Origin of the sequence: Pantoea sp. AG702 (genome assembly GCF_003182295.1) — a bacterium.
GTDB classification, from domain to species: domain Bacteria; phylum Pseudomonadota; class Gammaproteobacteria; order Enterobacterales; family Enterobacteriaceae; genus Pantoea; species Pantoea ananatis.
Genome location: NZ_QGTU01000001.1, coordinates 1,089,425 through 1,147,095, shown reverse-complemented (window position 1 = coordinate 1,147,095; position 57,671 = coordinate 1,089,425). Strand labels below are relative to the sequence as shown.

The window sequence follows — 57,671 nt, the reverse complement described above, 5'->3', positions numbered from 1 at the left end:
GTTCAGAGGCACAGATCACACCGTTATCAAACGTTTTTGACATCAGGATGGAGGCAACGGCGCGTTTAACATCAGCTGTTTCATCGATGACAACGGGCGTGTTACCGGCCCCCACGCCAATCGCCGGCTTACCTGAGCTGTAGGCCGCTTTAACCATGCCGGGACCACCCGTCGCCAGAATCAGGTTAATATCAGGGTGGTGCATCAACTGATTGGACAGTTCCACTGAAGGTGCATCAATCCAGCCTATAATGTCTTTGGGCGCGCCAGCGGCAATCGCTGCCTGCAGGACAATATCCGCCGCTTTATTCGTCGCATCTTTGGCTCGAGGATGGGGGGAGAAGATAATCCCGTTGCGGGTTTTAAGGCTGATAAGTGCCTTGAAAATCGCGGTGGAGGTAGGGTTAGTGGTGGGGACGATACCGCAAATCAGGCCGATGGGTTCAGCGATTGTGATGGTGCCAAACGTATCATCGGTGTCCAGTACGCCGCAGGTTTTCTCATCCTTATAGGCGTTGTAGATGTATTCAGAAGCGAAGTGATTTTTAATGACTTTGTCTTCAACAATGCCCATGCCCGATTCCGCCACCGCCATTTTAGCGAGTGGAATTCGGGCATCCGCGGCGGCCAGTGCGGCTGCGCGGAAGATGGCATCGACCTGTTGTTGAGAAAAATTGGCGAATTCTTGCTGGGCTTTTTTTACACGTTCAACCAGTGCATTGAGTTCAGCGACATTAGTAACGGCCATTGTGCTCTCCTGAGGAAGTTAAACTTTTTTTAGTAAACAAGCCTGAATCCCTGAGTATAGCCATGGTGCAAACGGCACGGTTTACGGGAATAAAGCAGCGGTTTTTCAATTGTTTACTAAAAGAGCTTCTCTCTGTTTCGAAATAATGAGACCTGCGTTACTGACAGAGAAAGAGTATCGGGTTTGGGAGAGAACAATGATGATTTAGATCAATTTAAACCCAAGCTGACTCCTTTCAGCTCTGCATTGAGGGGGGCCGGGCTGGGGGATAATAAACGGGGCGTAAAAGTAACATCTTCCACAAGATAGTTAATGCATGGTTAAAGCCACTAAATTGTAAGTAAAATAACAGCATAAATAACTGCTTAGGCATCTGGCGCCCACGGCTTTTTTCACTTACATTAGGCGCGTTTTTCATCTGGGATGGGGAGTTAACCGTGAATCCTGCGTTATTAGATCTGTCTGGCTATATCAAGTTTTTCGTAGGCCTGTTTGCACTGGTTAATCCCATCGGCATCATTCCGGTATTTATTAGCATGACCCGCTATCAGGGCGTGGCAGAACGCAATAAAACCAACCTGACGGCCAACCTCGCGGTGGCGATTATTCTCTGGACCTCGCTGTTTCTGGGCGATGCAATCCTGCATGTCTTCGGTATCTCTATCGACTCGTTTCGCATTGCGGGCGGGATTCTGGTGGTGACCATCGCTATGTCGATGATTAGCGGCAAGCTGGGCGAGGATAAGCAAAATAAGCAGGAAAAAACGGAAACGGCAATTCGGGAAAGTATAGGCGTGGTTCCCCTTGCGCTGCCGCTCATGGCGGGTCCAGGCGCCATCAGTTCGACTATCGTCTGGAGCACACGTTATAACAACTGGCTCAACCTTCTGGGTTTTACCGTTGCGATTGCTGTTTTCGCCTTTAGCTGTTGGCTGCTGTTCCGCGCTGCGCCTTTAATGGTCAGGCTGTTAGGGCAGACAGGGATTAACGTGATTACCCGTATCATGGGATTGCTGTTAATGGCGCTAGGTATTGAATTTGTGGTGACCGGCATCAAGGCAATTTTTCCCGGTCTGGTTGGGTAAACCGACTTATTTAATCGCGCTTAAGAAGAAATGAACCAATAAGGTGCAAAAGACGATTTTTTTGCACCGTATTAATGCAATTATTTGCCTCTCTTCACATCCTTCTTCAGTTATCACTTCCGCTAATAACCTTCGCTGCAGCGCCAGTGCTGGCATCGCGGCATGTCACTATATTCACACTATATTCTGCTTCCGCAGCGGAAGTTGGCATGATTAATGCTGGTCTACGTCGCTTAAACCGTTTTTTAAATGATGTGACGGTGTGTATTCACACTACAACAACGCAACGCCAGGGTATAAATGTTGTTTTTTGGTTAAATTGACATCAATGTGATGAGATTGTTTATTAATCAGTCTGTTAAGCTATTTTTAGGGCAAAAATTAACACTTCCACTGGGAAAAATCTCATGATAAAAGAGAAACAGGTAACATTTTAGCGATTTAGTTTTGGCGCCCCTCTGCAGCATCTGCTAATTTTCGGCGCATTAATAATGTTTTCCCAAACGTCAAAAGCAAAAGATTTATTCCTTATTGATGCTGGGATATCAGAATAAAAATTGGCATTTAACAAGGGTGTGGGAAATGAACGCGCAGCACTACCTGGCTTGTCTGGCACTAACCTTAACCGCATTGCCCACCTGTGCTGCCACCGTGCCATCAGACGTGACGCTCTCCGCCGTCCAGCAAATCGTGATTAATAACGGTTCGGAAGTTGCCTCGCTCGATCCGCATAAAGTCGAAGGTGTACCGGAGTCAAACATCATCCTCAACCTGCTGGATGGGCTGGTTAACACGGACAATAACGGTAATGTGGTGCCGGGTGTGTCTGAGCGCTGGGAAAACCAGCAAGGTAAAATCTGGACATTCACCCTGCGCGACAATGCCAAATGGAGCAATGGGGAGCCGGTTACGGCACAGGACTTCGTTTACAGCTGGCGGCGTCTTGCCGATCCTAAAACTGCGTCGCCCTATGCCAGCTATCTGCAGGCTGCCCATATTGCGAATGTCGATGCGATTCTTGCCGGTAAAGTTGCCCCCGAACAACTGGGCGTGAAAGCCCTGGACGATCGCCATCTGCAAATTACCCTGACCCAACCGGTGCCTTATTTAGTGGCCATGCTGGCGCACACCGCGATGAAACCCGTTTACGCACCTGCCATCGAAAAGTGGGGTGAGGGCTGGACCCAACCCGGTCACTATATCGGTAACGGCGCCTATACGCTGAATGACTGGGTGGTGAATGAGAAAATTGTTCTGAAGCGTAATCCTCTTTACTGGAACAATGCTCAGACCGTTATTGAGCAGGGAACGTTTCTGGCCATCAGCTCGGAAAACAGTGATATCAATCGCTATCGCAGCGGTGGCATTGATATGACCAACAGCGCGGTTCCGCCCGACCTGTTTGCTAAATTGCGCAAAGATATGGGTGATGAGCTTAAAGTCAGTCCGCTGCTCTGCACCTTCTATTACGAAATTAATAACAAAAAAGCGCCGTTCACCGATGCCCGCGTGCGCGCTGCGATCAAAATGACGCTGGATCGCGATATCATCGCTCGTAAGATCATGGGGCAAGGGCAAATTCCGGCCTACAGCTTTACGCCGCCTTACATCGCAGGCGCTGCGTTATCTTCCCCAGACTGGATGGCGTGGACACAGCCGCAGCGAAACGCGGCTGCGAAAAAACTGCTGGCCGAGGCGGGTTACAACGATAAAAATCCGCTGCGCTTTACGCTGCTCTATAACACATCCGATCAAAACAAAACCCAGGCCATCGCCGCCGCATCCATGTGGCAACGCAATTTGGGCGCGCAGGTTACGTTGCAGAATCAGGAATGGAAAACCCTGCTGGAAACTCGGCATCAGGCACAATATGACGTTGTGCGCGCCACCTGGTGTGCGGATTACAATGAGCCCTCAACATTCCTGAATATGTTCCAGAGCCAGTCGTCGACCAATACCGCGTTTTACCACAGTGCGGAATACGACCGTCTGTTAGCCGCAACATTAATGGCTGAAAATGAAGCGGACCGCGCATCATTGTATCAGCAGGCAGAAACACAACTCGACAAAGACTCAGCAATTGTGCCAGTTTACTATCGCGTCAGCGTGCGGCTGGTTAAACCCTGGGTTGGCGGTTTTACTGGCCACGATCCGCAGGACATGACAGACCTGAAATACTATTTCATTAAAAAACACTGAGTCACGTGCTTAACCGGCGGCACAGTCGGGAAGGGCGTGGCCGTGCAGACCACACAACAGGGTCAATACGCCCCAGGTGGCAAACACCGGGGACCCGAATACGGGGAACGCTGAGGTCGCAAACACCCTCAGTGAAAATAAAAAACTGGAGTTAAGAATGAACAACATCACGAAAAAAACCTTGATTGCTGCCAGCGTCTTTGCAGCGATGAGTGCGCTCGCAGCGAACAGCGTTATGGCAGCCACAGTACCTGCCGGCGTAGAACTGGCCGCGAAGCAGGAGCTGGTTAAAGGAAACGGTAGCGAGGTTCAGTCACTGGATCCGCATAAAATCGAAGGCGTTCCCGAATCTAACGTGAGTCGTGATCTGCTGGAAGGTCTGGTCATCAGCGATACGGATGGTCATCCCATTCCTGGTGTGGCTGAAAGCTGGGATAACAAAGACTTTAAAGTCTGGACTTTCCACTTGCGTAAAAATGCAAAATGGTCAAATGGTGAACCTGTCACTGCTCAGGATTTCGTCTATAGCTGGGAGCGTTTGGCCGATCCGAAAACCGCATCGCCTTATGCCAGCTATCTGCAATACGGCCATCTGGCTAACGTTGATGATATTATCGCTGGCAAGAAGCCCCCAACAGACCTGGGCGTAAAGGCGATTGACGATCATACACTGCAAGTGACCTTAAGCGAGCCGGTGCCTTATTTCTATAAATTACTCATTCACCCCTCAATGTCGCCAGTTAATAAAGCTGCAATCGAAAAATTCGGTGACAAGTGGACTCAGCCAGAAAACTGGGTGGGTAACGGTGCGTTTAAGTTGGAATCACACGTTATCAACGAACGTATTACCGTTGTGCGTAACCCTGAATACTGGGATAACGCGCATACCGTGCTGAACAAAGTCACTTTCCTGCCAATCTCGTCGGAAGTCAGCGATGTAAACCGTTACTTCTCTGATAACGGCAGTGACATGACCTATAACAACCTGCCTATTGAGCTGTTTAAAAAATTGCAGCGTGACAACGGTAAAGAGCTGCATGTTGACCCGTATCTGTGTACCTACTACTACGAAATCAACAACCAGAAAGCGCCATTTAACGATCCGCGCGTTCGCGCTGCGCTTAAGCTCGGCATCGATCGCGACATTATCGTAGACAAAGTCCTGGCGCAGGGCCAGAAACCGGCTTACAGCTACACGCCGCCAGCGACAGATGGAATGGAATTGGTGAAGCCTGAGTGGTTTACCTGGTCACAGGAAAAACGTAATGCCGAAGCGAAAAAGCTGCTGGCTGAAGCCGGTTATACGCCAGAAAAACCGCTGACCTTTAATCTGCTGTACAACACCTCTGACCTGCATAAGAAACTGGCCATTGCCGCGTCATCTATCTGGACGAAAAACCTGGGTGTGAAAGTGAAGCTGGAGAACCAGGAGTGGAAAACCTTCCTGGATACCCGCCACCAGGGCAACTTTGACGTTGCGCGTGCAGGCTGGTGTGCAGACTACAACGAACCGACATCGTTCCTGAATACCATGCTGTCTGACAGCAGCAACAATACCGCGCACTATAAGAGCCCAGCTTTCGACAAGCTGATGAAAGATGCGTTGGCCACTACAGATGATAAAGCGCGTTCGGCTGATTACGAGAAGGCAGAGCAGCAGCTGGATAAAGACTCTGTGATCGTGCCGCTTTACTACTACGTTAACACGCGCCTGGTGAAACCTTATGTTGGCGGTTATACCGGTAAGGATCCGCTGGATAACGTAGCAGACAGAAACCTGTACATCATCAAGCACTAATAAAACACCAAGAACAGCGGCGGCGCGTTACGCGCCGCCAGTACTTTTTTTAATGCAATGTGAAGCACCAGCCTGGTAGGTACGGCAATGTTAAAATTCATTCTGCGTCGGTTGCTTGAAGCAATTCCGACGCTTTTCGTTCTGATTACCATTTCCTTCTTTATGATGCGACTGGCGCCCGGCAGCCCTTTTACCAGCGAGCGCACCCTGTCGCCAGAGGTCATGGCAAATATCGAGGCGAAATATCACCTCAACGATCCTATCGGTAAGCAATACGTTGATTATCTGATTCAACTGGCGCATGGCGATTTCGGGCCCTCGTTCAAGTACAAAGACTATTCGGTCAATTACCTGGTCGGCCATGCCTTCCCGGTTTCAGCCAAACTCGGCCTTGCTGCCTTTATCCTGGCGGTGGTTCTGGGCGTCACGGCGGGCGTTATTGCGGCGCTGAAGCAGAACAGCCTGTGGGATTACGTTGTGATGGGGGTGGCAATGACCGGCGTGGTGATACCGAGTTTTGTGGTAGCGCCGCTATTGGTTCTGGTGTTCGCAATCACGCTTAAGTGGCTGCCGGGTGGCGGCTGGAATGGCGGTCAATGGAATTACATGCTGCTGCCGATGGTGGCGCTCTCACTGGCCTACATTGCCAGTATTGCGCGCATCACCCGCGGCTCGATGATTGAAGTTATGCACTCCAACTTTATCCGTACCGCGCGAGCGAAAGGGCTGCCGCTGCGTCGTATCGTGTTACGTCATGCACTGAAGCCTGCGCTGCTGCCGGTCATTTCCTATATGGGGCCGGCCTTTGTGGGCATCATTACCGGTTCTATGGTCATCGAGTCGATTTACGGACTGCCGGGTATTGGTCAGCTGTTCGTGAACGGTGCACTTAACCGTGACTATTCACTGGTGCTGAGCCTGACCATCCTGGTGGGGCTGTTGACCATCCTGTTTAATGCGATCGTCGATGTGCTGTATGCCGTTATCGACCCGAAAATCCGCTACTGATTCTGGAGTTCGCCATGATGTTAAGTAAGAAAAATAGCGAAGCTCTTGATGCATTCAGTGAAAAACTGGAAGTCGAAGGGCGAAGCCTGTGGCAGGATGCCCGTCGTCGTTTCATTCATAACCGTGCCGCATTAATCAGCTTGATGGTGCTGATGCTCATCACGCTGTTTGTGATTTTCGCGCCTATGCTGTCGCAATTCTCCTATTTCGATACCGACTGGGGAATGATGTCATCACCGCCCGATACCACGTCGGGACACTGGTTTGGCACCGACTCCTCGGGGCGCGATTTGCTGGTGCGCGTAGCCATTGGCGGGCGCATTTCACTGATGGTCGGGATTGCTGCCGCGCTGATCGCCGTGATCGTGGGAACCTTGTACGGTTCAATCGCGGGTTATCTGGGCGGGAAAACCGATTCCGTGATGATGCGTATTCTGGAAATCCTTAACTCCTTCCCGTTTATGTTCTTCGTTATCCTGCTGGTGACCTTCTTTGGCCGCAATATTCTGCTGATCTTTGCCGCTATCGGCATGGTGTCCTGGCTGGACATGGCGCGTATCGTGCGCGGGCAGACATTAAGCCTGAAGCGCAAAGAGTTTATTGAAGCTGCACACGTTGGCGGTGTTTCCACCTGGAAAATTGTGACGCGCCATATCGTCCCCAACGTTCTGGGCGTCGTGGTGGTTTACGCTTCGCTGCTGGTCCCCAGTATGATTCTGTTTGAATCTTTCCTGAGCTTTCTGGGGCTGGGAACGCAGGAGCCACTGAGTAGCTGGGGCGCACTGCTCAGCGATGGTGCGAACTCCATGGAAGTCTCGCCGTGGCTGTTACTGTTTCCGGCGACGTTCCTGGTCGTCACCTTGTTCTGTTTCAACTTTATTGGCGATGGCCTGCGTGATGCCCTCGACCCCAAAGATCGTTAAGGAGTTTCCCGATGACTATTCATGAATTTCAGCCTGCTCAGGCTGCGCGCGCGGGAAGCGAACTGCTGCTTGAAGTGAAAGATTTACGCGTAACCTTTGGCACGCACGATGGTGACGTCACCGCCGTTAACGATCTCAATTTTTCACTGCGGGCAGGTGAAACCTTGGGGATTGTGGGCGAGTCGGGTTCGGGTAAATCCCAGACCGCCTTTGCGTTAATGGGGCTGTTGGCCAGCAACGGGCGCATCGGTGGTTCGGCGTTGTTCAACGGTAAAGAGATCCTGAATCTGCCTGAGAAACAGCTGAACCGACTGCGTGCCGAGCAAATCGCCATGATCTTCCAGGATCCCATGACGTCACTGAACCCCTATATGCGGGTCGGCGAGCAACTGATGGAAGTGCTGAAGCTGCATAAAGGGATGAGCAATGCACAGGCATTTGAAGAGTCAGTAAGAATGCTGGATGCGGTTAAAATGCCGGAAGCGCGTAAACGTATGAAAATGTATCCCCACGAGTTTTCGGGTGGGATGCGTCAACGTGTGATGATTGCGATGGCCCTGATGTGTCGGCCTAAGCTGCTGATTGCCGATGAGCCGACGACCGCACTGGACGTCACGGTTCAGGCGCAGATCATGACCTTGCTGAATGAGCTTAAGCGCGAGTTTAACACCGCGATCATTATGATCACCCACGATTTGGGTGTGGTTGCGGGCATTTGCGATAAAGTTCTGGTGATGTATGCCGGACGCACCATGGAATATGGCCGCGCCCGTGATGTGTTTTATCAGCCCGCACATCCCTATTCTATTGGTTTGCTGAACGCTGTACCCAGACTGGATGCGGAAGGGGAAAGTCTGACGACGATACCGGGTAATCCGCCTAACCTGCTGCGTTTGCCGCAGGGTTGTCCTTTCCAGCCGCGCTGCCCTCACGCCATGGATATCTGCTCCAACGCACCGCCGCTGTTACCTTTTGCAGAAGGGCGTTTGCGCGCCTGCTTTAAGCCGGTGGAGGAACTCGTATGAGCAGCCTGGCAGAAAAGAAAGTGTTACTCGAAATCGCCGATCTGAAAGTCCATTTTGATATCAGGGATGGCAAGCAGTGGTTCTGGCAGCCGCCAAAATCTCTCAAGGCGGTGGACGGTGTCAGCCTGCGCCTGTATGAAGGTGAAACCCTGGGCGTCGTCGGGGAATCCGGCTGCGGCAAGTCTACGCTAGCGCGGGCCATTATTGGCCTGGTAAAAGCCACCGAGGGCCGCGTTTCATGGCTCGGGCGTAACCTGCTGGGGCAGAGTGAAGAAGAGTGGCGTAAGGCGCGAAGCGATATCCAGATGATTTTTCAGGATCCGCTGGCCTCGCTGAACCCGCGTATGACCATCGGCGACATCATTGCAGAGCCGTTACGCACTTATCATCCGGAGCTGTCGCGTCAGGATGTCAAAGATCGCGTCAAGACCATGATGATGAAGGTAGGGCTCCTGCCTAACCTGATCAACCGCTATCCACACGAGTTCTCGGGTGGACAGTGCCAGCGTATCGGTATTGCGCGCGCATTGATACTTGAGCCTAAGCTGATTATCTGCGACGAGCCGGTGTCGGCCCTGGACGTGTCCATTCAGGCTCAGGTCGTTAACTTGCTGCAGCAACTGCAACGTGAAATGGGCCTGTCGCTGATTTTTATCGCCCATGACCTCGCGGTGGTTAAACACATTTCCGACCGCGTGCTGGTGATGTATCTGGGGCACGCCGTGGAGCTGGGCACCTACGACGAGGTGTATACCAATCCGCAGCATCCCTATACCAAAGCGCTGATGTCGGCGGTGCCGATTCCCGATCCGGACCTGGAGAAGAATAAGCAAATCCAGCTCCTGGAAGGGGAATTACCCTCACCGATTAATCCGCCCTCCGGCTGTGTGTTCCGGACGCGCTGTCCGATTGCCGGCCCTGAGTGTGCGAAAACCCGGCCGCTGCTTGAAGGCAGTTTCCGCCATGCGGTGTCCTGCCTGAAGGTGGATCCGCTGTAAAACAAAAAGCCGGGCAATCGCCCGGCTTTATATTCATGGTGTTACGCTATTCACGCCACAAAATATGGCACAGCTTGTGATCTTTTTCGCGACACAACAGCACGCGCGCAAAAACATCAGTAATAGGTTCGCCATCCGCTTCGCCCAGACCGATCACCACTTCTGAGAAAAAATCTGGATTCAAATCGAAATCCACATGATCCTGCCAGTCATCGGAAGGGTCAAACAGCTCTGCGCCACCACGCTCTTCAAACTGCAGGTTGAAAAGAATGATATCGGCCGGATCAAGATTATCGCCAGCCAGTTCAAGAAAAATGTCATAGGCCTGTTCCAGCGTTTCGTCTTCTGTCAGGCGGTTGTTCAGATCCATGCTCAGTCCCGTTTATCTAAGGGCAGTTCGTAATTTCGCTCGTTTTACAGTAAAGGGCTGAAGAAGTAAAACAGTCGTTCGACAATCCGCTGCCACCAGGCACGTTTTGCCCAGCGTTTAGGATCGAGCAGACGCGAACGGGCAATATAGTCATCCTGCACGCAGGCCAAATCGCTGCCGAATCCGGCATCATCGACAGCCAGGGTAATTTCGAAATTCAGCCACAGGCTACGCATGTCCAGGTTAACGGTTCCCACCAAGCTCAGTTGACCGTCCACCAGCACGCTTTTGGTATGCAGCAGGCCATCTTCAAACTGGTAGATTTTTACTCCTGCCTCAAGCAGCTCGCCAAAGAAGGAGCGGCTGGCCCAGCCGACCAGCAAAGAGTCATTGTGAAGGGGAACCACAAGACTCACGTTAACGCCCCGCATGGCCGCCGTGCAAATGGCATGAAGCAGATCGTCACTCGGCACCAGATAGGGCGTGGTCATGATAAGCTGCTCACGCGCTGAATACACCGCCGTGAGCAGGGCCTGATGAATCAAATCCTCCGGAAAACCGGGACCGGAGGCGATAACCTGCACCGTGTGCCCACTTTCCTGTTCAAACGGCATGATATTGCGGTCTGGCGGCGGCGGCAAAATACGTTTACCGGTCTCAATTTCCCAGTCACAGCTGTAGACAATTCCCATGGCGGTGGAAACCGGACCTTCCATGCGCGCCATCAGGTCAACCCACTGGCCTACGCCGGCCTCTTGTTTAAAAAAGCGCGGATCAACCAGGTTCATGCTGCCGGTGTAGGCAATATAGTTGTCGATCAGCACCATTTTACGATGTTGACGCAGGTCCATACGGCGCAGGAATACGCGCAGCAGGCTCACCTGGAGCGCCTCAACGACGTCAATGCCTGCATTACGCATCATGCCCACCCAGGGGCTTCTGAAAAACGCCACGCTGCCCGCTGAATCCAGCATGAGGCGGCAGTGAACGCCGCGGCGTGACGCGGCCATTAACGACTCGGCGACCTCATCCGCCAGACCGCCCGGATTCCAGATATAGAACACCATCTCGACGTTGTGGCGAGCCAGCTGGATATCGCGAATCAAGGCTTTCATGACGTCATCAGAGCTGGTCAGAAGCTGCAACTGATTGCCTTTTACGCCCGCAATGCCCTGGCGGTTGTTGCACAGTTGAAACAGCGATCGTGCGACGTCGCTGTAATCTGTCGCGAAAATTTCGCTGCGTTTCTTTAAATCATTTAGCCAGCGAGCGGTGGAAGGCCACATGGTACGTGCGCGTTCAGCGCGGCGCTTACCCAAATGTAATTCGCCAAAGGACAAATACGCGATGATGCCAACCAGCGGCAGAATAAAGATAATCAGCAGCCATGCCATCGCTGAGGTAACGGCCCGTCGCTTCATCAGGATGCGCAGCGTGATCCCGGCAATCAGTAACCAGTAACCAAACAACAGCAACCAACTGATAAGCGTGTAAAACGTGGTCATTAAGTGGACATCCTGTTCGCGCTTGAGTCAGAGAAGTTTACGTGGAGATGAGGGGGAGCGAAACCCTTAATAATAGCGGCGTTTCGATGAGAGATCCGATTTGGCATTCGCTCAGAGATCTTTATAATGCGTGCGCGTGAGTTTGATGGCAGAGAGGAAGTGATGAGACGAAGCAGAAACGAAGTGGCCCGTTGGAGAATGTTACGTCAGGTACAGCGCAGACGTTCACGCTGGCTTGAGGGGCAGTCACGTCGCTATAAACGGATTCACGGAATTCGCCATCAACTGGCGCAGCAGCAGCGTCGTTCGATTCTGTTTATCACACAAAATCTCTAATCGATCAGCCGCCCGGCGCGGCTGAGACATTAATGCCCGGTCATCAATAACTTGACGTTCACCAGCTGTACCGCAGCGGCCAGGACGATCAGCATGACGATCAGGTGCTTTTTATTCCGCCAGCCGTGTTTTCGCCACAGATAAAGCGCCGCACCTACCAACAGCATAATCACCAGCAACAGGGTGATAATAATCGATTGCATAAAATATCATCTCGAAAAAAAAAGCTTCTGAGCGGCTGCCCGGAAGCTCTTTTTTGGCTGCGGAGTTAAATCAGAAGACGCGCTTAAACGGCTTAACGCTAACCTGCTTGTAAACACCGGCGGCGATATAGGGATCGTCTGCAGCCCAGGCCTGCGCCGTTTCCAGCGACGGGAATTCGGCGACGACGGTGGAACCGGTAAAGCCCGCAACGCCCGGATCGTTACTGTCGACCGCAGGCATAGGACCGGCGACGATTAACCGACCTTCTTCATGTAACAGCTTCAGACGTGCCAGGTGAGCGGGGCGCACGGCGTTGCGTTTTTCCAGAGAATCGGCGTTATCTTCAGCATAAATGACGTAAAGCAATTGGGCGCTCCCATTAACTCTTAAATTTGGCAACACGGTAAGGGATAGTTAAGTAGAGTGCAAACGAAACCTTGCGTCAATGGCCTCTGCAGCATATTGGGCTAAACAGGCTTTTTTAGCCGCAAAACAAGGAGGTTATTGAAACTGATTGCTATTTGCATTTAAAATCGTGACTTGATTTCACTACTGCGATTGCTATGACCACGCTGACTATGCCCTTACCGAAACGCACGCCTGTCGCCATGATCTTGTCTGTTGCACTGCACGGTGCAGTCATTGCGGGTGTTCTTTATGCGTCTTTTCATCAGACCATTGAGTTACCTAAAGCATCACAGCCGATTAGCGTGACGATGGTTGCACCGGCCGTTCAGCCAGAACCTGCAATCGCCCAACCCGCGCCGCAACCGACGCCTCAGCCAGAACCGGAACCCGTACCGGAGCCTCAACCTGCGCCAGAGCCGCCAAAAGCCGAACCGGTGCCGATCCCCAAACCTGAACCTAAGCCTAAGCCAAAGCCCCGTCACGAGCCTAAGCGTGAACAACCCAAGCGCGAGGTGAAACCGCGTCAGGACGTGAAACCGCAGGCAAATCCGTTCAGCCATGATACGGCCGCCACCCAAAGCAAGCCTGCCACCGCGCCAAAAATTACGCCGTCGGCAGCACCCACGCAAAGTGTTTCCTCCGGGCCCAAAGCGCTTAATATCAGCAAGCCGTCTTATCCGCCACGGGCGGCGGCCTTGCGCGTTGAAGGACGCGTCAGGGTAAAATTTGACGTAGACAGCGACGGCCGGGTCGATAATATCGAAATCCTTTCTGCCGAACCGCGCAATATGTTCGAACGTACCGTTAAGCAGGCCATGCGAACGTGGCGTTATCAGAGTGGAAAACCGGGCAGCGGCCTGACGATGAATATCGTATTCAAAATTAACGGCGGGGCCAGCATCGAATAGCCGGAGAAAGGCTGTCTGAAGGGCGCTTGTGGCGCCGTGAGCGATCGCAACCTGCGCGTCGCTCACGGCAACAGGGAATTATCTGCAGGGCAGATTCAGCACCGAAAACCTGTTATCAGGCAGGGTAGGACTGGTTATCCCGTCCTGCTGGCAGTTGGCGAGGATGCCCCTCGTTGTCCACCGCGACGTAAATAAACACGGCTTCGGTAGCACAATATGTCTGCCCGATAGGTTCAGATGACACCTTCTTGATCCATACCTGAACGTTAATCGTCATCGAGCTGTTGCCGGTGCGGATACAGTGCGCATAGCAACTGACGACATCGCCCACTGCGACGGGTTTTAAGAAGGTCATACCATCAACGCGTACGGTGACGACGCGGCCTTCAGCAATCTCTTTAGCCTGGATCGCGCCACCCATATCCATTTGTGACATTAACCAGCCACCGAAGATATCGCCGTTAGCATTTGTATCCGCTGGCATCGCCAGGGTGCGCATCACCATTTCGCCCTTGGGCAATTTATGTTTATCGTCCATTGCTCTGGTTTCTTAAGTCTGAGAGAGACGTTGCCCGCCTGAGCGGACAACAGGTTTATTTTTGTTCTTGTTGCGGCATCTTACGCCAGATATAGACTCCGCTCAGCAGCGTAAACAGCAGCGTAAGGCCGGTCAGTCCAAACACTTTGAAGTTAACCCAGACTGACTGAGGTAACCAAAACGCAACATATATGTTTGCCAGGCCACAAATCAAGAAAAACAGCGCCCAGGCGATGTTGAGATTTCGCCAGACGTGGTCAGGCAGTTCCAGCTCTTTACCCAGCATGGTCTGTATTAACGGCTGTTTCATGAACCACTGGCTGAACAGTAACGCCAGCGCAAACAGGGTATAGATGACGGTGACTTTCCACTTAATAAATTCATCATTATGGAAAACCAGCGTCAGCGTGCCGAAGACGGCCACCAGAACGAAGGTGAAAATCGTCATTTTCTCAAGCTTGCGATACAGCACCCAGCTCGCAACCAGCGCCAGTCCGGTCGCGACAACCAGCGCGCCCGACGCCACAAAAATGTCGTACAACTTATAAAAAATAAAGAAAACAACAAGGGGGAGAAAGTCGAGTAGCTGCTTCATAGTCATTCCAGTTAAGGCTGCATGGCCTGCCAGTGCGCCGGAAGGCGCACGGACAATCAACGTAACAGCATATAAAGCCGGTACAAATAAATCACCAACAGGGTCGAAACCAGGTTACCGATGGCGGTGAAAATCACCGTTGAAACATTCATGGGCAACAGGGTTAATGAGGTAAAGAAAAACATCACGGCGAGCTTAGCCAGTAACCATACGATAATGGCAGGGGCAATCAGCTTCACGTTTTTCCAGGCCATTCGCATGCTGGCGCGCATTGCGGCGATAACGCCGAGTTTTTCACTCGCCAGAATGATTGGCGACAGCGACAGCACAATGGTCAGCAATACGCCCGGAACCACCAGTACCATAAAGCCCAGCTGCGCCACCAGGGTAACGAGAAACGTCAGCAGCAGTAGCTTTGGTAGCAAGGGTGCAGAGGCGCCAATCGCTCGCAGCGCACTTACGCGTTGGCCTGACGAAACCAACGGAATCAGGCACAGCATACCGCCCAACAGCAGCGTATTCCCCACCAGCCCCGCAAACGTTCCCGCTGCAGAAGCGCGCAGCAGCACCTGTTGCTGTTCGGGTGACATGCTCTGCACCATATCGAACAGCGAGGTACTGCTAATTTCGCCTTGCTGCAATATCGCCATTTGATCGTCACCGGGCGTCAGAACGTGTAACAGCATGACCGTGACAAACGCGGTCAGCAGCGACATCAGCACCAGGGTGAACAATTGATGACGAAAAAAATTTCCAGTGTCACGGTATAACGAGCTTGCCGTGATAGACATGTACTCTCCTTGAAAGAACCGGGTTAATTAACCCGGCGATTGTACATGTTCTGACGGCTCGCTGGCACCCGCAACCCGATAACTTTCTGTCATATCAGGTAAAGATGGGTGAAAAAGTGCGGGAAGGCCAAAGCGCGCTCTGGCCCGGTCGCAGCCTTCGTTCCAAACCCCCTGTTCTCCAGACATCTCAAACTCACGGCAGGGCGAAGGCCGGTTTTCATAGATACTGCACGAAACACAGCCGCCAATATCGCCCTTGAGCGCGACACAGCGCGGTGTGCGATCGTTCGTGCCGCGCATATTCCGCATTAACAGACTCAGGGGCTCCGTTAATTCCGTTGGCACCAGCCCCCCGGCGTCATCGGCTTCTGCCCAGTAAAAAGAGACGCGAAAGTGGGCACAACAGGCACCACAGCTAATACAAGGGTTGAGAGTATCGCTCATTTGATCGCCCGCCACCTCTGAGGCATCGAAGCAAAACAGTCTGGGGAGATCAGCAAAGTAATGCGGCGTTACGGTTTCGGCAAGGGATATTTAGCGACCACCAGAGCACGCAAAATTGATTTGAATCAATTCATTGTTTTTTAAATCATTTTTCCGGGTTGATTTAGATGCAATTGACAATGAATCGCGCTAAATCTGTGCGGACAAAAAAATGATTCAGTGCAGGCATTCAATTTCTCACAGGAGTGAATATGAAACTGGCTAAATGCGCCATGCTGCTGGCGCTTGCATTACCGCAATTTGCGTTGGCTCACCAGGCGGGCGATTTCTTTGTCCGTGCAGGAAGTGCCACAGTCCGACCCACCGAAGGCTCAGACAATGTGCTGGGAATGGGGCCGTTTAGCGCAAGCAACGACACTCAGCTGGGCTTAACCTTTACCTATATGGCCACTGATAATATCGGGGTTGAGCTTCTGGCCGCCACGCCGTTTCGTCATAAAGTCGGGCTGGGCCCAACCGGCACCCTGGCGACGGTACGTCAGCTGCCGCCCACGTTGATGGCACAGTATTACTTTTTTGACAGCCAGAGTCAGGTGCGTCCCTATGTGGGCATCGGCGTTAACTACACCACCTTCTATGATGCCGATTTTAACCAGACCGGACGGGATGCGGGCTTGAGCGATCTCAGCCTGAAGGATTCGTGGGGCGTTGCCGGGCAGGTGGGGCTGGATTACCAGATCAACCGCGACTGGATGCTGAACGCTTCCCTGTGGTACATGGATATTGATACGCAGGTGAAATTCAAAGCGGGCGATCAGCAGCAGAATATCCATATGCGCGTGGATCCCTGGGTGTTCTTCTTTGGCGCAGGTTACCGTTTCTGATAAAAAAAGGGCCACGTCAATGTGGCCCTACATTTTTTAACCGACGTTATTTAATTTGCATGTTATTAACGACGGATCTTACGCCTGCCACGCTGCGGGTAACCTGTACGGCATGGTTAGCCATCTGCGGCGAGCTGACAAAACCGCTGAGCTGCACTTTACCCTTAAAGGTTTCAACGTTGATTTCAGTCGATTTCAGCGACTCATCTTTTAACAGTTCTGCTTTTACTTTCGTGGTGATGACGGTGTCATCGATATAACCGCCGGTGCCTTCTTTAGTTGGCGTTGGCGCACAGGCGCTCAGTGTTAATGCAACAACAGCCGCGACCATGGCACTTGCCAGCACTTTAAACCATTTCATTGCTTCTCTCCCTGTCACAAATTGGATGCGACGTTACCATAACGGCGCCTGTTAATTGTGGTGCAGAAAATCCGAAATTAGCAAACCGGGAATGAAAAAAAACAGGGAAATCATGCCTTACCGGGCGGTAAGGCATGTGGGGAATTAGCGGGTGGCGGCTTTCATTCTTGAGACAAAGTCTTTTAATTCATTCAGCATCACTTCGGGCTGAGCCAGGTTTTTCTCGATAATTTTTACTACGGCAGAACCTGAAATCGCCCCAGCCACGCCTGCATCAATGACTTCTTTCACCTGAGAAGGTTCGGAGATGCCAAAACCTTGTAAGGATGGCGGCGCATTGTACTCACGCATTTTATCGATCAAATGCTTTAGAGGCAGGTTGGCGCGATTTTCAGCACCGGTAATGCCAGCTCGTGAAAGCACATAAATGTACCCACGACCATGTGAAGATATTTGTCTCAGAAGTTCATCATCTGCATTTGGCGGGCAGAAGAAAATAGGGGCGATGTTGTGGCGCATGGCAGCCTGGCGGAATGGGGCAGACTCTTCTACGGGAACATCACCAATTAATACGGAATCAACCCCTGCTTGTTCACAGCGTGTATAAAACTCTTCGATGCCATTGTTAAAGACTAAATTCGCATACATCAGCAAGCCAATCGGCAGTTCAGGGTATTTCTGGCGTACGCTTGCAATTATCTCAAAGCATTGTGTTGTGGTGGTGCCAGCGGCAAAGGCGCGAAGGCCTGCGCCCTGAATAGTTGGTCCGTCAGCGAGCGGGTCAGAGAAGGGAATACCGAGCTCAAGAGCATCAGCGCCACCTTCAACAAGGGCATCAATAATGCGTAGTGATAGGTCTGGAGAAGGATCTCCCAGAGTAATGTAAGGCACAAACACGCCTTCTTTCTTCTCTGCCAGACGTGAAAACAGTCGATCGTAACGTTCCATCAGATTTCTCCCTGCGCAGTCAGAATATCGTGGACGGTGAAGATATCTTTATCACCGCGACCCGAAAGGTTGACGACAATCAACTGCTCTTTCTCGGGTTCTGCCTTAATCATTCTCAGCGCGTGGGCCAGCGCGTGCGCCGACTCCAGGGCAGGAATGATACCTTCGGCGCGGCACAGCGTTTTAAAGGCAGCAAGCGCTTCATTGTCGGTTACCGAAACATAGTCAGCCCGACCAATACTGTTGAGGTGAGCGTGCTGAGGACCGACGGAAGGAAAGTCGAGTCCGGCTGAAATTGAGTATGACTCTTCAATCTGCCCTTCGTCAGTCTGCATCATCGGGGCTTTCATACCGAAGTAAATGCCGACGCGGCCGTGCTTCAGTGGCGCACCGTGTTCGCCGGTTTCAATCCCGTGTCCGGCCGGTTCAACACCAATCAGCTTCACCTTCTCTTCGTCGATAAAGTCGGCAAACATACCGATGGCGTTGGAGCCCCCGCCGACGCAGGCGATCACGGCATCCGGCAGGCGACCTTCCTTTTCCAGAATCTGCTTTTTGGTCTCTTCACCAATCATGCGCTGAAACTCACGCACAATCGTCGGGAACGGGTGCGGACCCGCCGCGGTGCCCAGCATATAGTGAGCGGTTTCATAACTGCCTGACCAGTCGCGCAGTGCTTCGTTACAGGCATCTTTCAGCGTGGCAGAGCCGCTGTGCACCGGGATGACCTCGGCGCCCATCAGGCGCATACGAAAGACGTTCGGCGACTGCCGCTCTACGTCTTTGGCGCCCATATAGATGCGACATTTCATGCCCAGCAGCGCGCAGGCAAGGGCAGAGGCGACGCCATGCTGGCCTGCACCGGTTTCGGCAATGATTTCGTTTTTGCCCATGCGCTTAGCCAGCAGAGCCTGCCCTAACACCTGGTTGGTCTTGTGCGCGCCGCCGTGCAACAGGTCTTCGCGCTTTAAGTACAGGCGGGTTTTCGACCCTTTGGTCAGATTACTGCACAGGGTTAAGGCTGTGGGGCGGCCAGCATAATTTTTCAGCAGATCGGTAAATTCAGCCTGGAATTCCGGATCTTTTTGCGCGCTGACAAAAGCTTCTTCTAGCTGTTTCAAGGCCGGCATCAAAATCTGCGGCACATACATGCCGCCGAAGTCGCCAAAATAGGGATTAAGTAAGGTCATGTTTTGCTATCCTTTTTTTTGGCCCGTCAACACACGGGCCAGGTCAATCAGTAGGCGCGAAGCGTCCGGAATACCGAGGCAATTTTGCTGGCGTCTTTAATACCCGGCTCGCTTTCCACGCCCGAATTGAAATCCAGCCCTGCACAGCCTAACTGAGCGGCTTCTACGCAGTTGTCAGCGCTCAGTCCTCCTGCCAGCAGAACATTCTTCAGGTCCTGTCCTTTTAGCAGCGACCAGTCAAATGTCTGGCCCGAGCCACCGTTGCCGTTATCGAAGACATAGCGGTCAACATGGGGCCAGCGACGTTCGGGCAGGGCCGTCTGGATGCTGAGCGCTTTCCAGATTTGCACGTTTTCTGGCAGCGCCTGATAAAGCTCAGCCACATAGTCCGGGTCTTCATCGCCATGCAGTTGCACGGCACTCAGCTGTAACGCCTCTGTTTTGGTGACAATGTCACTTATAGCGGCATCACGGAACACGCCAACATACTTTAGCGGTGCGCCAGCCATGACCGCGCGCGCGCGCTCGGTATCAACCTGACGCGGCGAACCTTCAACAAAGATCAAACCACCAAAAATGGCACCTGCCTCGCAGGCCGCGCAGGCGTCTTCAGGACGGGTCAGACCGCAGACTTTATTGCTGCCCAGGGTGACGCGGCGCACGGCGGCATGAAGATCCTCTTCTTCCATTAGCGCAGAGCCGATGAGGAAACCATTCGCAAAATGGCTTAACTCGCGGACATCCCGATAGTTGTTGATGCCCGACTCGCTGATCACGGTGACGCCGGGGCCCAGGCGCGGGGCCAGTTCACGGGTCCGGTTAAGGTCGATGGAGAGATCGCGTAAGTCACGGTTGTTGATGCCGACCACTTTGGCTTCCAGCGCAATCGCGCGTTCCAGCTCCTGCTCGTTACTGACTTCAGTCAGGACGCCCATCTGCAGGCTGTGCGCAATGGCGGCCAGCTGGCGATACTGCTCGTCGTCAACCACAGAGAGCATCAGCAGGATGGCATCCGCCTGGTAGTAACGCGCCAGGTAAATTTGATACGGATCGATAATAAAATCTTTGCACAGGACCGGCTGCGTAATGGCCGCGCTGACGACGGGCAAAAAGGCGAAGTCACCCTGAAAGTATTTCTCGTCCGTTAATACGGAAACGGCAGAGGCATAGTGGCGATAAACCCCGGCTATCATCTCAGGATCAAAATCATCACGAATAAGCCCTTTGGATGGAGAGGCTTTTTTGCATTCCAGAATAAAGGCAGTGCGGGTGCCCTGCAGTGCGTCATAAAAACTACGGCTGGAAAGCGCCACTCGCTGCTGGAAACTCTCCAGAGGTTGCTGCTGCTTACGCGCCTCAACCCAAACGGCTTTGTCTTTCACGATTTTATCTAACACTGTACCCTGCATGATTATCCTCTTGCTGCCAGAGCCACCACGCGCTCATAAGCCTGACCGCTACGGATGGCATTGAGCGCACGCTGTGCATTTTCACGGAGATCTTCATTACCAAACACTTTGAGCAGCATCGCCACGTTGACGGCAACCGCCTCCTCGTGGGCCTGCTCGCCATTACCCTGGAGTAAACGTGTCAGAATGTCACGGTTTTCTTCGGGCGTGCCGCCGGCCAGCGCCTCTTTAGGATGGAAGCCGAAGCCGAAATCCTCTGGCGCCAGCTGATAGCGGGTAATCTCACCTTCACGCAGCTCCGCTACATGGGTGACATCGTGAAGGGCCACCTCATCCATGCCGCCCCCGTGTACCACTGCCGCGCGCTGGTAACCCAGAACTTTTAGCGTCTGCGCGATGGGCAACACCAGCTCGGGGCTGTAAACCCCAATCACGGCCAGCGGTGGACGTGCAGGATTAATCAGCGGCCCCAGCACGTTAAACAGCGTGCGGGTTTTCAGCTGTTGGCGCACCGGCATGGCATGACGAAAGCCCGTATGGTACTGGGGGGCAAACAGGAAGCAGACATTAAGATCGTCCAGCGCTTTGCGTGCCCGCGCCGCAGGCATATCAAGATCGATGCCGAACGCCGCCAGCAGATCGGAAGAACCTGATTTGCTGGATACGCTGCGATTTCCGTGTTTCGCCACCTTCAGGCCGCAGGTTGCTGCAACAAACGCGCTGGCGGTGGAAATATTAATGCTGTTACTGCCATCGCCACCGGTGCCGACAATATCGGCAAAGGCATAATCCGGGCGAGGAAAGGGTTTAGCATCTTCCAGTAAGGCACAGGCCGCCCCGGCAATCTCCTCGGGGTTTTCGCCACGCACCTTCATAGCAATCAGCGCGGCGGCCAGCTGAGTAGGTTCAAGCTGACCGGTGATGATGGCGCTAAACAACTGATGACTCTCGTCTTGCGTCAGGATGTGCGACTGGTAAAGTTTTTCCAGAATCGTGTTCATACCTTGCTCCCTGTTACTTCGCCAGCGCCCAGGCCAGCGTCTGTTCAAGCAGACGTGCGCCCTGCGTGGTTAAAATGGATTCCGGATGAAACTGGAACCCGCAAACGCGATCTTTATCGTGACGGACCGCCATCACCATGCCGTTGTAGCTGGCATTCACCGTTAACTCGTCGGGTGTATTACTGCCAACCAGTGAGTGATAACGGGCAACGGGAAGAGGATTGCTGAGCCCGGCAAACATCGCTTCACCGTCATGACTGATGGCAGAGGCTTTACCATGCAGAATTTCGCCCGCCTGGCCGACGTGGCCGCCGTAGGTTTCCACGATTGCCTGATGCCCAAGGCAGATACCAATAACCGGCAGCTTTCCGCGAACCTCGCGCAGCAACGCTGGCATACAGCCCGCATCTTTCGGTGCGCCAGGTCCGGGAGAGAGCATCAGCACCGGATTATTCATGCTGTGCAGTCGGTCGAGCAACAGCGACGCCGGCATCGTATTGCGATAAACCACCACGTTATGCCCGAAGGTGCGCAGCTGATCGACGAGGTTGTAGGTAAAAGAGTCGATGTTGTCCAGCAGCAGGATGTCAGCCATCAGAAAATCTCCTTGCAGTGATGAGCAGTGGCAATTGCGCGCAGCACCGCGCGGGCTTTATTACGGCTTTCGTCCGCTTCGGCCTGCGGGTTCGAATCCAGTACCACACCGGCCCCGGCCTGCACCGTTGCCACGCCGTCTTCCACATAGGCTGAGCGGATCACGATGCAGGTGTCTAAATCACCGTTAGCGGTGAAATAGCCTACTGCGCCGCCGTAGATGCCGCGACGGGTGCCCTCAGCTTCGGCAATCAACTGCATCGCTCTGACTTTTGGCGCACCACTAAGGGTGCCCATGTTCATGCAGGCGCGATAGGCATGCAGCACATCAAGATCATCGCGCAGCGTGCCGACGACGCGTGAGACCAGATGCATAACAAAAGAGTAGCGGTCCACTTTGGTCAGATCGGCAACATAGCGGCTGCCGGGGCGACAGATACGGGCTAAGTCATTGCGCGCCAGATCGACCAGCATCAGGTGCTCTGCCAGCTCTTTGTGGTCCGTGCGCATTTCCAGCTCAATGCGGCTGTCGAGATCGCGATCCAGGGAGCCGTCGGCGTGACGACCACGTGGACGCGTACCGGCTATGGGGTAAATTTCAATCTGACGTGAAGCGGCATCGTACTTCAGCGAACTTTCAGGCGAGGCACCAAACAGTGAAAAGTCCTGGTCCTGCATAAAGAACATATAAGGACTTGGATTACTGCGTTTCAGCGTGTCGTAAGCCGCCAGCGCAGATGGGCAGGGCAGCGAAAAGCGGCGTGAGGGCACAACCTGGAAGATTTCGCCAACGCGAATGGCTTCCTGCATTTTGCGCACCACCTCACAATACTCATCATCACTCTGGCTGGTGGTCAGCGTCATGGTTTCGACAGGCTGAACCGGCAATACCGGCGCAGGCTGTAACATCTGCCCATGCAGTTGCTCAATACGGCGCTGCAGACGCTGAAATTCAGAGGTGGAAGCGCTGAACAGACTGGCCTGCAGGCGTGCGCTGCGCGCCTGGTGATCCAGCACCAGTAGCGTTTCCGCCAGATAGAAGCAGTAGTCGGGGCAACGTTGCTCGCTGCTGAGCTCGGGTAAATCTTCGAAGCCTGCGACCAGGTCATAGGCGAACAGCCCGCCAACAAACACGGCTTCACGCTCTTCACTGGGTGAATTCACCAACTGCGGGATCAGACGCAGGGCATCAAATACCGACAGGGCGCGCAAGCGGGAATCTTCATCCTGCTGATCCTGAGGCGCAGGAAAGGTCAGAACACGGCCGTCAGGACGCGGTTCATTCAGAATGTCAGAGGGTAACGCGTCATCCAGCAGCGGCAGCAGTGCCCGACCATTGTCAGACAGCGCCTGAAAGGTGACGCGATTGCCCAACGCGCTAATGCGCAGGGCGCTGTCGACAATCATCAGGCTTTGTAAGTTTTCTTTGCTGTCAATGTCCGCCGATTCGAGTAACAGGGTGGCCGGATGCGCACCGCATAACTGGTGAAACACCGCGGCAGGATCTTCCCGATAGGGCGCGCTTCCGGTAATTAACTTCACTGTAGGTTTTGCATTGAGCATGATGATTTCTCTGAATATCGTCCAAAAAAAAGCCCGCTCGGTGGCGGGCTCAGGTATCTGCACAGTGTTTACGCTAGGTGTGCACGACAACGTCGCCCGTACTGGGAAACATTGCGCCACCAACCCATCAAAAGCGTAATAACAGTTTTCATGATCAAATACCCGTTTGCGGTGAACTTGTGTACTAGTTAACTGGTTCGCGACAAAAATGTCAATACACTTTTTCAGTGACCGATAAAATCGTTATTATGCTGACCCGAGCAGTAGCCAGCAGGAGTTGTTTTGAGCGATATCGCCCGTTTTCCGCTTTACGATCTTCATAGTCACACACGGGCTTCAGACGGATTACTGTCGCCGCAGGCGCTGGTTGAGCGCGCGGTCGACATGCGCGTCGGGGTGCTGGCCATTACCGATCACGACACCGTTGCGGGCGTGACCGAGGCGCAGCAGGCCGTACGGGATCAGCAACTGCCCCTTAGCGTTTTAGCCGGTGTTGAAATTTCCACGCTGTGGGAAAACCATGAGATTCATATCGTCGGCCTCAATATTGATATTCAGCATCCGGTCATGACTCAGTTCCTTGCCGGTCAGTCTGCGACGCGGCTGGAACGCGCACATCGCATTGCTGAACGGCTTGAAAAGGCCCAGATCCCGGATGCGCTGGCTGGGGCTATGCGTTTGGCTGATGGCGGAATGATTACGCGTGGCCATTTTGCCCGCTACCTGGTCGAGGTGGGAAAGGCCAACAATATGGCCCAGGTGTTTAAAAATTATCTGGCACGAGGCAAAACCGGCTACGTCCCGCCCCTATGGTGTACAATTAATCAAGCTATTGATGCTATTCACCATTCTGGTGGATGTGCCGTGCTGGCACATCCGGGACGGTATGGATTATCGGCAAAATGGCTAAAGCGCCTGGTCGCGTTTTTTAGCGCCGCGGGGGGGGATGCTATCGAAGTGGCGCAGTGCCAGCAGGCACCTGATGAGCGAACGACGTTAGCGCAATACGCCCGAGATAACGGCCTGGCAGCATCGCAAGGTTCTGATTTTCATCAACCCTGCCCGTGGATCGAACTTGGCCGCAAATTGTGGCTGCCCGCGGGGGTTGAACCGGTGTGGGAACGTTTTCCCGCGCTGGCACCCGCAGTCGAATGTACGGAAAGGGGATAAGAGGTTTCTATGAGTCAACTGTTTCATATTCATCCAGATAATCCGCAACCGCGCCTCATTAATCAGGCGGTAGAGTACCTGAATAAAGGTGGCGTTATTGTCTACCCGACGGATTCGGGTTATGCCCTGGGGTGTCGGCTGGAAGAGAAAGGGGCGATGGAGCGAATTTGCCGCATCCGTCAGCTGGACGGTCATCACAACTTCACCCTGATGTGCCGTGATTTATCTGAGCTGTCTGTCTATTCTCAGGTCGGTAATAGCGCCTTCCGGCTGCTTAAAAATAACACACCAGGTAATTACACCTTTATTCTCAAGGCGACCAAAGAGGTGCCGCGTCGTCTGATGAATGATAAGCGTAAAACGATTGGATTACGCGTACCTTCAAATCCGGTCGCGCTTGCGCTGCTTGAGGCGCTAAACGAGCCAATGATGTCCACCTCGTTAATTCTGCCGGGTAATGACTTTACTGAATCCGATCCGGAAGATATTCAACACAGTATTGGCAAACTGGTCGATTTAATTATTGACGGTGGCACGCTAGGACAGCAGCCCACCACCGTCATCGATCTGACCAGCGATGCACCTGAAGTCGTCCGTGAAGGTGTGGGGGATGTTACGCCTTTTCTGTAATACACTCAGGTTTTACGGGTGGCCGGAAGGGTCGCCTGTAACCAGTTTTTAAACTGGCCGTAAGGGATATACAGTGACACGTCTTTTAAAATCACTTTTCCACTGCGGCCATTTTTAATGGCATCTGAATAACCTACGATAACCCCGCCCAGCGTATCATCACTGTTGTAAACACCGCCGCCGGACATGCCCTGAACCACACCGGCGTTAGACGCCATCGCGATACAAGGGCTTTTATTCCAGGTATTACGAATGGCTGTGCGCGCCAGGTTTACCCCTTTCGACTCCACCGGCATGGCGGAGATATAGCTGTATCCGTACATTTTCACCGCATCACCAATATCGGTGCTGCGGAACTGGGTCAGCGTATTCGGGGGATTCTTGTGATAAATAATCGCAAGGTCGCAATAAGGGTGATAGGACTTCACGCGCTGCACGGCAAATTTAGCCACGTGCGCGGCAGTCAGGCTGTAGTCAGGCGTCAGAGGAATGCTGGTGCCCAGCGTCCCTAAACCGAGAATGGTAGGGATGCCTGTCACACTCATATCCACGTGTTGCATTGCCGTACGGCTGTACTCAGTGTGACCCACAGAACAACCGCTTAGCGCCAGCGTCATAAGCGCCAGGCATAAAAACTGTTTTTGCATAATGATGTCTTCAGGTGAGCATGTCAGTAAAATCCCTGGTGAAGATTCAAGACATGCAAATTAAAGCTCATCGTGAGCCGTATTAACGCAATATTCCTGATGCGCCGGTTTATAAATATTCAATAACAACCAGTTAGCTGTCGTTTCATACTGCTGCGATAAAGATACCGAAGCCTGTAAGGTTCTCAGAATTAGACGGCCAGAAAGGTCGTATAAGGGTTATCGGCTAAAATTCGTATTAGCCCAATTTTTTTAATTAACTTTTGCTTTATTGACAGAACGACTACATGAGCAGCAGGCCAACCCAATGAGGTCAACACAAGGGTATTATCGGACAATAATTAAAATTGTACAATTTTTTTATCTTTGTATAGCTTTGTCATGCAATTGCTGTTGTTTTACAGGGTAAAAAACGCAGCTGTCCGGCGAGAAAGGGTTGGATTTCGCGCATTCCTGTACAGGCTTAATGGCCACGCGGTTATTTGAGTTAAGTGAAATTTTGCCCGATTTTTATTTAACTCAAATTAAATGGGGTGCGCTAAATAACCTTCCTCATGGAACTTTTGTTGTCACCGCAGAAGCCGTTAGCGATCTGCTTAAATTGTTTGACGGTAAATCTATAGTACAGAAATCATTAAATACAAATCTGTTTTATAGCCATTTTTAAAAACAGATGACGCGTGAAGTTTTATAGTCGCTCATCTGAGAAACATTAGATAAAATTAAGTAACAAAGCGTTACATTTTGCGTTGAGGACAAATAAATCTCTGCCGGGAACCTGTTACAGAAAAGAGCGCGGACAGCCGTGAATCCAGACGACAGTATGCTGAGGATCTGAGGAGGCGCCTTTCTGATAATTATGCAGACAAGGTGTGGCGCGAGCCCGGCTTCAAAGACGACGTTTTCATTATTATAATAAAGGGGCAGGCTTCGCTTTCCTTGCCTTCAGCCGCGTTGATGCGTAACAGACGAGCGGTGGGTTTCATCTGTTTTCATGCTGATTTTTACTTACCTGCGGCGCGCATCAGGGCAATGCCATAATACGGGTTACATTAAGAGGGACATCCTGTATAATGGGGCCAACAGGAAAATATAAGCCATTGATTTTTAAGGTTAAATTCCTAATCCATCCGACGCCTGGGAAGGCGACAATGAGGTAGCTCCATGAGCGAAAAGTTACAAAAAGTCTTAGCGCGTGCCGGTCATGGCTCGCGTCGTGAAATTGAAGCGATGATTGCTGCCGGGCGCGTGAGCGTTGACGGCAAGCTGTCCACTCTCGGCGATCGTATCGAAAACAGCAAAGCCCTGAAGATCCGTATTGACGGTCATCTGGTGTCGATTGCTGAATCAGCAACAGAAGTCTGCCGTGTTCTGGCCTATTACAAACCTGAAGGTGAACTTTGTACCCGCAGCGATCCGGAAGGGCGTCCTACAGTCTTTGACCGACTGCCGCGCCTGCGCGGTTCGCGCTGGATCGCCGTGGGCCGCCTTGATGTCAATACCTGTGGATTGATGCTGTTCACAACGGATGGTGAACTGGCTAACCGCCTGATGCACCCCAGCCGTGAAGTTGAACGTGAATATGCGGTGCGCGTGTTTGGTCAGGTTGATGACGACAAAATTCGTCAGCTCAGTAAAGGTGTGCAGCTTGAAGATGGCCCCGCGGCATTTAAAACGCTGCGCTTTGCCGGGGGGGAAGGGATTAACCAGTGGTATAACGTAACCCTGACCGAAGGACGCAACCGGGAGGTTCGTCGTTTGTGGGAAGCGGTGGGCGTTCAGGTGAGTCGACTGATGCGTGTTCGCTATGGCGATATCACGTTGCCAAAAGGGGTACCACGCGGTGGCTGGATGGAGCTTGATCTCCCTGCTGTTAACTATCTGCGCAATATGGTGGGAATGGACGATGAGACCGTCACCAAGCTGGCTGTCGAAAAAGATCGCCGCCGCACCAAAGCCAACCAGATCCGCCGTGCCGTTAAACGCCACAGCCAGACCAGTGGCAGACCTGCGCGTCGTAATCCGGGCAGCAAACGCAACGCGACCTGATATCAGGCTGAGCTGAAGCGCCGGATTAATAAAAAAGCCGCAACGTGATCGTTGCGGCTTTTTGCTGTCAGGGAGAGGTGATCTGAGCCGGTTTAGCGGTGGAACAGTGGAAACGCGCCGGTAATTAATCCCCCGGCCATTAGCACCAGACTGATTAAAATGCCCCACTTAATGGCAAAACGCTGGTGGTCACCAATATCGACTTTCGCCAGACCGACCAGGAGATAAACCGATGGAACCAGCGGGCTGAGCAGGTGGAAAGGCTGACCCACAATCGAAGCGCGGGCAATTTCCTCAGCAGAAATCCCATAGCTGGCCGCCGTTTGGGCAATGACTGGCAGGATGCCAAAGTAGAAGGCATCGTTGGACATAAAAAAGGTAAAAGGCAGGCTGATTAATGCGGTAAATACCGCGAGATAGGGGCCAAAGCTGTGGGGGATAAACGCCAAGAGGCTCTTCGCCATGGCATCCACCATGCCGGTTCCGGAAAGGATGCCGGTAAAAATACCTGCGGCAAAAATCAGGGCTGTTACGGCCAGCACATTACTGGCATGGGAACCAATACGCGCCTTTTGCTCTTCCAGCGTAGGGTAATTCAGCATTACCGCAATCGCGAAGGCCAGCATAAACAGAATCTGGATAGGCATCGCGCCAATAACCAACAAAACCAGCAGCACCGTGGTAAGAATAAAGTTTGGCCAGAACATTTTGGGTCGACGATTCGCCGCGCACTCTTCCGCATCGCCCAGGCCCAGCTCAATATTATCCAGATGGTGATCGTTGATGTTCATGACTCCCAGACGCTTACGTTCCTGCAGGCCAAACAGAAACGCCAGGCCGACAAGGGCCACGCAGGCGATAAAAATGGCCGGCAGCATGGGAATAAAAATGTCCAGCGCGTCAATGCGCAATGCCGCCGCCGCACGGGCCGTCGGGCCGCCCCAGGGAGAAAGGTTCATGATACCGCTTGCAAGGTTAACCAGACAGGTCATTGCCAGCACGTTCATACCCAGCTTGCGGTAAAGAGGAAGAAACGCGGCAATCGCGATCATGTAAGTCGTTGAGCTGTCACCATCCAGTGAGACCAGCAACGTTAACACGGCCGTTCCGACGAGAACCTTAAGCGGATCGCCACGTACGATTTTCAAAATAAACCGCACCAGGGGATCAAACAGACCCGCATCGATCATCAGGCCGAAGTAGAGGATAGAGAAGGTGAGCATCACGCCCGTTGGAGCCAGCGTTTTCACACCATCGAGCATCATGGCGCCCAGACCCTGGTAAAATCCCCCTATCAGGGCGAACAGTGTGGGAATAAGAATTAGCGCTATCAGCGCTGACATGCGTTTGGTCATGATTAAATACATGAAACAAACAACCATCGTAAAACCCAGTATGGTCAGCAAAATAACAGCCCTCTTATTGGCAAAAAGTCATTCAATTGTGAGTAAGCAAGGTAATAATTTATGGAATTACTTAGCGTGTTAATAGTTAACCTGTTGTTTTGATTAACCATGCACATAGAGATGATATTAAAGCTAAATTATTTTTATCATTTCTTTAACATAAAAGGGTGATCCCGATCGGTTTCCGGCCCGGCTGGCCCGGCACAATGTGACTGTGATCAATGAATGCTGGCGCGGGAAAGGGTTAATTTCAGGCATCATTAACTGGAAAGGGCGCGTAAAACCTAAGCGAAAAAATGACATTGATCGCCAGTTGAATGGGGTAAGGCCGTGAGCAGCCTGCACAAATTGCCCCGACAACCTTAACGCGACACCGGGAAGGGCGCGTGGTGGGTCATCTCGCATTTGAGCAAGGGATGGGGATGACAGCTATAGCAAAGTGATAACAGATTGATAATTTGATTGAGACAAAAAAGAGGCGGGTCAGACGGATTCACGCCTGACCTTTATGGCATTGTGTTAATTAACGCTACCAGTCTATGCCCTGTTGGGCCTGGATACCGGCGTCAAAAGCGTGCCTGACGGGGCGCATTTCCGTTACCGTATCGGCCATATCCAGCAGCGTGCGATGGCAGCCCCGGCCAGTAACGATAACGCTCTGATGCACCGGTCGCTGTTTCAGGGCCGTTACCACCGCCTCAAGCGGAAGATAATCCATGCTGACCATATAGGTGATTTCATCAAGTATCACCAGGTCCAGCCGGGGATCGGCCAGCATGCGCTGAGCATGTTGCCACACGGCAAGGCAGGCATCGGTATCGGTCTGGCGATTCTGCGTTTCCCAGGTGAAGCCGGTAGCCATCACCTGAAACTCCACGCCATGCTGTTCCAGCAGATTGCGCTCGCCGTTTGGCCACTCGCCTTTGATAAACTGAATGGCTGCGGCACGCTTACCATGCCCGCAGGCGCGGAGCGCGGTGCCAAACGCCGCCGTGGTCTTACCTTTGCCATTGCCGGTAAACACCATCAGGATGCCCCTGACTTCACTGGCTGCGGCAATGCGGGCATCGACGTGTTCTTTCAAACGCTGCTGTCGCTGTTGGTGGCGTTCATCCGTCATTACTCGGCCGCTCCGGGTTTTCTGCCAGGCTGGGCATCAAAGCTGATACCGGTTTTGCGACGACTGTCGTCGCCCATCAAATACAGGTAGAGCGGCATGATATCGGCGGGGGTTTTAAGTTTGCTGGCATCTTCCTGCGGAAACGCACTGGCACGCATTTTAGTCCGCGTACCGCCGGGATTGATACAGTTGACCCGCAACCCATGATTTTTATACTCATCTGCCAGCACCTGCATCATGCCTTCGGTGGCAAATTTCGATACCGCATAGGCTCCCCAGCCTGCCCGGCCGGTGCGGCCTACGCTAGACGTGGTGAAGACCAGCGAGCCGCTATCTGATTTTAACAACAGCGGCAGCAGGGCCTGGGTGAGGAAGAAAGTCGCATCAACGTTAATCTTCATCACCTGTTGCCACACCAGGGGATCAAGCTCGGCCAGCGGCGTGATGTCACCCAGAATACTGGCGTTATGTAAGACGCCATCCAGGTGTGAAAACCGTTGTGCCAGTTGCCCGGCCAGCTGGTGGCAATGCGCCGGCGTGGCCTCAGACAGATCAAATACGACCGAGTGTGCCGGACATTTGTTTAACTGATTAATCGCCTCTTCTGTCTGCTGCAGCTTTTCGGCGCTGCGCCCCAGTAAGATGACTTCCGCACCAAAGCGGGCATAGGTTAACGCGGCTTCCCGTCCAATGCCGTCAGAGGCACCGGTCACGAGAATCAGGCGATTCGCAAGTAAATCATTTTTGGGTTGGTAATGCATGTTGGGAGCCTCCCGCAACGTGAGGGTTTCACGCTTTATGCCTCAATTCAGGGCATGACGCAATTAGCAACAGGTACATTCTGTGCCAGGTGCTGGCATTTCAGGCGACGAGCCAAAATAAACCAGTTAAACTAACCCTTTGTCAGTAATCCTCTGTTTAATAAGGCGACACGATGGAACTTCTTTTGAATTATGGACTGTTTTTAGCAAAAGCGGTGACGGTGGTGATTGCCATTGCAGCGATCGTCATGATCGTTGTGAACGCCGCACAGCGCAAACGTCACCAGGGTGGGCAACTCCGTTTAACCCACCTCGGTGATGACTACAGCAAAATGAAAGAGGATCTGCAGCTTGAGAAAATGAAACCTCAGGCACAAAAGCTGTGGTTAAAAAATCATAAGAAAGCCGAGAAACAAAAGGCTAAAGCAGAGAAACGCGCAGTGAAGCAGGGCAGCCTGGAGACCGCCAGGCCGACGCTTTATGTGCTCGACTTTAACGGCAGCATAGATGCCAGCGAAGTGAAATCATTGCGTGAAGAAGTCTCTGCCGTACTGGCAGTGGCCCAGCCCGGTGACGAAGTCCTGCTGCGGTTGGAAAGCCAGGGTGGCATGGTGCACGGCTATGGTCTCGCCGCCTCTCAGTTGCAGCGCCTGCGTGACGCCGGATTAACACTTACGGCTGCCGTTGATAAGGTCGCGGCCAGCGGCGGTTACATGATGGCCTGTGTTGCCAGCCAGATCGTGGCGGCGCCCTTTGCGGTCATAGGTTCAATTGGCGTTGTCGCGCAAATTCCTAACTTCAATCGCCTGCTCAAGCGCAACGATATCGATGTTGAACTGCACACGGCGGGCCAGTACAAACGCACCCTGACACTGTTTGGTGAAAACACGGAGGAAGGGCGTGAGAAATTCCAGCAGGATCTGAATGAAACACATCTGTTGTTTAAGCAGTTCGTTCACGAAATGCGCCCGTCACTGGACATCGACCGTGTCGCCACCGGTGAGCACTGGTACGGACGCCAGGCCCTGACGTTAGGCCTGATCGATCGTATTTCAACCAGTGACGATCTGATTATTCAGCACATGGATAAATTTACCGTGCTGGGCGTGAACTACGTGCGTCGCCGTTCAAGAATCGATCGCCTGACCCACAGTTCAGGACAGGTATTTGAACGCCTGCTGCTAAAGTGGTGGCAACGCGGTGATAAACCGATGTTATGAGTACAAACCCGGCTTCGGCCGGGTTTGTTGTTATTGCAGGTGGTAGCGGGGAGACAGCTCAACCGCCAGGTGTTTAAAGAGATTGAAGACCGCGGTGGTTTTTGCCGTTGGCAACCCTTCTTCATCCAAAAAAAGCGGGCCACGGAAGACCAGCACATCACCCTGCTGACTGACCGCCTCCACCGCGACACCGGCTAAATAATCATCATGTTGCCTGAGAAGAGCATTGGCAATCTCCAGTAGTGCCTGGGGCGAAATACCCTGAGTCGGGTTGTGCATGTGTCGGCTCCTTTTTGACAGTCTGACAATTCTTTCTATATTACTTGCGTATCGCATCGTTCGACAAACGGCTGCAGGGGTAAAAAGGGGCTTTACTCACAACAGATGCTAATTAAGTTGCGTAACAGATTTTATCAGGTACAGTGTGGGCGTTTCAGATTCCAGGGATATTGCACCGGGAAGTGCGATTAAGTCAGGCAGAAAAAGCGATTTTTATCATAAAGTTGCATTGGACTGTAATCACTGACCAGAGATTGAGCCCCTCGTCCTGAAATAAAAAACAGGCGTAGCAATATTGAACCCCGTGGGTTTTTGGGCATCCAATCCTCTCCCGTAGAGCAGGACGTATTCATTAGGTAAAGGTAAATATGGGTAAAGCACTCGTTATTGTTGAGTCCCCGGCAAAGGCCAAAACAATCAATAAATACCTGGGCAGTGGCTACGTGGTGAAATCCAGCGTGGGCCATATCCGGGATCTGCCGACCAGTGGTTCAACCGCCAAAAAAAGTGCTGAAACCTCGACAGATAAAAAAGTCAAAAAAGTAAAGAAGGACGAGAAGGCCGCGCTGGTCAGCCGTATGGGCGTTGATCCCTATCATGGCTGGGAAGCGGACTACCAAATCCTGCCAAATAAAGAGAAGGTGGTCGCTGAACTCAAAGCCTTGGCTGAAAACGCTGACCACATTTATCTCGCAACCGACCTTGACCGCGAAGGGGAAGCCATTGCCTGGCACCTGCGGGAAGTCATCGGCGGCGACGACAAACGCTTTAGCCGCGTGGTGTTTAACGAAATCACCAAAAATGCGATCCGTCAGGCGTTTGATACGCCGGGCGAACTGAATATTGACCGCGTTAATGCGCAACAGGCACGCCGCTTTATGGACCGTGTTGTGGGCTACATGGTTTCGCCGCTGTTGTGGAAAAAAGTCGCGCGGGGATTATCCGCGGGCCGCGTACAGTCGGTTGCCGTGCGGTTAGTGGTTGAGCGTGAGCGCGAGATCAAAGCGTTTGTTCCTGAAGAGTATTGGGAACTCAGCGCTAACCTGACGACGCCGAAGGGCGATGACCTGGCGATGGACGTGACTCACGCGGGTGATAAACCTTTCCGTCCGGTCAATCACGAACAGACGCATGCCGCCCTGGCGCTGCTTGAAAAAGCCCGCTTTGCCGTTACCGATCGCGAAGATAAGCCAACCAGCAGTAAACCCGGTGCGCCATTTATTACGTCTACGCTGCAGCAGGCCGCGAGTACCCGCCTGGGCTTTGGCGTCAAAAAAACCATGATGATGGCACAGCGACTTTATGAAGCGGGTCATATCACCTATATGCGTACCGACTCGACCAATCTTAGTCAGGACGCGGTTTCCATGGTGCGCGGCTATATCGAAGGGAATTTCGGTAAAAAGTATCTGCCAGACAACGCCAATACCTTTGCCAGCAAAGAGAATTCACAGGAAGCGCACGAAGCGATTCGTCCTTCTGACGTGGATGTGGTGGCTGAGCAGCTCAAAGATATGGAAGCGGATGCACAAAAGCTGTATCAGCTCATCTGGCGTCAGTTTGTTGCCTGCCAGATGACACCTGCTCAGTATGATTCAACTACGCTGACGGTAACAGCGGGGGATTACAAACTGAAGGCCAAAGGGCGCACGCTGCGTTTTGACGGCTGGACTAAGGTCATGCCCGCCCTGCGCAAGAACGATGAAGATCGCACCTTGCCGCCGGTGAACGTGGGTGACGAACTGAGCCTGCAGGCATTGCTGCCAAGCCAGCACTTTACCAAGCCACCGGCTCGCTTCAGCGAAGCCTCGCTGGTGCGCGAACTGGAAAAACGTGGAATTGGCCGGCCTTCGACCTATGCCGCTATTATCTCCACCATTCAGGACCGGGGCTATGTCCGGGTTGAGAATCGCCGATTTTATGCCGAGAAAATGGGTGAAATCGTCACCGATCGCCTGGAAGAAAATTTCCGCGAACTGATGAATTACGATTTCACCGCGCATATGGAAAGCAGCCTCGACCAGGTTGCCAACAACCAGGCGGAGTGGAAAGCGGTGCTTGATCGCTTCTTCTCAGACTTCAGCCAGCAGCTGGAACAAGCGGAGAAAGATCCTGAAGAAGGCGGCATGCAGCCAAACCAGATGGTGTTAACCACCATTGACTGCCCCACCTGCGGCCGCAAAATGGGCATTCGCACGGCCAGTACCGGCGTTTTCCTGGGATGTTCAGGTTACGCACTGCCGCCGAAAGAGCGCTGCAAGCAAACCATTAACCTGATTCCAGAAAATGAAGTGCTGAATATTCTGGAAGGGGACGATGCGGAAACCAATGCGTTACGCGCACGTCGTCGTTGCCAGAAGTGCGGCACGGCAATGGACAGCTACCTGATTGATAACGGACGCAAACTGCACGTGTGTGGTAACAACCCTGAATGCGATGGCTATGAAATCGAAGAGGGCGAGTTCCGAATCAAAGGTTACGACGGTCCGGTGGTTGAGTGCGAAAAGTGCGGGTCTGAAATGCACCTGAAGATGGGGCGTTTCGGTAAGTACATGGCCTGTACCAACGATGACTGCAAGAATACACGTAAAATTTTGCGTAATGGCGATGTGGCACCACCGAAAGAAGATCCGGTGCCGCTGCCAGAACTGCCGTGTGAAAAGTCAGATGCCTACTTTGTGCTGCGCGACGGTGCGGCGGGTGTGTTCCTGGCCGCTAACACCTTTCCAAAGTCACGTGAAACCCGTGCACCGCTGGTGGAGGAACTGCAACGTTTCCACGATCGCCTGCCTGAGAAGTTGAAATACCTGGCCGAAGCGCCAGCAACCGATCCGGAAGGCAATAAAACGTTGGTGCGCTTTAGCCGTAAAACGAAACAACAGTACGTTGCCTCTGAAAAAGAGGGTAAAGCGACGGGCTGGTCAGCGTTTTACATTGACGGCAAGTGGCAGGAAGCGAAAAAGTAATCCTCAGAGGCCAGCACACGCTGGCCTTTTTTCTCGCCTTATATCAATCCGTTCTACATTGTTTCTTAAAATGCTATAGTGGTTATAGCATTTCCGAACCCTTCTTGCTGCTCAGCACTCCTCCACCGGCCGGGGCGACAGTACGTCATCCGGGGATGCGACTCTGTAACCGACCAGGATAAAAAAAGATATGAAATTACAGCAGTTGCGCTATATCGTAGAAGTCGTGAACCACAATCTTAATGTCTCTTCGACAGCGGAAGGTCTTTATACCTCGCAGCCTGGCATAAGCAAACAGGTGCGTATGTTAGAAGACGAACTGGGCGTGCAGATTTTTGCCCGCAGCGGTAAACATCTCACCCAGGTGACGCCGGCCGGTGAAGAAATCATTCGTATTGCCCGCGAAGTCCTCTCTAAAGTCGACGCAATCAAGTCTGTCGCCGGTGAACATACCTGGCCAGATAAGGGCTCCCTGTATGTGGCGACTACCCATACTCAGGCTCGCTATGCCCTCCCGGGCGTGATCAAAGGATTTATCGAGCGCTATCCCCGTGTTTCACTGCATATGCATCAGGGCTCCCCAACGCAGATTGCCGAGGCGGTCTCCAAGGGAAATGCGGATTTTGCCATTGCTACGGAAGCGCTGCATCTGTACGACGACCTGATCATGCTGCCGTGCTATCACTGGAACCGCGCCATCGTTGTCACGCCCGATCATCCTCTGGCAGCTAAAGCGCAGGTAACGATTGAGGAGCTGGCCGATTTTCCGCTGGTCACTTATACCTTTGGTTTCACCGGTCGCTCGGAGCTGGATACCGCGTTTATGCGGGCGGGATTAACGCCGCGTATCGTTTTTACCGCGACGGATGCGGACGTTATCAAAACCTATGTCCGACTGGGGTTAGGGGTTGGCGTTATCGCCAGCATGGCCGTCGATCCCGTTGCCGATCCAGACCTGGTCAGAATCGAAGCCTCTGAAATTTTCACCAACAGCACGACCAAGATTGGCTTTCGTCGCAGCACCTTCCTGCGTAGCTACATGTATGACTTTATCCAGCGCTTTGCGCCTCATCTGACGCGAGATGTCGTTGATACGGCTGTCGCGCTACGCTCAAACGAAGATATTGAAGCCATGTTTAAAGATATCAAACTGCCGTTTAAGTAACAGAGATGTCCAATCCCTTAGTCTCAGGCTGCCTTGCGCAGCCTTTTTTTTGTTTGAATGTTAGCGCCATGCTTAGGTTGATAAGTTTTATTATTTTTTTGTTAATGCTGCGTCGATCACATGTTTAATGTTTGCTGTATCTTAAATGCGAAACACAACACATTTTTGACGCGATATCTTTGCGGGCTGCCAGGATAATTCCCATACTCCAGTTAAGCCTTGATGGAGAAGCGTTAATTATGGGGTGATTAAAAGACGGGTTTAGTAATGACTGGATCTAAAGTTAAATTAACTCAAATTTTTGTCACTGCCGTTTACGTTTATTTGGAATAAGTCATTAATCATCACTTAAGTAATTTTTACCATTTTGATAAATTGCGTTAATCGTTTTGTGCAATAAAAATTACTGGATTTTTGGCCTTAACGGGTTTAGGATTCGTCCTAAATCTTAATCGATGTTATCAATCGTTTTGTTGAGAGTGATTATCAAAAACTATGACTACGAGACTGACTGTAGACCCGGGTTTCCCGGCTAAAAGCACCAAGGTTAAGCGCTCCGGTAACACTCGTCGCAACGCCTGGTTAACTGTATTTGCTGCCTCAGCGCTGTTTTGGGTTGTTGTAGCGTTAATGATTTGGCGCATCTGGGGTTAAGCCATGTGGGCAAACGCACTCTGCCATAAGCACACAATGACCACTCGTCAGCATCGCCTCTCTGGCTACAAAGCTAAAGAGCCGGTTGCAAAGGCGGAAAAAGTGTCTATCCCGGAAAGCTGGGATCTCAACGAACATCAACGCAATTTCATCGAGTCCTTTCTGGACCCGAAAGTAAAATAATTAATTATCGTTCTTTTCTTTTCTTTTCGACACATCTTCTGTCATTCGGCTGCTTAAAAAAGCCTTTCACACGTAGCATAAAAGATGTCATCCGTTAAAACGGTTGGTAGTGCGGCTTTCTATTGCCCATTCGGCGCAGGAGTGATCTTATGAATATGATAAAAATGACCTGGTTCAGTGCCTATGCTTTCTCTTTTAGCGTGTGGATGGCAGCACTTTGGGCAGCCTTGTAATATATCGTTTCCTGTTAATAAATAATGCCTCGTAATTTTACGGGGCATTTTTGTTTGCGTCAGATTGTAGCAATTGGTGTTGTAATCAAAACGTTAACAGAAAAGTGGTCTATCTTTAAGCTAAACCTTGTTGTCTCTGAGGTTTAAAGACCATGATTATTAAGGAGGAGCTATGTCGTCAACCCTACGCGAGCAGAGTCAGGAAACACTGCAGGTAGATAATCAAAACTATCACATCTTCAGTCTACCTCGCGCATCACAACATCTCGGCAACATTGATCGTTTGCCTAAATCCATGAAAGTTCTGCTGGAAAACCTGCTGCGCTGGCAGGACGGTGATTCAGTCACGGAAGAGGATATCCAGGCACTGGTCGACTGGCAGAAAACGGCCCATGGCGATCGGGAAATTGCCTATCGCCCTGCGCGTGTATTAATGCAGGACTTCACTGGCGTGCCTGCCGTGGTGGATTTGGCCGCCATGCGTGAGGCGGTGAGTCGTCTTGGCGGCGACGTCGCCAAAGTGAATCCTCTGTCGCCGGTCGATCTGGTTATCGACCACTCTGTCACGGTTGACCATTTCGGCGACGATAACGCATTTGAAGAAAACGTGCGGCTGGAAATGGAGCGCAACCATGAACGCTACGTTTTTCTGCGCTGGGGCCAAAAGGCTTTTGATCAGTTTCGGGTGGTACCGCCAGGCACAGGTATCTGTCATCAGGTGAACCTGGAATACCTGGGCAAAGCGATCTGGCAGCAGAACATTAACGGTGAACGTTACGCCTGGCCTGATACGTTAGTCGGAACCGATTCTCATACCACCATGATCAATGCCCTGGGTGTACTCGGCTGGGGCGTGGGCGGCATTGAGGCAGAGGCCGCCATGCTTGGCCAGCCGGTTTCTATGCTGATCCCCGACGTCGTGGGTTTCAAGCTAACCGGGAAACTGCGTGCGGGCATCACCGCAACCGACCTTGTACTTACCGTCACGCAAATGCTGCGTAAGCACGGCGTTGTCGGGAAGTTTGTCGAGTTCTATGGCGATGGCCTGGCTGATCTGCCGCTGGCCGACCGTGCCACCATTGCTAATATGGCACCGGAATATGGCGCAACCTGCGGATTTTTCCCGGTTGATGAAGTCACACTCAGCTATATGACGCTAACCGGACGCGATGCCGAGCAGGTGGCACTGGTTGAACACTATGCTAAGCGACAGGGCCTGTGGCGTAATGCGGGCGATGAACCGATTTTCACCAGTAGCCTTGCGCTCGATATGAATGAAGTCGAGTCGAGCCTGGCCGGACCGAAACGTCCGCAGGATCGCGTCTCGCTGGGGGATGTGCCCGCCGCTTTCGATGCCAGCAATGAGCTGGAAGTGAACCATGCACAGAAACCGCATAAGCAGGTCGACTATACCGACAGCGAGACCGGCCTGAGCCACACGCTGACCGATGGCGCGGTCGCGATTGCGGCGATTACCTCCTGTACCAACACCTCTAACCCCAGCGTGCTGATGGCCGCAGGGTTACTGGCGAAAAAAGCGGTTGAGCGGGGATTAAAACGCCAGCCGTGGGTCAAAGCGTCGCTGGCTCCGGGTTCTAAAGTGGTCTCCGACTATCTCGCGGTCGCGCAGCTGACACCTCATCTCGATAAACTGGGTTTTAACCTTGTGGGCTATGGCTGTACGACCTGTATCGGTAACTCGGGTCCGCTGCCGGATGAGATTGAATCGGCCATCAAAGAAGGGGATTTAACGGTAGGGGCCGTCCTGTCCGGTAACCGCAACTTCGAGGGCCGTATTCATCCGCTGATTAAAACCAACTGGCTGGCATCGCCACCGCTGGTCGTCGCCTATGCGCTGGCAGGTAATATGAAAATCAACCTGCAAACCGACCCGCTCGGTCACGATCATCAGGGCAAGCCGGTATTTCTGAAAGACATCTGGCCTTCACCTGAAGAGATTGCGACCGCCGTCCAGCAGGTCACCAGCGATATGTATCACAAAGAGTACGCTGAGGTATTTAACGGCACGCCAGAGTGGCAGGCCATTAAGGTAAGTGAAGCGGCTACCTACGACTGGGATGAAGGATCAACCTACATTCGCCTGTCGCCCTTCTTTGACGACATGGAAAAAGAACCTAAGCCGGTTCAGGATATTCATGGCGCGCGCCTGCTGGCGATTCTTGGCGATTCGGTCACCACTGACCACATCTCGCCTGCCGGTAGCATCAAAGCGGAAAGTCCGGCCGGTCGCTATCTGCTGTCCCACGGCGTGGAGCGGAATGATTTTAACTCCTACGGTTCACGGCGCGGCAACCACGAAGTGATGATGCGCGGGACCTTTGCGAATATCCGTATTCGAAATGAAATGGTGCCTGGCGTGGAAGGGGGTTACACCAAACACTACCCCAGCGGTGAGCAGTTGGCCATTTATGACGCGGCGATGAAATATCAGGCTGACGGCATTCCCCTGGCGGTGATTGCGGGTAAAGAGTACGGTTCAGGATCGAGCCGTGACTGGGCGGCGAAAGGGCCGCGTTTGCAAGGCGTCCGCGTGGTAATTGCGGAATCCTTCGAACGTATTCACCGTTCCAACCTGATTGGTATGGGGATTTTGCCGCTGGAGTTCCCTCAGGGCGTAACGCGTAAAACGTTAGGTCTGAAAGGGGATGAGGCGATAGATGTGGAAAACCTGGCGCAGCTTAAACCCGGATGCACTGTTTCTGTCACGCTAACGCGCGCAGATGGCAGTCAGGAGAAGCTGGATACGCGTTGCCGTATTGATACCGGTAATGAACTGACCTATTACCGAAACGACGGTATTCTGCACTACGTAATTCGTAACATGCTGAACTGATAAATCAGCCGGGGAAACCCGGCTGTTTCATTCAGGACTTCGGCAGAAGATGACCCATTTTTTCTGCCTTGGTATCAAGATAGTGCGCATTCTCAGGATTGCGCCCGACAACCAACGGCACCCGCTCAACAATATTGATCCCGGCTTCACCCAGAATTTCCACTTTCCGCGGATTGTTAGTGAGCAGCCGAACTTCATTTACGCCCAGTAACTTAAACATATCGGCACACAGCGTGAAGTCACGTTCGTCAGCGGCAAAGCCCAACTGATGATTGGCTTCAACGGTGTCGTAGCCTTTATCCTGCAACGCATAGGCACGAATCTTGTTCAGCAGACCGATGTTACGACCTTCCTGGCGGTGATAGAGCAGTACACCGCGGCCTTCTTCAGCAATGGCATTCAGGGCCGCTTCAAGTTGGAAGCCGCAGTCGCAACGCAGGCTGAACAGCGCATCGCCAGTCAGACACTCGGAATGAACACGAGCCAGGACTGGTTGATTATCGTTAATATCGCCAAAGACCAGGGCAACATGGTCATGACCGGTTGCCAGTTCTTCAAAACCTACCATCAGGAAATCTCCCCATGGCGTGGGCAGTTTGGCTTCTGCCACCCGTTTAAGCTGCATGTGACTCTCCAGAACCCTCAAAGGATGCACTATCATCATAATAGTGCACAGGCCGATGCGGCCCGACAAACGTGGAATATTGTGCCACAACCGCGAGGCAGGCTGTTAATCTGTGTAAACGATTGTTGTGATAAAGCACGATTATCTAATCTTAAAAGGTTATGTTATTCTTTTTTAAGCTAAAGTTATGCTTTCGCAACAGGTTTTTACCGGGAAAAAGGAAAAGGGATGATTAAAATCTTTCAACGGACGCTGGCGGGAATGCTGCTGCTGCTTATTATGCCGGTTGCAGTATGGTTGTCCGGTTGGCAATGGCAGCCTGGCGAAAGTAATACCTTTCTTAAGGTCTTGTTCTGGATGACCGAAACGGTCACACGGCCGTGGGGAATGCTGACCAGCCTGATTTTAAGCGCGTGGGTGCTGTGGTGCCTGCGTTTCAGGCTCAAACCGGCGCTGCTGCTCCTGGTGATCATGAATGCCACCATCCTGGCCGGTCAATACACAAAATCCTTTATCAAAGAGCAGGTGCAGGAACCCCGGCCCTATGTCGTCTGGCTGGAGAAAACCCACGGGCTGGACGACAAGACCTTTTACCAACTGAATCGTGAGCAACGTGGCCAGCGCGTTACGGCGCTGATTGCGGATGAATCCCATATTCCGGGCTGGTTGAAAAAGCACTGGGCCTTTGAAACAGGGTTTGCCTTCCCGTCGGGACACACGATGTTTGCCGCCAGTTGGGCCTTACTGGTCATCGGTTTACTTTGGCCACGCCGGCATTACAAAACGATTGTGCTTGTCGGACTCTGGGCGACAGGCGTCATGGGCAGTCGCCTGCTGCTGGGCATGCACTGGCCGCGCGATCTGGCCGTGGCAACATTCATTTCCTGGGTGTTTGTCGTGGTGGCAACCTGGCTCGCTCAACGCTTCTGTGGGCCGCTCAGCCTGCCACCGGAAGAGAAGCAGGAGGTGGCCGAACGGGAACAAGGATTGTAATTGCGCCGTTCAGCACCATATCTTTATCTTGAAACTGAGCAAAAGCTCTTCGTCTGATGCGGCCGGGAGCAGTATTTTTGCCGTAATTTTGGCATAATTCTATTCGACAACCTCACAACGGGATGCACTGTGAAATATTTGCTGATTTTTTTAGTGGTTTTGGTCATTTTTATCATTTCCGTGACCCTTGGCGCGCACAACGACCAGGTTATCACCTTTAACTATCTGCTGGCGCAGGGTGAATTCCGTATCTCTACGTTACTGGCGACGCTTTTCGGCGTCGGTTTTTTGCTGGGATGGGTTATTTGCGGACTCTTCTGGTTACGTCTTCGGGTCTCTCTGGCCAATGCACAACGTAAAGTTAAGCGCCTGCAGACACAGATTGATCAGAGCACGCCAGCGCCTGTCGGTAAACCGCTACCGCCGGCCGCGCAGGAATAAGTCTCCATGTTAGAGCTGCTGTTTCTGTTACTTCCTGTCGCCGCTGCCTATGGTTGGTACATGGGCCGCCGAAGCGCGCAGCAGGATAAGCAACAGGAATCAAACCGCCTGTCTCGTGACTACGTCGCAGGGGTAAACTTTTTACTCTCCAACCAGCAGGATAAAGCGGTCGATCTGTTTCTTGACATGCTCAAGGAAGACAGCGGCACGGTTGAAGCGCACCTGACCCTTGGCAACCTGTTCCGTTCGCGCGGTGAGGTTGACCGCGCCATTCGAATTCATCAGTCTTTAATGGAAAGCGCGTCGCTAAGCTACGAACAACGCTTGCTGGCCATCCAGCAACTGGGGCGTGACTATATGGCAGCAGGTCTTTATGACCGCGCCGAAGACATGTTCAAACAGCTGACGGATGAGACAGATTTCAGGATCGGTGCACTGCAACAGCTGTTGCTTATTCATCAGGCAACCAGCGACTGGGTTCAGGCTATCGAGGTGGCTGAGCGGCTGGTTAAACTGGGCAAAGACAAGCAGAAGGGTGAGATTGCCCATTTTTATTGCGAACTCGCGCTGCAGGCCATGAGCAGCGACGATCTCGACAGGGCGATGACCCTGTTGAAAAAGGGGGAGTCAGCCGATCGTCAGAGCGCACGTGTCTCGATTATGATGGGGCGCATCCTGATGGAGAAAGGGGAGCACGCCAAAGCTATCGAGCATCTGCAGCGTGTTCTGGATCAGGATAAAGAGCTGGTCAGTGAAACGCTGCCGATGTTAGAAACCTGTTTTCAGCGTCTTAATCAGCCCGACGCCTGGGCCGCGTTTCTTAAACGCTGTGTGGAAGAGAACACCGGCGCCGCGGCGGAACTGTATCTTTCCGCGATTCTGGAGCAGGAGCAGGGCGCGGAAGCGGCGCAAAACTACATCAATAACCAGTTACAGCGTCACCCCAACATGCGCGTATTCCATCGTCTGATGGAGTTTCACCTGCATGAAGCGGAGGATGGTCGTGCTAAAGAGAGCCTGATGGTGCTGCGCGATCTGGTCGGCGAGCAAATCCGCACGAAACCACGTTATCGCTGCCAGAAATGCGGCTTTACGGCTCATGCGCTCTACTGGCACTGTCCGTCATGCCGGACCTGGTCATCAGTCAAACCGATTCGCGGACTGGATGGACAATAACCTGTTGGTTATTGTCTTCGGTTTTCAATGTTTTTTAGTTACAACATACTAGGATTGTTAATTGCAGAAATTGCCTGACCTCCGTGCGTTTATCGCCTGGCAGCGCAACAGGGATTGTGATGCGAAAAGCGGGCAGGTAGAATGCGTGCCGTTTGTCTAACGCGCCAGCAGGTGCCTACCGCAGAGGAAATAGCATGGCCTTATCCCAGACTTCACCGGTGTTAGTGGCGCTTGATTACCACGATATGAACAGCGCACTGCATTTTGTCGATCAGATAGAGCCGGGCAGCTGCCGCCTGAAAGTGGGCAAAGAAATGTTCACATTGTTCGGCCCACAGCTGGTAAAAACCCTGCAACAGCGTGGATTTGAGATCTTTCTCGACCTGAAATTTCACGACATCCCTAATACCACCGCCCGCGCGGTCGCTGCCGCCGCCGATCTCGGCGTCTGGATGGTGAACGTTCATGCGAGCGGCGGGGCACGCATGATGAATGCCGCCCGTGAAGCGCTTCTTCCCTATGGTGAGCAGGCGCCGTTACTGATTGCCGTCACCGTCCTGACCAGCATGGATGCTGAAGATTTACTGGGCCTGGGCATAGCGCTGTCTCCCGCAGAGCAGGCTGAACGCCTGGCAAAACTCACGCGCGAATGCGGTCTTGATGGGGTTGTCTGCTCCGCACATGAAGCCGCGCGGTTTAAACAGGCGATCGGTCATGATTTTAAGCTGGTTACTCCCGGCATTAGGCCTCAGGGAAGCGACGCGGGCGATCAGCGCCGCGTTATGACGCCACAGCAGGCCCGCCTTGCTGGCGTCGATTATATGGTAATAGGACGTCCCATTACGCAGTCAGCGGACCCCGCAGCGACGCTTAAGGCGCTGTTGCAGGATTTGGAGAGCGTAAAATGAGTCGCGATAATCCCTTGGTATATTCAACCGACGCTGGCCGTATCACTCAGCCCGAACAAAAGGCGGAACGGCCCAAAGGCGACGGCATTGTTCGCATTCAGCGCCAGACCAGCGGACGCAAAGGCAAAGGTGTTTGCCTGATTTCTGGCGTCGATATGGATGAGGCAGCACTGAACCAGCTGGCCGCTGAACTGAAGAAAAAATGCGGTTGTGGCGGGTCGGTGAAAGAGGGCGTGATCGAAATCCAGGGCGACAAGCGCGATTTATTAAAAAGCCTGCTGGAAGCCAAAGGGATGAAGGTAAAACTGGCTGGGGGTTGAAAGAAGAAACCGGACTACAAGGTAGCCCGGTTTTTATTATGTAGATGCGCTGCGTAGCCGTGATTTATTGTTATAGCGTGCTTAGTGAACCTGGTGACCGATAATACCACCCACAGCTGCACCACCCACGGTACCCAGCGCGCTGCCGTTGGTTAATACAGAGCCACCAATTGCGCCGGCACCTGCGCCAATCGCAGTGTTACGGTCGCGTTTAGACCAGTTCGAACAGCCGCTTAACGCCACAACCAGCGTGGTCGCCAGGACAGCGGCGGTCACTTTTTTCATTGTAATTGTCATGAACTTCTCCTTTATTGTGTATGCAGATGCAACACAGTAAGTATAGCTGTGAAATTTTTTCAGGCCGCCTGTGAGGCATGATTACCGCATCCTTTCAGTATAAAAATGCCAGACACCATGGACAATCTGCTTGTAGCGGCTGAAAAGCATCATTAACAGATGGACCTGTCTGATGCCTGACAGAATTCTATTCATTTTGCAGAATTTCCGAAGATGGAAAATTCTTAATTCGCGACACAATTTTTCATTCACAGCCATTTTCCGCTGCTTTTTAGCTATTTGCTCCATAACGTTTTTTCTGCCTGCTCCGCACACTATGAAAACCCTTCTCAGCAGGAGAAAAAAATGCTGGAGCACCTTAAACAACAGGTCCTGGAAGCCAACCTGGATCTCCCCAAATACAACCTTGTCACCTTCACATGGGGAAACGTCAGCGCGATTGACCGTGAGCAAGGTCTGTTAGTGATTAAACCTTCTGGCGTCAGTTACGATGTCATGAAAGTGGAGGACATGGTGGTGGTCAACCTGGCGACCGGCGAGGTGGTGGAAGGCGAAAAACGGCCTTCATCCGATACGGCTACGCACCGGGCACTCTACCTGGCCTGGCCTGAGGTTGGCGGAATCGTCCATACGCATTCACGTCATGCCACTATCTGGGCGCAGGCCGGACGTGCCATCCCCGCGTGGGGCACCACCCACGCGGACGACTTTTACGGTGAGATTCCCTGCACCCGAGCCATGCGCGATGAAGAAATCAAAAATCAGTATGAGTGGAATACGGGGGAGGTGATCATTGAAACCTTCGCCGAGCGCGGACTTTCTCCTTCGGCCATTCCTGCCGTGCTGGTGAATTCTCACGGGCCTTTCGCTTGGGGCAAAGACGCACATGCGGCCGTCCACAGTGCAGTGGTACTGGAAGAAGTGGCTTACATGGGATTGTTTAGCCAGCAGCTCACGGCCGGGCTGCCTCCCATTCAGCAGACCCTGCTTGATCTGCACTATTTGCGCAAACACGGTGAAAATGCCTGGTACGGCCAGAAATAATGCCTGGGGCGCAGCGGTGCCTGCGTCCCGAAATGGCTCGTGATGAGCGAGCCTTAAGGGAAGGACAGTCCCATCAATGCCGGTTATAGGTTCGCGCCTTTCCGTGGTAAAGGCTGCGGATATCAAGAAAGTCTACTAATCATTTAAAGGTGGTGCATCGGGGATCACTCTGGAATTTATGTTGTAAATCAATCTCTCATTTGGTCTGGCCTCACTCTGGATTAGGCTGATGTGGCGCAATTAGCGCATCAAAATAATAGAGGATGAGACAATGACCGTGATTAACCAACCCACATGCAGACTGTTTTCCGAAGCCGGACAAACCACGCAGTTAGTTGCCTATTACGAGGAAGGACGTCGCACCATGTGGATGATGTTGCGCGCCCAGCCACGCCCCAGTTTTAATCATGAGTTGATTGAAGAGATCATGAATCTGAGTTACACGGCGCAGCGATCGGGCTTACCTATCGACTTCTGGGTCACCGGCTCGTTAGTTCCACAAATGTTTAATGCCGGTGGCGATCTGCGCTTTTTTGTGGAATGTATCCGCAACAACCGGCGCGAAGCGTTACGTGCTTATGCCCGTGCCTGCGTTGACTGCATCCACTCGGCGGCGCGCGGATTTGACACCGGCGCGGTAACGCTGGCGATGATTGAAGGCAGTGCGTTAGGCGGCGGTTTTGAAGCCGCGCTTGCCCATCACTTTATTCTGGCGCAAAACAATGCGCGGATGGGGTTTCCGGAAATCGCCTTTAACCTGTTTCCCGGAATGGGCGGCTACTCATTAGTCGCGCGGCGTTCGGGCATGAAACTGGCTGAAGAGCTGATTATGGAAGGCGAATCGCACAGTGCCGAATGGTATGAAACCCGTGGTCTGGTCGATAAGGTTTTCCAGCCGGGCGACAGCTACCGCGCCACCCGCACCTTTATCGATACGTTGCGACCTAAGCTCAATGGCGTACGCGCCATGCTAAAGGCGCGCCAGCGGGTACTGCAGCTGTCACGCGCGGAACTGATGGATATCACCGAGGACTGGGTAGATTATGCATTCACGCTTGAAGCGAAGGATATTGCCTATATGGAACGTTTAGTCCAGTTACAAAACCGCCACAGCGCATCACTGCGTAAAGCGGGTTAGATAATTACACGCGGGCAGGATGCTGAGCCAGCCAGTGCCCAAACTGATCGGCGGGCATTGGTTTTGCGTAAAAATAGCCTTGCCGCCCATCGACGCCGCTTTTTAACACAAAGGCTTCTTCATCGACGGTTTCAATACCTTCGGCAATCACCTGCAAATCAAGCGCCTTCGCTACCGCAACAATCGCCCTGACGAGTGACTGAGAAACGGGACGTTTATTCACATTACGGATAAAGCTTTGATCCAGTTTGATGGCATTAATAGGGACGCGAGCCAGCTGTGAAAGGGAGGAATAACCGGTGCCAAAGTCATCAAGGTGAATCTGGGCACCCAGTTCCTGAAATTTACGCATCAGCTTGAGCGCTTCGGCTTCATTCTCAATCAGGCAGCTTTCCGTCAGTTCGATATCCACCGGGCACTCGGTTAAACCGGCATCCGTCAGGGCTTGTTTCAGGTCACTGTAGATTGTCTGGTCGAGTAACTGGCGCGCCGAGACATTAACCGCGACGCGCAGATAAATATTCTGCTCCCGCCAGGCAATAATTTGCTTCAGCACGTTAAGCATGACCCAGCGACCCAGTGGCACGATCAGCCCGGATTCTTCCGCGTAGGGAATAAATTCCCCGGGTGAAACCAGCCCGCGCTCGGGTGAGTTCCAGCGAACCAGCGCTTCCGCACTGCGCACTTTACCGTCAGCATCCACTTTGGGCTGGTAGTGCACTAATAAATGGTCTTGCTCCAGCGCTTTGCGCAGGTTGGTGTCGAGCCAGAGATATTCAAAAACCCGGCGGTTCATCTCCTCGGCAAAAACACAATAGCTGCCACGGTTGTTCTCTTTGGCGTGATACATCGCCGTATCAGCGTTACGAATCAGACACTCACGGTCCTCTCCGTGTAGCGGAGCCAGGGCGATCCCGACGGAGCAGCCGCTGTAAACCTCGATGAGGCCGATGCGGAAAGGCTGACGCAGGCGATCGAGAATGCGCGTAGCCATTGCTTCCAGCGCAGCCTGACTGGTGTGCTCAGCCAGCACCACAAACTCGTCACCGCCCAGCCGTCCAAGCGTCTGGTTCTTGCTCAGACAGCTCAGAATCGCCAGGGAAACGGCCTGCAACAGTTGATCGCCGAACATATGACCGTAGGCATCATTCACTTTTTTGAAATTATCTAAATCCAGGTAGACCACGCCGGTTTCACTGCCCTCAGCCCGCTCCAGCGCATGGCTGATTTGCTGGTGAATCGCGTGGCGATTGGGCAGGCCAGTGATGCCATCGGTGTTGGCCATCACGCGCAGGCGCTCTTGCGCACGGCGTTCTTCCGTAATATCCGTTCCTGAACAGATGAGGAAAATTTCATTTTTACCGCTGCCACTGTGAACAAACTTATTACGAAAAAGAAACAGTCGCTGTCCTTTCATCGTCTTGATCCAGCGTTCCACTTCGTAGGAATTTCCATCGCGAAAGAACCCTGCGATGTTCCTGCGTGAGGCCGCGGCTTCCTGTTTGGTCATAAACAGCTGGAAAACATTACGGCCGATCACATCCTGTTCATACAGGCCGGTATACTCTTCGCTGAGGCGGTTAAAGCGTTGAATGTTGCCGCGCTGATCAAGGATAACGATGACCGAGTTGGCCTCCGACACGACCTGTTCAGCAAATGACAGGCCCAGCGTCAGATCGCGCGCCACCGCCGACGTATCGCCCCATGCCGAAGCGGTGCCCGCCCACACGGACTGGTTGATCCGCCGGCCAACAAAATGCATGGCGACCTGCTCGCCGTGAATCGTTAACGTCAGATTAATACTGGAAGTAATAACGGGCATCGCGCGCAATAAACTGCACTGGCCGGGCGTCAGTGGCACAGCAACGCTGGTGTTCGATGATTCATCTAAGGCAAAAAGCAGCGCATCACTGTCTGCGGTTAATCGCCAATGAGGGCTGGTTGTACCAAACAAGGTATACAACAACGATTGCCCTTGTTCATCGGTCATGGTCACTCCCTCCAGGAAGTACATTGCTGGCGTTATCTCGTTATTTTAGCAACAGTATTCATCAACTGACGCCAGCACAAGACGAAACTGTATTTATTTTGCTTTCCAGAAAAAACGGGCAGAAAAAACCCCGCCGAAGCGGGGCACACTTTCTGTTCAGCACGGACATTTTCCCAGCTTACCGGCCTGGCTGGGGAAGCGGGCATCCAGACAATAACGATGAAAGTCCCGCTCGCTCATCGGCGCAATGTCAGGATGATGTTGCCGCATATGCTGCAGGTATTTCGGGTAATCCTGCACGCCGACCATCAAACGAAAACTTTGCTGAAGTCCCTGCCACAGCGCTCGCCAGCGAAAACCCACGGGTTTTGGCCTGGAAAGCAACTTGCAGCGCATTATATGCCAGCGACCCTGTGGGCGCGCTACGCGATGGATGCTGTCAACCATGACGAAGCTCCTTACGTAAGGATATGTCTGACTCATGCGTAGTGGGCACATCGCTACGCAGCGCGCGACGAATGACAAAGAAGGCCGCAATCAGCATCGTAACGGCAACCAGCATAAAGAACCCGCACAGGGCAGCATTAATCTGGTTACTGAATACGATGGTTTGCATATCGGCCACGGTTTTCGCGGGGGCGATGATCACGCCATCATCCAGGCCTTTTCGGAATTTATTGGCCTGAGCAAGAAAACCAATTGACGGTTTTTCGTGGAAAATTTTTTGCCAACCCGCTGTCATCGACGTAATAAACAGCCAGATAGTGGGCAGAATTGTCACCCACGCATAGCGCTGCTTTTTCATCTTAAACAGCACGACCGTGCCCAGAATCAGCGCCATCGATGCCAGCATCTGATTACCAATACCAAACAGTGGCCACAACGTGTTAATCCCGCCCAGAGGATCGATCACGCCCTGATAAACGAAGAAACCCCAACCTGCGACGGCGACGGTCGTGCCGGAAAGGTTGCCGAGCCATGAGCGGTTATTGGCCAGTGAAGGCACAACCGTACCGACCAGATCCTGCACCATAAACCGGCAAGCGCGCGTACCGGCATCCACGGCGGTTAAGATAAACAAGGCTTCAAATAAGATGGCAAAGTGATACCAGAAGGCCATCATCGCGCGGCTGTTGAACACCTCCGTAATGATGTGCGCCATGCCGACCGCAAAGGTTGGCGCCCCCCCGGCGCGTGACAGAATTGAGGCTTCTCCCACGTCTCTGGCGATACCGCTTAACATTTCAGGTGTGACGACAAAGCCCCAGCCGTTAATCACCTGAGCGGCATTTTCTACCGTAGTGCCAATCAGTGCAGCAGGGGCGTTCATCGCAAAGTAAACGCCTGGGTCCAGCACGGAGGCGCATATCAGCGCCATGATTGCCACAAACGACTCCATCAGCATCGCGCCGTAACCGATAAAGCGAATATGGCTTTCACGCTCAATCAGCTTCGGCGTGGTGCCGCTGGAGACCAGCGCATGGAAGCCGGAGATGGCGCCACAGGCAATGGTGATAAACAGGAACGGGAACAGGGCGCCGGAAAAAACCGGGCCTGAGCCATCAATAAATTTGGTCACAGCGGGCATTTTCAGTTCTGGCATGGCAAAGACGATGCCAACGGCCAGCCCGACAATTACGCCGATTTTCAGGAAAGTAGACAGGTAATCTCTGGGAGCCAGCAGCAGCCAGACCGGCAGCACCGAGGCGATAAAACCATAGATGACCAGTACCCAGGTCAGAGAGGTGCCTTTCAGTGTGAAGAACGGGCCCCAGTAAGGATGCTGAGCCACATCACCACCGTAGATAATGGCCGCCATCATCAGCACAAAACCGATCAAGGAGACTTCGGCGATCTTACCCGGGCGCAGAAAGCGCATGTAAATGCCCATAAACAGGGCGATAGGAATCGTTGCTGCAATGGTGAACAGCCCCCACGGGCTGTTCGCAAGGGCTTTAACCACCACCAGCGCCAGCGCGGAGAGAATGATGATCATCACGCCCAGCGCACCCAGCATGGTAATAACCCCGGCAAAGGCGCCCAGCTCCTGACGGGCCATTTCACCTAAGGAACGGCCGTCACGTCGCGTAGAGATAAACAGGATCAGAAAGTCCTGCACCGCGCCCGCCATCATAACCCCAATCAGGATCCAGATCGTGCCTGGCAGAAAGCCCATCTGGGCCGCCAGAATAGGGCCGACCAGCGGCCCGGCGCCCGCGATCGCCGCAAAGTGGTGACCGAACAGCACCCACTTATTGGTGGGAACATAGTCAAGACCATCGCTGAGGCGCTCGGCGGGGGTAAGACGGCGATCGTCCAGTTCAAAAATGTTGCGGGCGATAAACAGGCTGTAAAAACGATAAGCGATGCTGTAACAGGCTACGGCGGCAATCACCAGCCAGACTGCGTTGACGTGCTCGCCGCGGTTAAGCGCCAGCATCGCGAACGCACCCGCGCCAATTAACGCCACTGCCAGCCAGAGCACGCCGTTTTTGACGTTCTTCATAACTCACTCCTTGTAGAGACCGAATGGAAGGCGATCGGATACAACGAGCTAACGTTAATGTAATGTAATGTAAGTGGAAGTTAATAAAGATAAAACTGTGAAGCGTGGAGCAAATTTAACGCGAAGATACAGGGGCAGGCGGAGGAGAAAAGACCGTCGGAGCAGGCTGTGCTGTTCCGACGGTGGTGTCTTAGGCGGCAGGGCGTGCAACAACGCTGCGTGTTTCCATGCGAACTTCCGCAATGGTCACGTCAATCACGTCGGATACGCGGTAAACCACGTCACCTTTAATCTGTACCGTACCGCTTTCCTGGCTGCACACCAGCTCATCGCGCACCGCATGCAGGAACGGCGCAGGAATAAACGCGACGGCGCCATTTTCCAGCAGACGGACGCGCATGCCACCACGCGATACATCAATGATTTCTGCGCTAAACTTGCGGTCAGTTGCGGCAAACGGCGACAGATAGCGGGCATAGAGCCAGTCACCCACGTCGCGCTCGGCCATGCGGTTTAGACGACGACGCTCGCTCATGGTGACTGTCAGCGCATCGTCCGGACGGCCGATGGGTTCGCCGCGCACGATCGCCTTCAGCAGACGATGGTTGATCATATCGCCAAACTTACGAATCGGTGAGGTCCAGGTGGCATAGGCTTCCAGTCCCAAACCAAAGTGCGGGCCCGGCTCGGTGGTGATCTCTGCATAGGTCTGGAAACGACGAATGCGGCTGTCAAGGAACTGAGTAGGCTGCGCATCCAGCTCACGACGCAGTACGCGGAAACCGTCGAGCGTGGTGATCGCCTGCGGATCGGCCGTGATGCCGTGAGTTGCCAGGACAGCGGCGGCCTGTTCGGCGTTTGCTGCGTCAAAACCGGCATGGACGTTGTAGATACCAAAGCCCAGCTTTTCGCGCAGGACGTTGGCGGCACAGATGTTCGCCAGAATCATCGCTTCTTCAACAATCCGGTTCGCTATGCGGCGCGGTTCGGCGACGATTTCCAGCACTTCGCCTTTTTCGCCCAACAGGAAACGATAGTCCGGGCGATCTTTAAACACCAGCGCGTGGTTTTGACGCCACTCGGCGCGTGACAGGCACAGACGGTGCAGCAGACGAATCTGGTCAGCAATCGCGTCGCTCTGTGGTTGCCATTCGCCACTGTTTTCCAGCCAGTCTGAAACCTCGTCGTACACCAGCTTGGCTTTGGACTCGATCCAGGCCGCAAAGAACTGCACATCGTCCGCCAGGCTTCCATCCTGAGCCACGGTCACGCGGCAGGCCAGAACCGGCCGACGCACGTCAGGGCGCAGCGAGCAGACATCGTCAGACAGCTCGCGCGGCAGCATGGGAATATTGAAGCCCGGCAGGTAGTTGGTAAAGGCACGCTGCGCCGCCAGCTTGTCCAGCTCGCTGCCTTCGGCAACATAAGCGGTCGGATCGGCAATAGCAATAGTCAGACGCAGGGCGCCATCGTCCAGTGCTTCAGCATACAGCGCATCGTCCATATCTTCCGTGCTGGCGCTGTCGATGGTCACAAAATCCAGCGCGGTCAGGTCTTCACGCGTCAGGCTTTCGTCCAGCATCTCGCCAAAGCCGATTTCTGGCGCTTCACGCTCCAGATTATGACGTGACAGTGTCACCCACCACGGTGCAAGGTGGTCGTCGGCTTTAACGATAAATTCGGTGAGTTCGGCATAAAAGCCACGGTCGCCTTTTAAGGGATGGCGACGCATTTCTGCCACGGCCCAGTCGCCGTTCTGGAAATCATGGCTCAGTCCACGGACCGGACGACACTGAATCGCGTCTTTGAGCAGAGGATGATCGGGCACGATAGAAAGGCGGTCATCTTTTTTCTGCACGCGGCCAACAAAACGGCTCAGAAAGGGCTCGACCAGCGTTTCAGGCTCGGCACTTTCGCGATCTTTATCGCTGTGGACGATGGCAACGATACGGTCGCCATGCATCACTTTTTTCATCTGTGGCGGCGGGATGAAATAACTTTTCTGTGCATCGACTTCCAGAAAGCCGAATCCCTTTTCGGTGCCTTTAACAACGCCTTCTGCACGAGGCGTTTGCGAGTGAAGCTTCTCTTTAAGCTGCGCAAGCAGCGGATTATCCTGGAACATGATTTTTACGTTTCGTGGCCTAATAGCGGCTGACAGTTTTACGCGAATCGGGGTCTCGCGGCAAGGCAAAAAGCCGGACGAACCGGCTTTTTGCCTGGAGAAAAACCTGAATCAGGCGATGCGTTGGGTTGCCAGCGCCTGCGTCAGTTCGAGCTTAACCGGCACGGATTTTGAGGTGGGCGTGCCGCTGATATCACCGAAGCTGTTTAACGGAACCAGCGGGTTGGTTTCAGGATAGTAGGCGGCCAGGTTGCCGCGAGGAATGTTATAAGGCACCAGCTTAAAGCCGCTGACGCGACGCGTGACGCCATCATTCCACAGCGTTTCGATATCCACATTCTGCCCTTCGCTGAACCCTAATTCAGCCATGTCATCGGGGTTGATAAAGACGACTTCGCGCTGACCGTAAACGCCGCGATAGCGGTCGTCAAGACCGTAAATCGTCGTGTTGTACTGATCGTGCGAACGCAGCGTTTGCAGCGTGAAGGGCACGTCCTGATCCAACTGCGGAAACAGCGAGTGGGGCAGCGCAGCAGGGCTAAACTCAGCCTTGCCGGTCGGCGTATTAAAACGCAGTTCTGCCGCCGCGTTGCCAAGATAGAACCCGCCAGGCTGATCGCATTTGGTATTGAAGTCGGCAAAACCCGGAATCGTTGCCGCGATATGATCGCGAATCAGGTTGTAATCTGCCGCCAGATCTAACCACTTCACCTTGTCATCACCGAGAACCGCGTGAGCAATACTCGCCACAATTGAGGTTTCAGAACGCTGCGTCTCCGCCAACGGAATCCCAACGCCTTCAGAGGCATGAACCATGCTGAAGGAGTCTTCGACCGTAATGAACTGGTTACCCGTAGCCTGCAGATCGCGCTCGGTGCGGCCCAGCGTAGGCAGAATCAGTCCTTCATGACCCGGCACGAGGTGGCTGCGGTTAAGCTTGGTGCTGATGTGCACCGTCAGACCACAACGGGACAAGGCTTCTTCGGTGCGCGGAGAATCCGGTGCCGCCGCTGCGAGGTTGCCCCCGAGCGCGATAAGCACTTTGATTTCATCACGCAGCATGGCGTTGAGCGCTTCAACAGTATTGTGGCCTGCAGCACGCGGGGGTTCGAAGCCAAAGTGCTGACCCAGCGCGTCGAGGAAAGGCTTAGCCGGTTTTTCATCAATGCCCATGGTGCGGTTACCCTGAACATTGCTGTGACCGCGAACAGGGCACAGGCCCGCCCCTTTTTTGCCTAACTGCCCAAACAGCAGCTGCAGGTTGGTGATTTCACGCACGGTATCAACCGAATGCTTGTGTTGGGTGATGCCCATCGCCCAGGTGCAAATAACCCGATCGGCACTCTGATAAATTGCCGCCGCTTCGCGGATTTGTGCCTCTGTCAGGCCGGACTGCGCCACAATCTGCATCCAGTCGGTGTTATCAACTGCTTCAAAATAGGCCTCAACGCCATGGGTTTTGGCATTCAGGAAAGCCTGGTCGAACAGGCCGCTTTCGCCCGCCGCAAGGCGTGCACGATGCGTTTCCAGCAGGGCTTTCACCATGCCGCGAACGGCAGCCATATCACCGCCCAGATGCGGCTGGTAATAGGCAGAGCTGATGGTGCCCGCTTTAGACGTGACAATTTCCAGCGGCTTTTGCGGATCGGCAAAACGTTCCAGACCGCGCTCGCGTAGCGTGTTAAAGGTCACGATTTTTGCGCCATGGTCGGCGGCGTGACGCAGGCTGTGCAGCATGCGCGGATGGTTTGTCCCTGGATTTTGGCCAAAGACAAAAATGGCATCGGCATGGTCAAAATCGTCAAGACGGATGGTGCCTTTACCCACGCCGATGCTGCGTTTCAGGCCCGCACCGCTTGCCTCGTGACACATATTGGAGCAGTCCGGGAAGTTATTGGTGCCCAACATGCGGCCGAACAGCTGATAAAGCCAGGAGGCTTCATTACTGGCGCGACCAGAGGTGTAAAGCTCCATCTGATCCGGGTTATCCATCGCTTTAATATGTTGTGCGATGAGCGCAAAGGCATCATCCCAGCTGATGGGTTCGTAATGATCGCTTTCGGCGTTGTAGCGCAACGGATGTGTCAGGCGGCCCTGATATTCCAGAAAATAGTCGCTTTGTGCATACAGGGTTGCCACGCTGTGTTTGGCAAAAAAGTCGGTATCAACAACGCGGCGCGTGGCTTCCCAGGTGACGGCTTTTGCACCGTTTTCGCAGAAGCTAAAGGTACTTTTATTGTCATCGCCCCAGGCACAGCCCGGGCAGTCGAAGCCGCGTGCTTTGTTCATGCGCATGAGGTTACGCAAATTTTTCAGCGCAGCTTTACTGTCGAAAACAAAACGTGTGGTGGCTTCCAGTGAACCCCAGCCGCCCGCTGCGGCACGGTATGGCTTAATTTGACGCTTAAATTTCATCATGTGTGCAGGCTTATTTTTATGTTGGACGAATGTTGCAAGGATATATCCTGATGGTAAAGATTAGTGTGCTATTCACGACAAAGCTTGTCTAATTGATTGGCTTAATGGTGCGATAGCTGGCGTTTATCGTGGGGCACGCCAAGTGTGATGGTGTTCATGTTTTACCTTTTCGTAACCTTGCCATAACGGGTGTTATCGGCACATCGCGCTAATACTTGCTGTTTAAAACAGAAAAGGGCGCGACACCATGAAACAACTGACCAGCCAGATCCATGCGTTTGGCAAGGCGTTGATGATGCCGATTTCGGTGATTGCGGCGGCCGGCATCTTTCTGGGGCTGGCAGCCGCCATGCAGAATCCCGCCGTCACCGGTGAAGCCTTCGCACAGATGCAGGTTGCCCAGCTTATCATCGGGTTTATTCGCAAAGTCGCAGGCGCGCTCTTTGCTAATCTGCCGCTGTTCTTTGCCGTGGCCAGCGCCATCGGGCTGGCAAAAGCGGAAAAGCCGACGGCAGCCTTT

Annotated in this window: 53 protein-coding genes, 1 pseudogene and 1 other annotated feature (2 of these 55 running past the window's edge); of the genes and pseudogenes, 27 read left to right on the top strand and 27 right to left on the bottom strand. The window is 53.0% G+C overall.

Translation table 11 applies throughout. The annotated features are described in order from the left end of the window. Positions 1-748, bottom strand: the start of a protein-coding gene (gene adhE, locus DFO57_RS05465) for a bifunctional acetaldehyde-CoA/alcohol dehydrogenase (protein ID WP_110015159.1). The gene continues 1,940 nt to the left of window position 1, outside the view; only the first 748 of its 2,688 coding nucleotides appear in the window; it begins with the start codon at positions 746-748; its stop codon lies off the left edge, out of view. A 437-nt stretch (positions 749-1,185) separates the two neighbouring features. Here adhE and DFO57_RS05460 point away from each other — a divergent pair, with 437 nt between their 5' ends. The 7 genes from DFO57_RS05460 to oppF all read left to right on the top strand — a co-directional run bounded on the left by DFO57_RS05460 (position 1,186) and on the right by oppF (position 9,784). After that, positions 1,186-1,833, top strand: a complete 648-nt coding sequence (locus DFO57_RS05460; RefSeq protein ID WP_013025965.1) for a YchE family NAAT transporter — start codon at positions 1,186-1,188, stop codon at positions 1,831-1,833. A gap of 582 nt (positions 1,834-2,415) precedes the next feature. Further along, positions 2,416-4,032: an ABC transporter substrate-binding protein gene (locus DFO57_RS05455; RefSeq protein ID WP_110015158.1), complete on the top strand. Its 1,617-nt coding sequence runs from the start codon at positions 2,416-2,418 to the stop codon at positions 4,030-4,032. 157 nt (positions 4,033-4,189) lie between these two features. Continuing rightward, positions 4,190-5,830, top strand: a complete 1,641-nt coding sequence (oppA, locus tag DFO57_RS05450; RefSeq protein ID WP_014593821.1) for an oligopeptide ABC transporter substrate-binding protein OppA — start codon at positions 4,190-4,192, stop codon at positions 5,828-5,830. Positions 5,831-5,917: 87 nt separating this feature from the next. Next, positions 5,918-6,838, top strand: a complete 921-nt coding sequence (gene oppB / locus DFO57_RS05445) for an oligopeptide ABC transporter permease OppB (RefSeq protein ID WP_013025963.1) — start codon at positions 5,918-5,920, stop codon at positions 6,836-6,838. Between the two features lie 14 nt (positions 6,839-6,852). Further along, entirely contained in the window at positions 6,853-7,761 is a 909-nt protein-coding gene (gene oppC, locus DFO57_RS05440) for an oligopeptide ABC transporter permease OppC (protein WP_013025962.1), read from the top strand. An 11-nt stretch (positions 7,762-7,772) separates the two neighbouring features. Next, the gene (locus DFO57_RS05435; RefSeq protein WP_013025961.1) at positions 7,773-8,786 is read left to right on the top strand and encodes an ABC transporter ATP-binding protein; all 1,014 of its coding nucleotides are present in this window, start codon (positions 7,773-7,775) and stop codon (positions 8,784-8,786) included. Continuing rightward, the gene (gene oppF / locus DFO57_RS05430) at positions 8,783-9,784 is read left to right on the top strand and encodes a murein tripeptide/oligopeptide ABC transporter ATP binding protein OppF (RefSeq protein ID WP_013025960.1); all 1,002 of its coding nucleotides are present in this window, start codon (positions 8,783-8,785) and stop codon (positions 9,782-9,784) included. The genes DFO57_RS05435 and oppF overlap by 4 nt, the downstream gene beginning before the upstream one ends. A 46-nt stretch (positions 9,785-9,830) precedes the next feature. On the opposite strand, the gene DFO57_RS05425 is transcribed toward oppF, so the two are convergent. Both DFO57_RS05425 and cls read right to left on the bottom strand, forming a co-directional pair. After that, a complete protein-coding gene (locus DFO57_RS05425; protein ID WP_196492568.1) occupies positions 9,831-10,160 on the bottom strand; it encodes an HI1450 family dsDNA-mimic protein in 330 nt (109 codons plus the stop codon). Between the two features lie 38 nt (positions 10,161-10,198). Then, positions 10,199-11,659: a cardiolipin synthase gene (gene cls, locus DFO57_RS05420; RefSeq protein WP_013025958.1), complete on the bottom strand. Its 1,461-nt coding sequence runs from the start codon at positions 11,657-11,659 to the stop codon at positions 10,199-10,201. Positions 11,660-11,821: 162 nt separating this feature from the next. On the opposite strand from cls, the gene DFO57_RS05415 reads away from it, so the two are divergent. Then, the gene (locus DFO57_RS05415; RefSeq protein WP_006119368.1) at positions 11,822-11,995 is read left to right on the top strand and encodes a YciY family protein; all 174 of its coding nucleotides are present in this window, start codon (positions 11,822-11,824) and stop codon (positions 11,993-11,995) included. 29 nt (positions 11,996-12,024) lie between these two features. Here DFO57_RS05415 and DFO57_RS22730 read toward each other — a convergent pair whose 3' ends face one another. Continuing rightward, on the bottom strand, positions 12,025-12,198 hold the full coding sequence (locus DFO57_RS22730; RefSeq protein ID WP_013025956.1) for a hypothetical protein: 174 nt from the start codon (positions 12,196-12,198) through the stop codon (positions 12,025-12,027). A 70-nt stretch (positions 12,199-12,268) separates the two neighbouring features. Next, on the bottom strand, positions 12,269-12,565 hold the full coding sequence (locus DFO57_RS05410) for a YciI family protein (RefSeq protein WP_014605725.1): 297 nt from the start codon (positions 12,563-12,565) through the stop codon (positions 12,269-12,271). 197 nt (positions 12,566-12,762) lie between these two features. Between DFO57_RS05410 and tonB the strand changes: the two genes are divergently transcribed. Beyond that, a complete protein-coding gene (gene tonB, locus DFO57_RS05405) occupies positions 12,763-13,515 on the top strand; it encodes a TonB system transport protein TonB (protein WP_110015157.1) in 753 nt (250 codons plus the stop codon). 115 nt (positions 13,516-13,630) lie between these two features. On the opposite strand, the gene yciA is transcribed toward tonB, so the two are convergent. The 4 genes from yciA to DFO57_RS05385 are packed head-to-tail and all read right to left on the bottom strand — an operon-like array spanning position 13,631 to position 15,883. Further along, positions 13,631-14,053 (bottom strand): acyl-CoA thioester hydrolase YciA, encoded by a 423-nt coding sequence (yciA, locus tag DFO57_RS05400; protein WP_013025953.1) that lies wholly within the window; start codon positions 14,051-14,053, stop codon positions 13,631-13,633. Between the two features lie 55 nt (positions 14,054-14,108). Then, positions 14,109-14,648: a septation protein A gene (locus DFO57_RS05395; RefSeq protein WP_014605727.1), complete on the bottom strand. Its 540-nt coding sequence runs from the start codon at positions 14,646-14,648 to the stop codon at positions 14,109-14,111. 56 nt (positions 14,649-14,704) lie between these two features. Then, the gene (locus tag DFO57_RS05390; RefSeq protein ID WP_013025951.1) at positions 14,705-15,439 is read right to left on the bottom strand and encodes a YciC family protein; all 735 of its coding nucleotides are present in this window, start codon (positions 15,437-15,439) and stop codon (positions 14,705-14,707) included. Positions 15,440-15,466: 27 nt separating this feature from the next. Further along, positions 15,467-15,883, bottom strand: coding sequence for a YkgJ family cysteine cluster protein (locus DFO57_RS05385; protein WP_015700210.1), 417 nt, complete (start codon positions 15,881-15,883; stop codon positions 15,467-15,469). Positions 15,884-16,134: 251 nt separating this feature from the next. Here DFO57_RS05385 and ompW point away from each other — a divergent pair, with 251 nt between their 5' ends. Beyond that, on the top strand, positions 16,135-16,767 hold the full coding sequence (gene ompW, locus DFO57_RS05380) for an outer membrane protein OmpW (protein WP_014593818.1): 633 nt from the start codon (positions 16,135-16,137) through the stop codon (positions 16,765-16,767). A gap of 46 nt (positions 16,768-16,813) precedes the next feature. On the opposite strand, the gene DFO57_RS05375 is transcribed toward ompW, so the two are convergent. From DFO57_RS05375 to DFO57_RS05345, 6 genes and pseudogenes are all read right to left on the bottom strand, one after another. Further along, positions 16,814-17,128, bottom strand: a complete 315-nt coding sequence (locus tag DFO57_RS05375) for a BON domain-containing protein (RefSeq protein ID WP_014605729.1) — start codon at positions 17,126-17,128, stop codon at positions 16,814-16,816. Positions 17,129-17,272: 144 nt separating this feature from the next. Then, positions 17,273-18,076, bottom strand: a complete 804-nt coding sequence (trpA, locus tag DFO57_RS05370) for a tryptophan synthase subunit alpha (protein WP_014605730.1) — start codon at positions 18,074-18,076, stop codon at positions 17,273-17,275. Then, positions 18,076-19,266 carry a tryptophan synthase subunit beta gene (trpB, locus tag DFO57_RS05365; RefSeq protein WP_013025946.1) on the bottom strand — a complete coding sequence of 397 codons (1,191 nt, stop codon included), beginning with the start codon at positions 19,264-19,266 and terminating at the stop codon, positions 18,076-18,078. Before trpB ends, trpA begins: the two co-directional genes overlap by 1 nt. A 47-nt stretch (positions 19,267-19,313) precedes the next feature. Next, positions 19,314-20,675: a bifunctional indole-3-glycerol-phosphate synthase TrpC/phosphoribosylanthranilate isomerase TrpF gene (gene trpCF, locus DFO57_RS05360; protein WP_013025945.1), complete on the bottom strand. Its 1,362-nt coding sequence runs from the start codon at positions 20,673-20,675 to the stop codon at positions 19,314-19,316. A gap of 2 nt (positions 20,676-20,677) precedes the next feature. Continuing rightward, a pseudogene (gene trpD / locus DFO57_RS22850) lies at positions 20,678-22,271 on the bottom strand (bifunctional anthranilate synthase glutamate amidotransferase component TrpG/anthranilate phosphoribosyltransferase TrpD). Next, positions 22,271-23,833 carry an anthranilate synthase component 1 gene (locus DFO57_RS05345; protein WP_110015156.1) on the bottom strand — a complete coding sequence of 521 codons (1,563 nt, stop codon included), beginning with the start codon at positions 23,831-23,833 and terminating at the stop codon, positions 22,271-22,273. The pseudogene trpD and the gene DFO57_RS05345 overlap by 1 nt, the downstream one beginning before the upstream one ends. A 23-nt stretch (positions 23,834-23,856) precedes the next feature. Next, positions 23,857-23,961: a sequence feature (Trp leader region), on the bottom strand. A 154-nt stretch (positions 23,962-24,115) separates the two neighbouring features. Here DFO57_RS05345 and DFO57_RS05340 point away from each other — a divergent pair. Continuing rightward, positions 24,116-25,003, top strand: a complete 888-nt coding sequence (locus DFO57_RS05340) for a PHP domain-containing protein (protein WP_110015155.1) — start codon at positions 24,116-24,118, stop codon at positions 25,001-25,003. Between the two features lie 9 nt (positions 25,004-25,012). Beyond that, entirely contained in the window at positions 25,013-25,633 is a 621-nt protein-coding gene (locus DFO57_RS05335) for an L-threonylcarbamoyladenylate synthase (protein ID WP_013025941.1), read from the top strand. Positions 25,634-25,638: 5 nt separating this feature from the next. Here the strand turns inward: DFO57_RS05335 and DFO57_RS05330 are convergent, their stop codons facing one another. Then, the gene (locus DFO57_RS05330) at positions 25,639-26,280 is read right to left on the bottom strand and encodes a hypothetical protein (protein ID WP_014605735.1); all 642 of its coding nucleotides are present in this window, start codon (positions 26,278-26,280) and stop codon (positions 25,639-25,641) included. Positions 26,281-27,444: 1,164 nt separating this feature from the next. On the opposite strand from DFO57_RS05330, the gene rluB reads away from it, so the two are divergent. Beyond that, positions 27,445-28,329 carry a 23S rRNA pseudouridine(2605) synthase RluB gene (gene rluB, locus DFO57_RS05320; RefSeq protein WP_029570070.1) on the top strand — a complete coding sequence of 295 codons (885 nt, stop codon included), beginning with the start codon at positions 27,445-27,447 and terminating at the stop codon, positions 28,327-28,329. A gap of 92 nt (positions 28,330-28,421) precedes the next feature. On the opposite strand, the gene DFO57_RS05315 is transcribed toward rluB, so the two are convergent. The 3 genes from DFO57_RS05315 to DFO57_RS05305 form a co-directional block, all read right to left on the bottom strand. Continuing rightward, on the bottom strand, positions 28,422-29,735 hold the full coding sequence (locus tag DFO57_RS05315) for a CitMHS family transporter (RefSeq protein WP_072136816.1): 1,314 nt from the start codon (positions 29,733-29,735) through the stop codon (positions 28,422-28,424). Between the two features lie 529 nt (positions 29,736-30,264). Continuing rightward, the gene (gene cobO / locus DFO57_RS05310; RefSeq protein WP_013025937.1) at positions 30,265-30,855 is read right to left on the bottom strand and encodes a cob(I)yrinic acid a,c-diamide adenosyltransferase; all 591 of its coding nucleotides are present in this window, start codon (positions 30,853-30,855) and stop codon (positions 30,265-30,267) included. After that, positions 30,855-31,616, bottom strand: coding sequence for a YciK family oxidoreductase (locus DFO57_RS05305; protein ID WP_022623214.1), 762 nt, complete (start codon positions 31,614-31,616; stop codon positions 30,855-30,857). The genes cobO and DFO57_RS05305 overlap by 1 nt, the downstream gene beginning before the upstream one ends. A 173-nt stretch (positions 31,617-31,789) precedes the next feature. On the opposite strand from DFO57_RS05305, the gene sohB reads away from it, so the two are divergent. Further along, positions 31,790-32,836, top strand: coding sequence for a protease SohB (gene sohB, locus DFO57_RS05300; RefSeq protein WP_110015154.1), 1,047 nt, complete (start codon positions 31,790-31,792; stop codon positions 32,834-32,836). Between the two features lie 30 nt (positions 32,837-32,866). On the opposite strand, the gene DFO57_RS05295 is transcribed toward sohB, so the two are convergent. Continuing rightward, entirely contained in the window at positions 32,867-33,115 is a 249-nt protein-coding gene (locus tag DFO57_RS05295; protein WP_014605738.1) for a YciN family protein, read from the bottom strand. A gap of 368 nt (positions 33,116-33,483) precedes the next feature. On the opposite strand from DFO57_RS05295, the gene topA reads away from it, so the two are divergent. The 5 genes from topA (at position 33,484) to acnA (ending at position 41,170) form a co-directional block, all read left to right on the top strand. Beyond that, entirely contained in the window at positions 33,484-36,081 is a 2,598-nt protein-coding gene (gene topA, locus DFO57_RS05290; RefSeq protein ID WP_013025933.1) for a type I DNA topoisomerase, read from the top strand. A gap of 190 nt (positions 36,082-36,271) precedes the next feature. Further along, positions 36,272-37,246 carry an HTH-type transcriptional regulator CysB gene (gene cysB / locus DFO57_RS05285; RefSeq protein WP_013025932.1) on the top strand — a complete coding sequence of 325 codons (975 nt, stop codon included), beginning with the start codon at positions 36,272-36,274 and terminating at the stop codon, positions 37,244-37,246. Between the two features lie 495 nt (positions 37,247-37,741). Next, the gene (locus tag DFO57_RS05280; protein ID WP_013025931.1) at positions 37,742-37,900 is read left to right on the top strand and encodes a YmiA family putative membrane protein; all 159 of its coding nucleotides are present in this window, start codon (positions 37,742-37,744) and stop codon (positions 37,898-37,900) included. Positions 37,901-37,936: 36 nt separating this feature from the next. Then, the gene (locus DFO57_RS05275; protein WP_227022862.1) at positions 37,937-38,083 is read left to right on the top strand and encodes a hypothetical protein; all 147 of its coding nucleotides are present in this window, start codon (positions 37,937-37,939) and stop codon (positions 38,081-38,083) included. Between the two features lie 405 nt (positions 38,084-38,488). Continuing rightward, on the top strand, positions 38,489-41,170 hold the full coding sequence (gene acnA / locus DFO57_RS05270; protein ID WP_013025930.1) for an aconitate hydratase AcnA: 2,682 nt from the start codon (positions 38,489-38,491) through the stop codon (positions 41,168-41,170). A 31-nt stretch (positions 41,171-41,201) separates the two neighbouring features. On the opposite strand, the gene ribA is transcribed toward acnA, so the two are convergent. Continuing rightward, a complete protein-coding gene (gene ribA, locus DFO57_RS05265) occupies positions 41,202-41,795 on the bottom strand; it encodes a GTP cyclohydrolase II (protein ID WP_015700216.1) in 594 nt (197 codons plus the stop codon). Positions 41,796-42,023: 228 nt separating this feature from the next. Here ribA and pgpB point away from each other — a divergent pair, with 228 nt between their 5' ends. The 5 genes from pgpB to yciH all read left to right on the top strand — a co-directional run bounded on the left by pgpB (position 42,024) and on the right by yciH (position 45,633). Beyond that, the gene (pgpB, locus tag DFO57_RS05260) at positions 42,024-42,788 is read left to right on the top strand and encodes a phosphatidylglycerophosphatase B (RefSeq protein ID WP_013025928.1); all 765 of its coding nucleotides are present in this window, start codon (positions 42,024-42,026) and stop codon (positions 42,786-42,788) included. A gap of 129 nt (positions 42,789-42,917) precedes the next feature. After that, positions 42,918-43,229 carry a LapA family protein gene (locus tag DFO57_RS05255; RefSeq protein WP_014593805.1) on the top strand — a complete coding sequence of 104 codons (312 nt, stop codon included), beginning with the start codon at positions 42,918-42,920 and terminating at the stop codon, positions 43,227-43,229. A gap of 6 nt (positions 43,230-43,235) precedes the next feature. Next, positions 43,236-44,405, top strand: a complete 1,170-nt coding sequence (gene lapB, locus DFO57_RS05250) for a lipopolysaccharide assembly protein LapB (protein WP_013025926.1) — start codon at positions 43,236-43,238, stop codon at positions 44,403-44,405. 194 nt (positions 44,406-44,599) lie between these two features. Further along, entirely contained in the window at positions 44,600-45,313 is a 714-nt protein-coding gene (pyrF, locus tag DFO57_RS05245; RefSeq protein ID WP_088900289.1) for an orotidine-5'-phosphate decarboxylase, read from the top strand. Then, the gene (yciH, locus tag DFO57_RS05240; RefSeq protein ID WP_014593803.1) at positions 45,310-45,633 is read left to right on the top strand and encodes a stress response translation initiation inhibitor YciH; all 324 of its coding nucleotides are present in this window, start codon (positions 45,310-45,312) and stop codon (positions 45,631-45,633) included. The genes pyrF and yciH overlap by 4 nt, the downstream gene beginning before the upstream one ends. A gap of 81 nt (positions 45,634-45,714) precedes the next feature. Here yciH and osmB read toward each other — a convergent pair whose 3' ends face one another. Continuing rightward, positions 45,715-45,930: an osmotically-inducible lipoprotein OsmB gene (gene osmB / locus DFO57_RS05235; protein ID WP_014593802.1), complete on the bottom strand. Its 216-nt coding sequence runs from the start codon at positions 45,928-45,930 to the stop codon at positions 45,715-45,717. Between the two features lie 345 nt (positions 45,931-46,275). On the opposite strand from osmB, the gene araD reads away from it, so the two are divergent. Together araD and DFO57_RS05220 are read left to right on the top strand one after the other, a co-directional pair. After that, positions 46,276-46,974 carry an L-ribulose-5-phosphate 4-epimerase gene (araD, locus tag DFO57_RS05225; protein ID WP_014593801.1) on the top strand — a complete coding sequence of 233 codons (699 nt, stop codon included), beginning with the start codon at positions 46,276-46,278 and terminating at the stop codon, positions 46,972-46,974. Positions 46,975-47,245: 271 nt separating this feature from the next. Beyond that, positions 47,246-48,112, top strand: a complete 867-nt coding sequence (locus DFO57_RS05220) for a crotonase/enoyl-CoA hydratase family protein (protein ID WP_013025921.1) — start codon at positions 47,246-47,248, stop codon at positions 48,110-48,112. A gap of 4 nt (positions 48,113-48,116) precedes the next feature. On the opposite strand, the gene pdeR is transcribed toward DFO57_RS05220, so the two are convergent. From pdeR to DFO57_RS05195, 5 genes are all read right to left on the bottom strand, one after another. Next, positions 48,117-50,102, bottom strand: coding sequence for a cyclic di-GMP phosphodiesterase (pdeR, locus tag DFO57_RS05215; RefSeq protein ID WP_014605742.1), 1,986 nt, complete (start codon positions 50,100-50,102; stop codon positions 48,117-48,119). Between the two features lie 156 nt (positions 50,103-50,258). Next, entirely contained in the window at positions 50,259-50,549 is a 291-nt protein-coding gene (locus DFO57_RS05210) for a YbdD/YjiX family protein (RefSeq protein WP_110015153.1), read from the bottom strand. Further along, positions 50,542-52,608, bottom strand: a complete 2,067-nt coding sequence (locus DFO57_RS05205) for a carbon starvation CstA family protein (RefSeq protein WP_013025918.1) — start codon at positions 52,606-52,608, stop codon at positions 50,542-50,544. The genes DFO57_RS05210 and DFO57_RS05205 overlap by 8 nt, the downstream gene beginning before the upstream one ends. Positions 52,609-52,798: 190 nt before the next feature. Then, positions 52,799-54,733 carry an exoribonuclease II gene (locus tag DFO57_RS05200; RefSeq protein WP_088900288.1) on the bottom strand — a complete coding sequence of 645 codons (1,935 nt, stop codon included), beginning with the start codon at positions 54,731-54,733 and terminating at the stop codon, positions 52,799-52,801. 111 nt (positions 54,734-54,844) lie between these two features. After that, a complete protein-coding gene (locus DFO57_RS05195) occupies positions 54,845-57,148 on the bottom strand; it encodes an FdhF/YdeP family oxidoreductase (protein WP_105077031.1) in 2,304 nt (767 codons plus the stop codon). Positions 57,149-57,398: 250 nt separating this feature from the next. Between DFO57_RS05195 and DFO57_RS05190 the strand changes: the two genes are divergently transcribed. Continuing rightward, positions 57,399-57,671, top strand: the 5' end (the start) of a protein-coding gene (locus DFO57_RS05190) for a PTS transporter subunit EIIC (protein WP_019105143.1). 1,314 nt of this gene lie beyond the right edge of the window; the window shows 273 of its 1,587 coding nt (coding positions 1-273); it begins with the start codon at positions 57,399-57,401; its stop codon lies beyond the right edge, outside the window.

Excerpts from the sequence above, each read along its gene's own strand:
- DFO57_RS05455 (WP_110015158.1), top strand. The coding sequence starts at position 2,416 with ATGAACGCGCAGCACTACCTGGCTTGTCTGGCACTAACCTTAACCGCA.
- oppA (WP_014593821.1), top strand. The coding sequence starts at position 4,190 with ATGAACAACATCACGAAAAAAACCTTGATTGCTGCCAGCGTCTTTGCA.
- oppB (WP_013025963.1), top strand. The coding sequence starts at position 5,918 with ATGTTAAAATTCATTCTGCGTCGGTTGCTTGAAGCAATTCCGACGCTT.
- oppC (WP_013025962.1), top strand. The coding sequence starts at position 6,853 with ATGATGTTAAGTAAGAAAAATAGCGAAGCTCTTGATGCATTCAGTGAA.
- DFO57_RS05435 (WP_013025961.1), top strand. The coding sequence starts at position 7,773 with ATGACTATTCATGAATTTCAGCCTGCTCAGGCTGCGCGCGCGGGAAGC.
- oppF (WP_013025960.1), top strand. The coding sequence starts at position 8,783 with ATGAGCAGCCTGGCAGAAAAGAAAGTGTTACTCGAAATCGCCGATCTG.
- cls (WP_013025958.1), bottom strand. The coding sequence starts at position 11,659 with ATGACCACGTTTTACACGCTTATCAGTTGGTTGCTGTTGTTTGGTTAC.
- DFO57_RS05415 (WP_006119368.1), top strand. The coding sequence starts at position 11,822 with ATGAGACGAAGCAGAAACGAAGTGGCCCGTTGGAGAATGTTACGTCAG.
- DFO57_RS22730 (WP_013025956.1), bottom strand. The coding sequence starts at position 12,198 with ATGCAATCGATTATTATCACCCTGTTGCTGGTGATTATGCTGTTGGTA.
- tonB (WP_110015157.1), top strand. The coding sequence starts at position 12,763 with ATGACCACGCTGACTATGCCCTTACCGAAACGCACGCCTGTCGCCATG.
- yciA (WP_013025953.1), bottom strand. The coding sequence starts at position 14,053 with ATGGACGATAAACATAAATTGCCCAAGGGCGAAATGGTGATGCGCACC.
- DFO57_RS05395 (WP_014605727.1), bottom strand. The coding sequence starts at position 14,648 with ATGAAGCAGCTACTCGACTTTCTCCCCCTTGTTGTTTTCTTTATTTTT.
- DFO57_RS05390 (WP_013025951.1), bottom strand. The coding sequence starts at position 15,439 with ATGTCTATCACGGCAAGCTCGTTATACCGTGACACTGGAAATTTTTTT.
- DFO57_RS05385 (WP_015700210.1), bottom strand. The coding sequence starts at position 15,883 with ATGAGCGATACTCTCAACCCTTGTATTAGCTGTGGTGCCTGTTGTGCC.
- ompW (WP_014593818.1), top strand. The coding sequence starts at position 16,135 with ATGAAACTGGCTAAATGCGCCATGCTGCTGGCGCTTGCATTACCGCAA.
- DFO57_RS05375 (WP_014605729.1), bottom strand. The coding sequence starts at position 17,128 with ATGAAATGGTTTAAAGTGCTGGCAAGTGCCATGGTCGCGGCTGTTGTT.
- trpA (WP_014605730.1), bottom strand. The coding sequence starts at position 18,076 with ATGGAACGTTACGATCGACTGTTTTCACGTCTGGCAGAGAAGAAAGAA.
- trpB (WP_013025946.1), bottom strand. The coding sequence starts at position 19,266 with ATGACCTTACTTAATCCCTATTTTGGCGACTTCGGCGGCATGTATGTG.
- trpCF (WP_013025945.1), bottom strand. The coding sequence starts at position 20,675 with ATGCAGGGTACAGTGTTAGATAAAATCGTGAAAGACAAAGCCGTTTGG.
- DFO57_RS05345 (WP_110015156.1), bottom strand. The coding sequence starts at position 23,833 with ATGCTCAATGCAAAACCTACAGTGAAGTTAATTACCGGAAGCGCGCCC.
- DFO57_RS05335 (WP_013025941.1), top strand. The coding sequence starts at position 25,013 with ATGAGTCAACTGTTTCATATTCATCCAGATAATCCGCAACCGCGCCTC.
- DFO57_RS05330 (WP_014605735.1), bottom strand. The coding sequence starts at position 26,280 with ATGCAAAAACAGTTTTTATGCCTGGCGCTTATGACGCTGGCGCTAAGC.
- rluB (WP_029570070.1), top strand. The coding sequence starts at position 27,445 with ATGAGCGAAAAGTTACAAAAAGTCTTAGCGCGTGCCGGTCATGGCTCG.
- cobO (WP_013025937.1), bottom strand. The coding sequence starts at position 30,855 with ATGACGGATGAACGCCACCAACAGCGACAGCAGCGTTTGAAAGAACAC.
- DFO57_RS05305 (WP_022623214.1), bottom strand. The coding sequence starts at position 31,616 with ATGCATTACCAACCCAAAAATGATTTACTTGCGAATCGCCTGATTCTC.
- sohB (WP_110015154.1), top strand. The coding sequence starts at position 31,790 with ATGGAACTTCTTTTGAATTATGGACTGTTTTTAGCAAAAGCGGTGACG.
- DFO57_RS05295 (WP_014605738.1), bottom strand. The coding sequence starts at position 33,115 with ATGCACAACCCGACTCAGGGTATTTCGCCCCAGGCACTACTGGAGATT.
- topA (WP_013025933.1), top strand. The coding sequence starts at position 33,484 with ATGGGTAAAGCACTCGTTATTGTTGAGTCCCCGGCAAAGGCCAAAACA.
- cysB (WP_013025932.1), top strand. The coding sequence starts at position 36,272 with ATGAAATTACAGCAGTTGCGCTATATCGTAGAAGTCGTGAACCACAAT.
- DFO57_RS05280 (WP_013025931.1), top strand. The coding sequence starts at position 37,742 with ATGACTACGAGACTGACTGTAGACCCGGGTTTCCCGGCTAAAAGCACC.
- DFO57_RS05275 (WP_227022862.1), top strand. The coding sequence starts at position 37,937 with ATGACCACTCGTCAGCATCGCCTCTCTGGCTACAAAGCTAAAGAGCCG.
- acnA (WP_013025930.1), top strand. The coding sequence starts at position 38,489 with ATGTCGTCAACCCTACGCGAGCAGAGTCAGGAAACACTGCAGGTAGAT.
- ribA (WP_015700216.1), bottom strand. The coding sequence starts at position 41,795 with ATGCAGCTTAAACGGGTGGCAGAAGCCAAACTGCCCACGCCATGGGGA.
- pgpB (WP_013025928.1), top strand. The coding sequence starts at position 42,024 with ATGATTAAAATCTTTCAACGGACGCTGGCGGGAATGCTGCTGCTGCTT.
- lapB (WP_013025926.1), top strand. The coding sequence starts at position 43,236 with ATGTTAGAGCTGCTGTTTCTGTTACTTCCTGTCGCCGCTGCCTATGGT.
- pyrF (WP_088900289.1), top strand. The coding sequence starts at position 44,600 with ATGGCCTTATCCCAGACTTCACCGGTGTTAGTGGCGCTTGATTACCAC.
- yciH (WP_014593803.1), top strand. The coding sequence starts at position 45,310 with ATGAGTCGCGATAATCCCTTGGTATATTCAACCGACGCTGGCCGTATC.
- osmB (WP_014593802.1), bottom strand. The coding sequence starts at position 45,930 with ATGACAATTACAATGAAAAAAGTGACCGCCGCTGTCCTGGCGACCACG.
- araD (WP_014593801.1), top strand. The coding sequence starts at position 46,276 with ATGCTGGAGCACCTTAAACAACAGGTCCTGGAAGCCAACCTGGATCTC.
- DFO57_RS05220 (WP_013025921.1), top strand. The coding sequence starts at position 47,246 with ATGACCGTGATTAACCAACCCACATGCAGACTGTTTTCCGAAGCCGGA.
- pdeR (WP_014605742.1), bottom strand. The coding sequence starts at position 50,102 with ATGACCGATGAACAAGGGCAATCGTTGTTGTATACCTTGTTTGGTACA.
- DFO57_RS05210 (WP_110015153.1), bottom strand. The coding sequence starts at position 50,549 with ATGGTTGACAGCATCCATCGCGTAGCGCGCCCACAGGGTCGCTGGCAT.
- DFO57_RS05205 (WP_013025918.1), bottom strand. The coding sequence starts at position 52,608 with ATGAAGAACGTCAAAAACGGCGTGCTCTGGCTGGCAGTGGCGTTAATT.
- DFO57_RS05200 (WP_088900288.1), bottom strand. The coding sequence starts at position 54,733 with ATGTTCCAGGATAATCCGCTGCTTGCGCAGCTTAAAGAGAAGCTTCAC.
- DFO57_RS05195 (WP_105077031.1), bottom strand. The coding sequence starts at position 57,148 with ATGAAATTTAAGCGTCAAATTAAGCCATACCGTGCCGCAGCGGGCGGC.